General features: G+C 71.7%; 59 protein-coding genes (2 of these 59 cut by a window edge). 26 read left to right on the top strand and 33 right to left on the bottom strand.

Translation table 11 applies throughout. The features are described from left to right. Positions 1–818 carry the 5' portion of a metallopeptidase TldD-related protein gene (locus tag ACFPYL_RS12975; protein ID WP_379154581.1) on the bottom strand. Its footprint begins 577 nt before the window's first position, so only the first 818 of its 1,395 coding nucleotides appear in the window; it begins with the start codon at positions 816–818; its stop codon lies beyond the left edge, outside the window. Continuing rightward, the gene (locus ACFPYL_RS12980; protein WP_379154584.1) at positions 818–2,353 is read right to left on the bottom strand and encodes a TldD/PmbA family protein; all 1,536 of its coding nucleotides are present in this window, start codon (positions 2,351–2,353) and stop codon (positions 818–820) included. Before ACFPYL_RS12980 ends, ACFPYL_RS12975 begins: the two co-directional genes overlap by 1 nt. A gap of 34 nt (positions 2,354–2,387) precedes the next feature. Between ACFPYL_RS12980 and ACFPYL_RS12985 the strand changes: the two genes are divergently transcribed. Continuing rightward, positions 2,388–2,864 carry a pyridoxamine 5'-phosphate oxidase family protein gene (locus ACFPYL_RS12985; RefSeq protein WP_379154587.1) on the top strand — a complete coding sequence of 159 codons (477 nt, stop codon included), beginning with the start codon at positions 2,388–2,390 and terminating at the stop codon, positions 2,862–2,864. A 3-nt stretch (positions 2,865–2,867) separates the two neighbouring features. On the opposite strand, the gene ACFPYL_RS12990 is transcribed toward ACFPYL_RS12985, so the two are convergent. From ACFPYL_RS12990 to pepN, 6 genes are all read right to left on the bottom strand, one after another. Further along, on the bottom strand, positions 2,868–3,626 hold the full coding sequence (locus ACFPYL_RS12990) for a class I SAM-dependent methyltransferase (protein WP_379154589.1): 759 nt from the start codon (positions 3,624–3,626) through the stop codon (positions 2,868–2,870). A 9-nt stretch (positions 3,627–3,635) separates the two neighbouring features. Continuing rightward, positions 3,636–4,115, bottom strand: coding sequence for a GNAT family N-acetyltransferase (locus ACFPYL_RS12995; protein WP_379154592.1), 480 nt, complete (start codon positions 4,113–4,115; stop codon positions 3,636–3,638). Beyond that, complete coding sequence (locus ACFPYL_RS13000) at positions 4,112–6,757, bottom strand: AAA family ATPase (RefSeq protein WP_379154595.1); 2,646 nt, start codon at positions 6,755–6,757, stop codon at positions 4,112–4,114. Before ACFPYL_RS13000 ends, ACFPYL_RS12995 begins: the two co-directional genes overlap by 4 nt. Continuing rightward, the gene (locus ACFPYL_RS13005) at positions 6,754–7,932 is read right to left on the bottom strand and encodes an exonuclease SbcCD subunit D (protein WP_379154598.1); all 1,179 of its coding nucleotides are present in this window, start codon (positions 7,930–7,932) and stop codon (positions 6,754–6,756) included. Before ACFPYL_RS13005 ends, ACFPYL_RS13000 begins: the two co-directional genes overlap by 4 nt. A gap of 145 nt (positions 7,933–8,077) precedes the next feature. Next, positions 8,078–8,911 (bottom strand): formate dehydrogenase accessory sulfurtransferase FdhD, encoded by an 834-nt coding sequence (locus ACFPYL_RS13010; RefSeq protein ID WP_379154601.1) that lies wholly within the window; start codon positions 8,909–8,911, stop codon positions 8,078–8,080. After that, a complete protein-coding gene (gene pepN, locus ACFPYL_RS13015) occupies positions 8,908–11,352 on the bottom strand; it encodes an aminopeptidase N (RefSeq protein ID WP_379154604.1) in 2,445 nt (814 codons plus the stop codon). Before pepN ends, ACFPYL_RS13010 begins: the two co-directional genes overlap by 4 nt. Positions 11,353–11,385: 33 nt before the next feature. Between pepN and ACFPYL_RS13020 the strand changes: the two genes are divergently transcribed. Then, positions 11,386–13,107 carry an aminotransferase class V-fold PLP-dependent enzyme gene (locus ACFPYL_RS13020; protein WP_379154607.1) on the top strand — a complete coding sequence of 574 codons (1,722 nt, stop codon included), beginning with the start codon at positions 11,386–11,388 and terminating at the stop codon, positions 13,105–13,107. Between the two features lie 89 nt (positions 13,108–13,196). On the opposite strand, the gene ACFPYL_RS13025 is transcribed toward ACFPYL_RS13020, so the two are convergent. From ACFPYL_RS13025 to ACFPYL_RS13035, 3 genes are read right to left on the bottom strand one after another with little or no spacing between them, the layout of a single operon-like run. Continuing rightward, on the bottom strand, positions 13,197–13,754 hold the full coding sequence (locus ACFPYL_RS13025) for a hypothetical protein (RefSeq protein WP_379154610.1): 558 nt from the start codon (positions 13,752–13,754) through the stop codon (positions 13,197–13,199). 13 nt (positions 13,755–13,767) lie between these two features. Next, the gene (locus ACFPYL_RS13030; protein WP_379154613.1) at positions 13,768–14,097 is read right to left on the bottom strand and encodes a Dabb family protein; all 330 of its coding nucleotides are present in this window, start codon (positions 14,095–14,097) and stop codon (positions 13,768–13,770) included. After that, positions 14,097–14,840 (bottom strand): maleate cis-trans isomerase family protein, encoded by a 744-nt coding sequence (locus ACFPYL_RS13035; RefSeq protein WP_379154616.1) that lies wholly within the window; start codon positions 14,838–14,840, stop codon positions 14,097–14,099. The genes ACFPYL_RS13030 and ACFPYL_RS13035 overlap by 1 nt, the downstream gene beginning before the upstream one ends. Before the next feature lie 188 nt (positions 14,841–15,028). Between ACFPYL_RS13035 and ACFPYL_RS13040 the strand changes: the two genes are divergently transcribed. Beyond that, positions 15,029–15,502: an SRPBCC family protein gene (locus tag ACFPYL_RS13040; protein WP_379154618.1), complete on the top strand. Its 474-nt coding sequence runs from the start codon at positions 15,029–15,031 to the stop codon at positions 15,500–15,502. Positions 15,503–15,597: 95 nt separating this feature from the next. Here ACFPYL_RS13040 and ACFPYL_RS13045 read toward each other — a convergent pair whose 3' ends face one another. Both ACFPYL_RS13045 and ACFPYL_RS13050 read right to left on the bottom strand, forming a co-directional pair. Continuing rightward, positions 15,598–16,593 (bottom strand): NADP-dependent oxidoreductase, encoded by a 996-nt coding sequence (locus ACFPYL_RS13045; RefSeq protein ID WP_379154621.1) that lies wholly within the window; start codon positions 16,591–16,593, stop codon positions 15,598–15,600. Positions 16,594–16,698: 105 nt separating this feature from the next. Then, a complete protein-coding gene (locus ACFPYL_RS13050) occupies positions 16,699–16,983 on the bottom strand; it encodes a Fe-S cluster assembly protein HesB (protein WP_379154624.1) in 285 nt (94 codons plus the stop codon). A 111-nt stretch (positions 16,984–17,094) separates the two neighbouring features. Between ACFPYL_RS13050 and ACFPYL_RS13055 the strand changes: the two genes are divergently transcribed. From ACFPYL_RS13055 to ACFPYL_RS13065, 3 genes are read left to right on the top strand one after another with little or no spacing between them, the layout of a single operon-like run. Continuing rightward, on the top strand, positions 17,095–17,523 hold the full coding sequence (locus ACFPYL_RS13055) for an OsmC family protein (RefSeq protein ID WP_379154627.1): 429 nt from the start codon (positions 17,095–17,097) through the stop codon (positions 17,521–17,523). Next, entirely contained in the window at positions 17,523–18,404 is an 882-nt protein-coding gene (locus ACFPYL_RS13060; protein ID WP_379154630.1) for an oxidoreductase, read from the top strand. The genes ACFPYL_RS13055 and ACFPYL_RS13060 overlap by 1 nt, the downstream gene beginning before the upstream one ends. Beyond that, complete coding sequence (locus ACFPYL_RS13065) at positions 18,401–19,189, top strand: hypothetical protein (RefSeq protein WP_379154633.1); 789 nt, start codon at positions 18,401–18,403, stop codon at positions 19,187–19,189. Before ACFPYL_RS13060 ends, ACFPYL_RS13065 begins: the two co-directional genes overlap by 4 nt. On the opposite strand, the gene ACFPYL_RS13070 is transcribed toward ACFPYL_RS13065, so the two are convergent. The 4 genes from ACFPYL_RS13070 to ACFPYL_RS13085 are packed head-to-tail and all read right to left on the bottom strand — an operon-like array spanning position 19,176 to position 22,240. Beyond that, positions 19,176–19,877 carry a peptidylprolyl isomerase gene (locus ACFPYL_RS13070; protein WP_379154637.1) on the bottom strand — a complete coding sequence of 234 codons (702 nt, stop codon included), beginning with the start codon at positions 19,875–19,877 and terminating at the stop codon, positions 19,176–19,178. The genes ACFPYL_RS13065 and ACFPYL_RS13070 overlap by 14 nt on opposite strands. A gap of 17 nt (positions 19,878–19,894) precedes the next feature. Then, the gene (locus tag ACFPYL_RS13075; protein ID WP_379154640.1) at positions 19,895–20,965 is read right to left on the bottom strand and encodes an alanine racemase; all 1,071 of its coding nucleotides are present in this window, start codon (positions 20,963–20,965) and stop codon (positions 19,895–19,897) included. Beyond that, complete coding sequence (locus ACFPYL_RS13080; RefSeq protein ID WP_379154643.1) at positions 20,962–21,798, bottom strand: aldo/keto reductase; 837 nt, start codon at positions 21,796–21,798, stop codon at positions 20,962–20,964. Before ACFPYL_RS13080 ends, ACFPYL_RS13075 begins: the two co-directional genes overlap by 4 nt. Positions 21,799–21,814: 16 nt before the next feature. Further along, positions 21,815–22,240: a hypothetical protein gene (locus tag ACFPYL_RS13085; RefSeq protein ID WP_379154646.1), complete on the bottom strand. Its 426-nt coding sequence runs from the start codon at positions 22,238–22,240 to the stop codon at positions 21,815–21,817. 55 nt (positions 22,241–22,295) lie between these two features. Between ACFPYL_RS13085 and ACFPYL_RS13090 the strand changes: the two genes are divergently transcribed. Genes ACFPYL_RS13090 through ACFPYL_RS13100 form a run of 3 tightly spaced genes read left to right on the top strand, consistent with a single transcriptional unit; the run spans position 22,296 to position 24,577 of the window. Next, positions 22,296–23,009, top strand: coding sequence for a M50 family metallopeptidase (locus ACFPYL_RS13090; RefSeq protein WP_379154649.1), 714 nt, complete (start codon positions 22,296–22,298; stop codon positions 23,007–23,009). A 44-nt stretch (positions 23,010–23,053) separates the two neighbouring features. Then, positions 23,054–23,674 (top strand): hypothetical protein, encoded by a 621-nt coding sequence (locus ACFPYL_RS13095; RefSeq protein ID WP_379154652.1) that lies wholly within the window; start codon positions 23,054–23,056, stop codon positions 23,672–23,674. Between the two features lie 24 nt (positions 23,675–23,698). Continuing rightward, positions 23,699–24,577 (top strand): LLM class F420-dependent oxidoreductase, encoded by an 879-nt coding sequence (locus tag ACFPYL_RS13100; protein WP_379154654.1) that lies wholly within the window; start codon positions 23,699–23,701, stop codon positions 24,575–24,577. A 48-nt stretch (positions 24,578–24,625) separates the two neighbouring features. On the opposite strand, the gene ACFPYL_RS13105 is transcribed toward ACFPYL_RS13100, so the two are convergent. Continuing rightward, a complete protein-coding gene (locus tag ACFPYL_RS13105) occupies positions 24,626–25,123 on the bottom strand; it encodes a VOC family protein (protein ID WP_379154656.1) in 498 nt (165 codons plus the stop codon). A gap of 38 nt (positions 25,124–25,161) precedes the next feature. Between ACFPYL_RS13105 and ACFPYL_RS13110 the strand changes: the two genes are divergently transcribed. After that, positions 25,162–26,190 (top strand): DUF2332 domain-containing protein, encoded by a 1,029-nt coding sequence (locus ACFPYL_RS13110; protein WP_379154659.1) that lies wholly within the window; start codon positions 25,162–25,164, stop codon positions 26,188–26,190. A 12-nt stretch (positions 26,191–26,202) separates the two neighbouring features. On the opposite strand, the gene lepB is transcribed toward ACFPYL_RS13110, so the two are convergent. Then, entirely contained in the window at positions 26,203–26,946 is a 744-nt protein-coding gene (lepB, locus tag ACFPYL_RS13115) for a signal peptidase I (protein ID WP_379154662.1), read from the bottom strand. A gap of 74 nt (positions 26,947–27,020) precedes the next feature. Between lepB and ACFPYL_RS13120 the strand changes: the two genes are divergently transcribed. After that, positions 27,021–27,602, top strand: a complete 582-nt coding sequence (locus ACFPYL_RS13120; protein WP_379154665.1) for a dihydrofolate reductase family protein — start codon at positions 27,021–27,023, stop codon at positions 27,600–27,602. A gap of 27 nt (positions 27,603–27,629) precedes the next feature. Here ACFPYL_RS13120 and ACFPYL_RS13125 read toward each other — a convergent pair whose 3' ends face one another. Beyond that, a complete protein-coding gene (locus tag ACFPYL_RS13125) occupies positions 27,630–28,325 on the bottom strand; it encodes a TetR/AcrR family transcriptional regulator (protein WP_379154667.1) in 696 nt (231 codons plus the stop codon). 24 nt (positions 28,326–28,349) lie between these two features. Between ACFPYL_RS13125 and ACFPYL_RS13130 the strand changes: the two genes are divergently transcribed. Both ACFPYL_RS13130 and ACFPYL_RS13135 read left to right on the top strand, forming a co-directional pair. Then, on the top strand, positions 28,350–29,687 hold the full coding sequence (locus ACFPYL_RS13130; RefSeq protein WP_379154670.1) for a hypothetical protein: 1,338 nt from the start codon (positions 28,350–28,352) through the stop codon (positions 29,685–29,687). Between the two features lie 127 nt (positions 29,688–29,814). Then, positions 29,815–30,210, top strand: coding sequence for an MmcQ/YjbR family DNA-binding protein (locus ACFPYL_RS13135; RefSeq protein WP_379154673.1), 396 nt, complete (start codon positions 29,815–29,817; stop codon positions 30,208–30,210). A gap of 3 nt (positions 30,211–30,213) precedes the next feature. Here ACFPYL_RS13135 and ACFPYL_RS13140 read toward each other — a convergent pair whose 3' ends face one another. Genes ACFPYL_RS13140 through ACFPYL_RS13155 form a run of 4 tightly spaced genes read right to left on the bottom strand, consistent with a single transcriptional unit; the run spans position 30,214 to position 33,687 of the window. After that, positions 30,214–32,559, bottom strand: a complete 2,346-nt coding sequence (locus ACFPYL_RS13140) for an ATP-binding cassette domain-containing protein (RefSeq protein ID WP_379154675.1) — start codon at positions 32,557–32,559, stop codon at positions 30,214–30,216. 15 nt (positions 32,560–32,574) lie between these two features. Beyond that, positions 32,575–32,811 (bottom strand): hypothetical protein, encoded by a 237-nt coding sequence (locus ACFPYL_RS13145; RefSeq protein ID WP_379154678.1) that lies wholly within the window; start codon positions 32,809–32,811, stop codon positions 32,575–32,577. 1 nt (position 32,812) lies between these two features. Next, on the bottom strand, positions 32,813–33,223 hold the full coding sequence (locus ACFPYL_RS13150) for a VOC family protein (RefSeq protein WP_379154681.1): 411 nt from the start codon (positions 33,221–33,223) through the stop codon (positions 32,813–32,815). A 5-nt stretch (positions 33,224–33,228) separates the two neighbouring features. Beyond that, entirely contained in the window at positions 33,229–33,687 is a 459-nt protein-coding gene (locus ACFPYL_RS13155; protein ID WP_379154684.1) for a helix-turn-helix transcriptional regulator, read from the bottom strand. A 185-nt stretch (positions 33,688–33,872) separates the two neighbouring features. Here ACFPYL_RS13155 and ACFPYL_RS13160 point away from each other — a divergent pair, with 185 nt between their 5' ends. Continuing rightward, positions 33,873–34,019: a hypothetical protein gene (locus ACFPYL_RS13160; RefSeq protein ID WP_379154687.1), complete on the top strand. Its 147-nt coding sequence runs from the start codon at positions 33,873–33,875 to the stop codon at positions 34,017–34,019. A 1-nt stretch (position 34,020) separates the two neighbouring features. On the opposite strand, the gene ACFPYL_RS13165 is transcribed toward ACFPYL_RS13160, so the two are convergent. Continuing rightward, positions 34,021–35,706 (bottom strand): alkaline phosphatase D family protein, encoded by a 1,686-nt coding sequence (locus ACFPYL_RS13165; protein ID WP_379154690.1) that lies wholly within the window; start codon positions 35,704–35,706, stop codon positions 34,021–34,023. Positions 35,707–35,750: 44 nt separating this feature from the next. Between ACFPYL_RS13165 and ACFPYL_RS13170 the strand changes: the two genes are divergently transcribed. Beyond that, on the top strand, positions 35,751–36,161 hold the full coding sequence (locus ACFPYL_RS13170; protein ID WP_379154693.1) for a hypothetical protein: 411 nt from the start codon (positions 35,751–35,753) through the stop codon (positions 36,159–36,161). 10 nt (positions 36,162–36,171) lie between these two features. On the opposite strand, the gene ACFPYL_RS13175 is transcribed toward ACFPYL_RS13170, so the two are convergent. Continuing rightward, positions 36,172–37,188: a zinc-dependent alcohol dehydrogenase family protein gene (locus tag ACFPYL_RS13175; RefSeq protein ID WP_379154696.1), complete on the bottom strand. Its 1,017-nt coding sequence runs from the start codon at positions 37,186–37,188 to the stop codon at positions 36,172–36,174. An 85-nt stretch (positions 37,189–37,273) separates the two neighbouring features. On the opposite strand from ACFPYL_RS13175, the gene ACFPYL_RS13180 reads away from it, so the two are divergent. After that, positions 37,274–38,824, top strand: a complete 1,551-nt coding sequence (locus tag ACFPYL_RS13180) for a UDP-N-acetylglucosamine 1-carboxyvinyltransferase (protein ID WP_379154698.1) — start codon at positions 37,274–37,276, stop codon at positions 38,822–38,824. A 206-nt stretch (positions 38,825–39,030) separates the two neighbouring features. Here the strand turns inward: ACFPYL_RS13180 and ACFPYL_RS13185 are convergent, their stop codons facing one another. Further along, entirely contained in the window at positions 39,031–39,303 is a 273-nt protein-coding gene (locus tag ACFPYL_RS13185) for a zf-TFIIB domain-containing protein (protein WP_379154701.1), read from the bottom strand. Positions 39,304–39,369: 66 nt separating this feature from the next. Here ACFPYL_RS13185 and ACFPYL_RS13190 point away from each other — a divergent pair, with 66 nt between their 5' ends. The 3 genes from ACFPYL_RS13190 (at position 39,370) to ACFPYL_RS13200 (ending at position 42,094) form a co-directional block, all read left to right on the top strand. Further along, positions 39,370–40,194, top strand: a complete 825-nt coding sequence (locus ACFPYL_RS13190; protein ID WP_379154704.1) for a glycerophosphodiester phosphodiesterase — start codon at positions 39,370–39,372, stop codon at positions 40,192–40,194. Continuing rightward, complete coding sequence (locus ACFPYL_RS13195; RefSeq protein WP_379154707.1) at positions 40,191–41,555, top strand: MFS transporter; 1,365 nt, start codon at positions 40,191–40,193, stop codon at positions 41,553–41,555. Before ACFPYL_RS13190 ends, ACFPYL_RS13195 begins: the two co-directional genes overlap by 4 nt. Before the next feature lie 152 nt (positions 41,556–41,707). Further along, complete coding sequence (locus ACFPYL_RS13200) at positions 41,708–42,094, top strand: RNA polymerase-binding protein RbpA (protein WP_379154710.1); 387 nt, start codon at positions 41,708–41,710, stop codon at positions 42,092–42,094. 3 nt (positions 42,095–42,097) lie between these two features. Here the strand turns inward: ACFPYL_RS13200 and ACFPYL_RS13205 are convergent, their stop codons facing one another. The 4 genes from ACFPYL_RS13205 to ACFPYL_RS13220 form a co-directional block, all read right to left on the bottom strand. Beyond that, positions 42,098–42,565, bottom strand: coding sequence for an FxsA family protein (locus ACFPYL_RS13205; protein WP_379154712.1), 468 nt, complete (start codon positions 42,563–42,565; stop codon positions 42,098–42,100). Beyond that, positions 42,562–43,338, bottom strand: a complete 777-nt coding sequence (locus ACFPYL_RS13210) for a polyprenol monophosphomannose synthase (RefSeq protein ID WP_379154715.1) — start codon at positions 43,336–43,338, stop codon at positions 42,562–42,564. Before ACFPYL_RS13210 ends, ACFPYL_RS13205 begins: the two co-directional genes overlap by 4 nt. A 10-nt stretch (positions 43,339–43,348) precedes the next feature. Beyond that, positions 43,349–44,878 (bottom strand): apolipoprotein N-acyltransferase, encoded by a 1,530-nt coding sequence (gene lnt, locus ACFPYL_RS13215; RefSeq protein WP_379154718.1) that lies wholly within the window; start codon positions 44,876–44,878, stop codon positions 43,349–43,351. Between the two features lie 354 nt (positions 44,879–45,232). Beyond that, positions 45,233–45,835 carry a TetR/AcrR family transcriptional regulator gene (locus tag ACFPYL_RS13220; RefSeq protein ID WP_379154721.1) on the bottom strand — a complete coding sequence of 201 codons (603 nt, stop codon included), beginning with the start codon at positions 45,833–45,835 and terminating at the stop codon, positions 45,233–45,235. Positions 45,836–45,925: 90 nt separating this feature from the next. On the opposite strand from ACFPYL_RS13220, the gene ACFPYL_RS13225 reads away from it, so the two are divergent. From ACFPYL_RS13225 to ACFPYL_RS13245, 5 genes are read left to right on the top strand one after another with little or no spacing between them, the layout of a single operon-like run. Then, positions 45,926–46,672 carry an enoyl-CoA hydratase/isomerase family protein gene (locus ACFPYL_RS13225; protein WP_379154724.1) on the top strand — a complete coding sequence of 249 codons (747 nt, stop codon included), beginning with the start codon at positions 45,926–45,928 and terminating at the stop codon, positions 46,670–46,672. After that, entirely contained in the window at positions 46,665–48,089 is a 1,425-nt protein-coding gene (locus ACFPYL_RS13230; protein ID WP_379154727.1) for an AMP-binding protein, read from the top strand. The genes ACFPYL_RS13225 and ACFPYL_RS13230 overlap by 8 nt, the downstream gene beginning before the upstream one ends. Continuing rightward, positions 48,086–49,687 (top strand): amidohydrolase, encoded by a 1,602-nt coding sequence (locus ACFPYL_RS13235; RefSeq protein WP_379154730.1) that lies wholly within the window; start codon positions 48,086–48,088, stop codon positions 49,685–49,687. Before ACFPYL_RS13230 ends, ACFPYL_RS13235 begins: the two co-directional genes overlap by 4 nt. Further along, positions 49,684–50,277, top strand: coding sequence for a GNAT family N-acetyltransferase (locus ACFPYL_RS13240; RefSeq protein WP_379154732.1), 594 nt, complete (start codon positions 49,684–49,686; stop codon positions 50,275–50,277). Before ACFPYL_RS13235 ends, ACFPYL_RS13240 begins: the two co-directional genes overlap by 4 nt. 60 nt (positions 50,278–50,337) lie before the next feature. Then, positions 50,338–51,804, top strand: a complete 1,467-nt coding sequence (locus tag ACFPYL_RS13245; RefSeq protein WP_379154734.1) for a KamA family radical SAM protein — start codon at positions 50,338–50,340, stop codon at positions 51,802–51,804. Between the two features lie 96 nt (positions 51,805–51,900). On the opposite strand, the gene ACFPYL_RS13250 is transcribed toward ACFPYL_RS13245, so the two are convergent. Next, positions 51,901–52,353: an Lrp/AsnC family transcriptional regulator gene (locus tag ACFPYL_RS13250; RefSeq protein ID WP_379154737.1), complete on the bottom strand. Its 453-nt coding sequence runs from the start codon at positions 52,351–52,353 to the stop codon at positions 51,901–51,903. A gap of 67 nt (positions 52,354–52,420) precedes the next feature. Here ACFPYL_RS13250 and ACFPYL_RS13255 point away from each other — a divergent pair, with 67 nt between their 5' ends. After that, a complete protein-coding gene (locus tag ACFPYL_RS13255) occupies positions 52,421–53,329 on the top strand; it encodes a 5'-3' exonuclease (RefSeq protein ID WP_379155461.1) in 909 nt (302 codons plus the stop codon). Between the two features lie 52 nt (positions 53,330–53,381). Next, the gene (locus ACFPYL_RS13260; protein ID WP_379154741.1) at positions 53,382–54,029 is read left to right on the top strand and encodes an SDR family oxidoreductase; all 648 of its coding nucleotides are present in this window, start codon (positions 53,382–53,384) and stop codon (positions 54,027–54,029) included. On the opposite strand, the gene ACFPYL_RS13265 is transcribed toward ACFPYL_RS13260, so the two are convergent. Then, positions 54,026–54,314, bottom strand: partial view of a DEAD/DEAH box helicase gene (locus ACFPYL_RS13265; protein WP_379154744.1) — the 3' portion only. 2,513 nt of this gene lie beyond the right edge of the window; the window shows 289 of its 2,802 coding nt (coding positions 2,514–2,802); the start codon falls outside the window, past its right edge; it ends in the stop codon at positions 54,026–54,028. The two genes, ACFPYL_RS13260 and ACFPYL_RS13265, sit on opposite strands and share 4 nt — an antisense overlap.

Here is a 54,314-nt window from a genome sequence, read left to right on the forward strand (position 1 = left end):
GCGATCCGCTCGCCCACGCGGGTGCCACCGCCGCGACGGCTGTAGACCGACTGGCCCTCGTGGGCGACCCGGGCGCCGGCGTACCAGTAGGCGTCGATCATCAGGTCGGCGACCGCGCTCGGCGGCAGGATGGTGTCGTAGCGCCCGGCGGGCAGGTCGACGCGACGCTTCGCCCAGCCCAGCCGGCGCGCCAGCTCGGCGTCGAAGGCGAGCGGGTCGACGTCGGTGAAGTCGCGGGTCGCGCCGCCGACCCACGCGCTGGTCGAGAGGTCGGTCGGCTTGCCGGTGCAGCCGTAGTGGCCGGTGGGCTGCACGTGCCGCAGCCGGAGGCCGGTCGTGGAGCCGAGGTACGTCGTCGTCATCTCGTGGTTGACGAAGCCGTAGAGCACCCGGTCCTCGCCCGCCGCGCGGCCGAACGCCTCGCCCAGGGCGGGCGCCAGCGCGTCGTACACGTGGATGTCGGTCGGGACGGGCGCGTCGTCCCAGTCCGGCGACGTCGCGTCGCGGACCAGGTCGGCGGCGTCCTCGGCGGGGGAGGCGGCGCGGGCCGCGGCGTCGGCCGCCTCGACGAGGGCGGTGACCCCGGCCTGGTCGGTCGCGGTGCCGGTGACCGAGCCGGTGGCGACCCCGTCGGCGCCGCGGACGAAGGCGATCACCGTGACGTCGAGGCCGTGCATGACGCCGTTGGTCGTGAGGGTGTTGTTGGCCCAGCGGAGGTTGGCACTCGTCCGGTCGTGGACGATCACGGCGCAGTCGTCGGCGATCGAGGTCGCGAGCGCGTGCTCGACGAACGACTGGGGGGTCACCGGGGTGGTCATCAGTTGCCTCCCTCGGCGACGGTGTTGAGGATCCGGACGCCGCGGAAGAGCGACGTCGGGCAGCCGTGGCTGACTGACGCCACCTGCCCGGGTTGGGCCTTGCCGCAGTTGAAAGCGCCGCCGAGGACCCAGGTCTCCGGGCCGCCGACCGCCTCCATCGAGCCCCAGAAGTCGGTCGTGGTCGCCTGGTACGCCGCGTCCCGGACCTGCCCGGCCAGCTCGCCGTCGCGGATCGTGTAGAAGCGCTGCCCGGTGAACTGGAAGTTGAAGCGCTGCATGTCGATGCTCCACGACTTGTCGCCCACGACGTACAGCCCATGCTCGACGCGGCCGATCAGCTCCTCGGTGCTGGGCCCGTCGACGGCGGCCTGGAGCGACACGTTGGCCATCCGCTGGATGGGGATGTGGCCGGGGGAGTCGGCGTACGCGCAGCCGTTGGAGCGGCCCTCCGGAAATTCAGGGCCGGCGAGCTCGGGGTGCATCACGCCCATCGAGCGGTCCAGCTGGTAGCCGCGCAGCACGCCGTCCCTGACGATGTCCCAGCTCTGGGTCGCGACGCCCTCGTCGTCGTACCCGATCGTGGCGAGGCCGTGCTCGATGGTGCGGTCGCCGGTGACGTGCATGACCGGGGTGCCGTACTGGAGCGTGCCGAGCTTGTCGGGGGTCGCGAACGAGGTGCCGGCGTAGTTGGCCTCGTAGCCGAGCGCGCGGTCGAGCTCGGTGGCGTGCCCGATCGACTCGTGGATGGTGAGCCAGAGGTTCGAGGGGTGGATCACCAGGTCGTAGGTGCCGGCCTCGACGCTGGGGGCCTTGAGCTTCTCGGCGAGCAGCTCGGGGACCTCGTCGATCTCGGCGTCCCAGTCCCAGGCGTCGCGGCCGCCGGCGAGGTACTCCCAGCCGCGGCCCACCGGCGGGGCGATGCTCGCCATCGAGTCGAAGGTGTCGGCACCGGCGCCCATCGCCTCGAACCCCGGGGCCAGCCGGACCCGCTGCTGGGTCGTGCGGGTGCCGCTGAGGTCGGCGTAGTACTTGCACTCGTGCACCTGGAGCAGGTGGGCCGAGGCGTGGTCGACGGCGGCGCCGGTGCGCAGCCGCGTGGTCCAGTCGATGAGGACGGCGGCCTTCTCGGCCACGGAGACCTCGAACGGGTCGGTCTCGTAGGCGGAGACCCAGGTGACGTCGTCGTACGTCGGCTCGGGGGCGAGCTCGACCGGCCGGCTGGTCATCCCCGCCGACACCTGCGCGACGGCGACGGCGGTCTCGGCGACCCGGACGGCCTCCTCGACGCTCAGCAGGACCCCGGCGGCGAACCCCCAGGCGCCGCGGTGGACGACGCGGACCGCGAACCCGAGGTCCTCGGTGTCGCTGGCCCCCTGGAGGACGCTGTCGCGAACCGCGAGCTCCTGGTAGCGCACCCGCTCGAACCGGAAGTCGGCATGGGTGGCGCCGAGCTCGGCCGCCCGAGCCAGCGCCGCATCTCCGAGGCTGCGGTAGGGGAGTGAGGTGAACGTCGGATCAACCACGCGATCGCCCATGCGTCGAACCTATCGGATGGGGTACCGGCCGGACATGACCGACAACGCAGACCAGAAGAAGCTCGTCGACCTGCTGGACGACATGCCGATCGCCATGCTCACGACGTACGGCGCCGAGGGCGCGCGCAGCGTGCCGATGGCCCGCCAGGAGGTCGAGCCGTCGGCCGAGATGTGGTTCATCTCGGCCCGCGACACCCTTCACACGCGGGCGATCGAGCAGAATCCGTCGGTGTCGCTGACCTTCTCGGCGCGTGACGCGTGGGTGGCGGTGAGCGGCACGGCGGCGGTCGTGGACGACGACGCGAAGCTGAAGGAGCTGTGGAACACGTTCGCCGAGGCCTGGCTGCCCGGCGGCCCCGAGGACCCGAACGCCGTCCTGGTGCGGGTGGACATCGAGCACGGGGAGTACTGGGACACGCCGGGCGGCAAGGTGGCGTCGCTGATCAGCTTCGCGAAGACCAAGCTCACCGGCGACACGTACGACGCCGACCACGGTGAGGTCGACGTCTGAGGTTCACGCGCGAGCGCGCACGGTCCAGGCCGAGCCTCGGATCGGGAACGGTGCCGGGAGGAGCAGCTCGGCGCAGCGATCGCGCAGGGCCTGTCGCGCGGGTTCGTCGAGGCCCTTGATGTAGGCGCCGAGCGGGCCTGCGCCGTTGGTGTAGGGCTGCCACCACTCCTCGAAGTCGTCGAACACGACCTCGACGCTGAGCACCGTCGACTCGACGTCCTGGAGGCCGGCGGCGGCGCAGAGCTGCTCGAGGTGCCCCTCGCGTGCTCCGGGGAGGCCCGCCTCGTCGACCACGTCGGGAGCGATCTCGGTCGCGGCCCGCCAGCAGGTGCTGAGCGGGCTGCGGCCGCCGTCGTGGTCCCAGACGCACGCGGCGACGACGCCGCCCGGCCGGGTCACCCGGGCCATCTCACGCAGTCCGGCGACAGGGTCGGTCATGAAGTGCACGACCAGCTCCGCCAGGGTGCCGTCGAAGGTGTCGTCGGCGAAGGGCAGGTCCTCCGCGGACGCCGCACGGACGTCGACGTCGGGGAGCCGCGCGGTCAGGGCGTCGACGAACGGCGGCGACGGCTCGACTGCCGCCACCGCTCCGGCACCGAGCCGGTCCACGAGCACGGTGGTGAGGGCGCCGGGGCCACTGCCGACGTCGAGGACGGACTGACCGGCCTCGACCCCGGCGAAGTCCGCGAACGCGACGGCGAGTGGCTCGGAGAAGCGGCCCATGAAGCGGGCGTAGGCGTCGGCCGGGACGGCGAAGCTCATGCTCGCAACCTAGCCCTCGGCCGCCGGATGCTCCATCCACACCGTCTCGGGGCCGCCGTCGACCTCCGCGGCCTGTCGACGCACCTCGACGAAGCCGTGACGCGTGTAGAACGCAGCGGCGCGGTCGTTGCCGGCGACGTACTCGAGCGTCACCCGCGCACCGCCCGCGAGCGCGACGAGGGCCTGGAGCAGGGCCGACCCGGCGCCGGAGCCCTGCGCGGTGGGCACGACGTACAGCTTCCAGATCGTCGGCGGCTCACGCTCGAGGTCGAGGTTGCCGACACCGACGACTCGCCCGTCGTCGACGGCGACGAGCGTTGCGGTGGTCGTGAGGCTGCGCAGGACCGCCTCGTCGGACCACCAGGTCGCTAGCCCGTGGGCGACGAAGTCGGGGCCGGCGAAGGAGTACGTCGGCGGCCAGGTGAGCTCGCCGACGGCACGGATCGCCGCGACGTCGTCGGGGGTGGCGGCGCGGACCTCGAGGGTCATCGGCTGACCGAGACGGCCGAGCCGTGCCGGGACTTGGTGACGAGGAGCTGGGTGGGGATGCGGTCGCGCATCTCGGCGACGTGGCTGACGACGCCGACGACCCGGCCGCCGTCGCGCAGCGAGTCGAGGGTGTCCATGACGTCGTCGAGGGTGTCGGAGTCGAGCGCGCCGAAGCCCTCGTCGACGAAGAGCGTGTCGAGGTCGGCACCGCCGGCCTCCTGGGTCACGACGTCGGCGAGCCCGAGCGCGAGGGCGAGGGAGACGACGAAGGTCTCGCCTCCGGACAGGGTCGCGGGGTCCCGGGCCTCGCCGGACCAGTCGTCGCGGACCAGGAGGCTCAGGCCGCCACGGGTCTCGCCCGCGCCGCGTCGTCCGGTGTGCTCCAGGGTGTAGCGCTGGTCGCTCATCCGGTCGAGCCGCTCGTTGGCGGCGGCCACGACCTGGGCCAGTCGGTAGGCGAGGACGTAGGCCGAGAGCCGCATCTGGAGCCGGTTGTCGGCAGCCTTGCCCTCGACGAAGGAGGAGAGCCGGGTGACGGTCTCGAGGTCGTCGTGCAGGGGACGCCACGCCGCCACCGCGCGGTCGAGGCTCCGGACCAGCTCGGCCAGCCGGGTCGCGCGGGACGAGGACGCGGCCTCGTGTGCCCGCGCGTCGCCGAGCCGACGCAGGGCTTCGTCGTGGGCGGCGGCCAGGGCGGGGAGGTCGGGCAGTGGTGTCGTGGTCTCGTCGTCGGCACCCTCGTCGTCGAGGACGGCAGCAACGGCCGCCAGCCGACGCTCGTGGTCGGCGACCTGGCGGGCGAGGTCGTCGTAGGCACGTCGCTCCAGCGCTGCCCCCACGGCGTCATCGGCCCGGTCGAAGCCGGCCTCTGCCGCAGCGGTGGCGACGGCGCGCTCCGCCTCGACCAGCGCGGCGTCGGCGGCCGCCAGCCCGTCGAGCGCGGCCAGGGCCGAGCGGGCCGCCTGCTCGTGGGCGGCGTACGTGGCCGCCAACGTCTCGTCGTGACCCGCGAGGTCGGCCTCGAGTGCCTCGGCCTCGGCGGCGAGCGCGGACAGCGAGGCCGCGACGGCACCGGTCTCGGCGGCGATGTCCGGCGGGACGACGCCGACGCGCTCGGTGGCGGTGACCAGCTCGGCGGCCAGCGTGCGCTGCTCGACGTCGCGCAGGTGCTCGGTGGCCGCGGCGTCGTCGGCCCGCTTCTGAGCCGCGCGCTCGGCGGGCTCGTCGGGTGCGCCGTCGGCGGCGGCGGCCTTGTGGGGGTGCTCGCACGATCCGCAGACCGGGCACGAGCCGCCGACCACGAGGCCGCCCGCCATCTCGGCGGCCATGCCGTGCAGCCGCGCCTCGCGTACGTCGAGGGCGTGCGACCGGGCCTGGAGCGTCGCCTCCCGCGCCGTGGCGTGGGCCGCCTGGGCGACAGCGACCTGTTCGGTCAGGGTGACCACCCGCGCCCGTGCGTCGGCGAGCGCCTGCTCGGCGGCCGCGGCGAGCCGGGTCTGCCGTGCGTGCAGCGTCTGCTCCTCGGCGCGCAGGGCGGTCAGCCGGGCGACGCGGGGCTGCAGGGCGCGTGCTCGGGCGGCACCGTCCACGGCCTCCTGGAGGGCGGAGCGGAGCTCGTCGCGGTCGGTGACCTCGAGCCCTTCGACGATGGTGCGGGCAGCCGAGCGGGCGCGCTGGGCCCGGACGGCCACCTGGTGCAGCGGCACCACGGCCGCCGCCCGGCGCGCGGAGTCCAGGCGTTGCTGGGCGCCGACGTGGGCCGGGGCGAGGTCTGCCAGGCGCGCGCGTTCTGCGACGGCCGCGGCGCGCCGGGCCTGGCGCTCGTGGCGGGCCTTGGCGGCGTCGAGGTCGGCGCGCGCCGTGGTCTCGAGGTCCGCGGCCCGGGCCGCCGCGGCGGCGGTCTCGGTGCGGGTGCGCTCCTCGGTCTGTCGCAGGGCCCGGGCCCACTCCTCCGGCAGCTCCTCGGGAGCCGCGGACCCGGTCGTCTCGCTGACCCGGCTGACCAGGTCGGCGACGGTCTCCCTCGCAGCGTCCGCGCGCTTGCGCAGGTCGAGCCGGCGGTCGCGCAGCCAGCGCTCGACGTCCTCGAACCGACCGGTGCGGAACAGCTGCTGGAGCAGGCGGTGCCGCTCGTCGGAGCGCGCGCGCAGGAAGGCCTGGAACCGGCCCTGCGGGAGCATCGCGACCTGGGTGAACTGGGCGACGTTCATGCCCAGCAGCCGCGAGACCAGGTGGCCGGTCTCGTCGAGGCGCGTGGAGTGGGTGACCCAGGTGCCGTTGACGCGCTCCGCGATGGTGACCGACGCCTGCTCGGTGGTGGTGCCGTCGCCGCGCTTCTTGGCGCGCTCCCACGACGGGGACCGGGTGATCCGGAAGCGCCGGCCCGACAGCGTCGCCTCCAGCACCACCTGCGGGCGGGTGCCGGGGGCGGCGAGGTCGGAGCGCAGCCGCTTGGCGGTGTTGCGGTCGCCCGGGACGTCGCCGTACAGCGCGAAGCAGACGGCGTCGAGCACGCTGGTCTTGCCGGCGCCGGTGGGCCCGGACAGCAGGAAGAGCCCGGCCGCGGACAGGTGGTCGAAGTCGACGTCGATGGTCTCGGCGAACGGCCCGAACGCGGTGGCCTGGAGGTGGTGGAGCCTCACCAGAGGCCGTCCGCTCCGTGCGCGGAGACGAGCACGTCGACCTCGGGGTCCTCGCAGCACGCGTCGCACGCCGCCTGGAGCAGCGCCGTCTCGTCGTCGGTCGCGGGGGCGCCGCGGAGCTCGGCGACGAAGTCGAGGGCGATGTCGTGGTCGGAGCGCCCCTGCGGGCGCGCGAGAGGTACGGCGGCCGACGTACCGCCGGTGGGCTCGAACCCGATCACCAGTGTGTGTGGGAAGCGGGCGCGCAGCCGCTCCATCGCCTGGAGGGGGCGTACGTCGTCGGTGAGCGTCGCCTGGATCCAGGACTTCTGGTGCTTGCCGAAGCGGGGCTCCTGGAGGAGCTCGTCGAGGGTGCCGCGGATCCGCGCCAGATTGCGCGGGACCGGCGCGTCGACGAACTCGGCCGACGTCATGTCGGCGGCGCCGAGCTCGACCAGCCAGGAACCCTTGCGCTGGTCGGCCTCGGAGAACGAGTAGGCGAGCGGCGACCCGGAGTAGCGGACCGTGTCGGTGAGCGTGTGCCGGCCGTGGAGGTGGCCGAGCGCGGTGTAGTCGACGCCGGTGAACGTGCTGGTCGGCACCAGCGAGACGCCCCCGACGCTGATGTCGCGCTCGGACTCGCTGGGCTGGGCGCCGGCGACGAAGGCGTGGGCGAGCACGACCGACCGGGCGCCCTTGCGGTGACCGAGGTCGGCGCGGACCCGGCGCATCGCCTCGTCGAGCGCCGCCTCGTGGGAGCGGGCGGGCAGCCGCCACGGCTCGCGGAGCGTGTCGGGGTCGAGGTAGGGGATGCCGTAGACGGCCACCTCGCCGTGCTCGTCGCCGAGCAGGACCGGGGTGCCGACGCCGGCCGCGTCGGTGCGGATGAAGACCCCGGCCGCGTCGATCAGCCGCGAGCTGAACCCGAGCCGCTGCGCGGAGTCGTGGTTGCCGCTGGTGAGCACCACCCGGGCACGGCTGGCCGCCAGGCGGGCGAGCGTCTCGTCGGCCAAGCGGACCGCGTCGACCTGCGGGAGCGCGCGGTCGTAGATGTCGCCGGCGACGACCACCAGGTCGACGCGCTCGCGCTCGACGACCTCCAGCAGGTGGTCGACGTACGCCGCCTGGTGCGTGAGCATGTCCTCGCGGTGGAACGACCGGCCCAGGTGCCAGTCGGACGTGTGGAGGATGCGCATGACGCCACGCTAGGAGGCCGCACCGACAGTGCCTCGCCCCCACGCCGGGCGGCAGGGTGTGAGGCACGTCGTTTGGTCACCAACCGCAGATTTCAAGACCCGGAAGCCGCCGTTTGGTCACCAACCGCAGAACCACAGGCCGCGCTCAGACGTACCGGACACACCGATCCGGCCGGGTGAACCCGTAGAGCACCAGCCCGGACTCCTGGGCGAGCCGCACGGACAGCGACGTGGGGGCGCCGACGGCGACCAGCGACCCGACGCCGGCGGCGATCGCCTTCTGCACCAGCTCGAAGCCGGCCCGGCCGCTGACGACCAGGCACGCCTCGGCGGGCGACGACCCGGCCAGCACCCGCGCGCCGGTCACCTTGTCGACGGCGTTGTGGCGGCCGACGTCCTCGCGGATGGCCAGGAGCTCGCCGCCAGCCGTGGCCAGGGCGGCCGCGTGCACCCCGCCGGTCCGGTCGAAGACCGACTGGCGCTCGCGCACCAGGTCCGGCAGCCGGCGTACGACGTCCGTCGTCGGCAGTGCCCCGGTCCACCGCGACCCGGCCGGCGCCGCCAGCGCCTCGGTGACGCTGTCCTTGCCGCACACCCCGCACGCCGAGGACCCGGAGGACTGCCCGACATGACGGTGGCCGGGGTCGCGCAGCGGGGGAGCCGACAGCGTCACCGTGACGACGTTGAACTCCTCCTCGGGCTCCAGCGTCACGTCGGTGCAGTAGGCGACCCCGTGGATCGACGCTCCGGACGCCAGCCCCTCGTGCACCAGCCACCCGGCGGCGAGCTCGAAGTCGTGCCCGGGCGTCCGCATCGTCACCCACACCCGCCGCGCGGGCGCGCCCGGCCAGGCGAGCCGGATCTCCAGCGGCTCCTCGGTGGCGAGGCGGTCCTCCCGCGCCCGTTCGCCGGACGGCGTGACCTCGTGCACGCGTGTCCGGACGGTCGGTCCGGGGCGGCGTGCACGCTCGGTCGTCATGACGTCGGGTAGGCCTTGCGGATCGCGAGCTTGCGGGCCAGGTCGTCGGCGCAGTCGCTGAGCCGTCGGCGTACCGACAGGGCGAGCGTGTCGTCCGCCGCGAGCAGCTCCGCACGCTCCAGCGTCGACTCCGACAGCGAGGTGACCGGGAAGAAGAACTCCGTCGCGTCCGCCAGCACCCAGCCGCTGCGCACCTGCACCGTGTAGGGGAGCTCGTCGAAGTAGCGGTCGACGTACGACGCCGTCAGCTCCTCCTGCCCGTCGCGCCACATGCCCAGGCCGGCGGCCTCGAGCTCGTAGTTGGGGACGTCGAGGCGTCCGGTGAAGACGTCCCACGCCAGCGCCTTGGCCTCCGCCGTCGGCAGCGACACCGCGGCCCGCATGTGCGCGACCCGGGACTCACCGGTCGGCTCCGCGTCGAGCGCGGCCTGGAGCTCCGCGGCGTCGGTGGCGCCGAGCGCGGCGAGCCGCACCAGCACCCGCCACCGCAGGTCCAGGTCCAGGGAGATGCCGTCGGGCGTCGCCGCCAGCCAGCCCCGCAGCTCGTCCGGGTCGCTCGACGTCGAGACCGCCATCCGGAGGGCAGAGAGCTGGAACTCCGACCCCACCTCCGTCGAGCCCAGCTTGCCGAGCATGGCGGCGTGCACGCGCTCGAGAGAGCCCGCGGGCGCGAGCGGCAGCACGTCGCCGTACAGCCACGGCGCGAGCCGGCGCTTGCTGTCCTCGGTCGACTCGACCGGCGCGCTGGCGACCACGAGGTCGACGACGGCGGCGGGGGAGAGGGCGGCGTTGTGGAAGGCGCTGCGCACGTTGTTCCAGATCCCGGCCCGCAGCGCCGGGTCCTCGACCGACGGCAGCAGCTCCGCCAGCGCGTCGGCGCTCGACGTGTCGGCCTCGACGACCGCCCAGGTGTCCTCGAACGGGTCCAGCACGAGCGCCTGGCCCTTGAGGTCGTACGCCGTCTCGGGGGCCTCGAGGGTCACCGACTCGGTGCTCCACCCACCGTCGGTCGCGACGGCGACCCGGAAGGTGTGTGACCGGTCGGCCGGGTGGTCGGCCGGCGGCGTACGCCGGATGACGCCCGCCGAGCGGTCGAGCACGATCCGGTCCGGACCCGCCGTACGCAGCCAGTTGGTCGTGAACGCCGACAGGTCACCCGCCCCGGCGCGCTCCCACGACTCGAAGAGGTCGTGCATGGTCGCGTTGCCGAACCGGTGCCGCGTGAAGTGGTCGATGACGCCCGCGAAGAAGACGTCGTCGCCCATCGTCGCGTTGAGCTGCTTGAGGATGCTGGAGCCCTTGGCGTAGGAGATGCCGTCGAAGTCCTGGAGCGCGGCGCTCGCGTCCTTGGCCCCGTTGCCGGCGACCGGGTGCGTGCTCGGCCGCTGGTCGGCACTCAGCCCCCACTGGCGGCGGGCGTAGGCGTTGTCGACCCACGCGTCGGCGTACTCCGTGACGTCGGCGGTGACCCGGTTGCCCATGTACTCGGCGAACGACTCGTTGAGCCACAGGTCGTCCCACCACTGCGGCGTGACGATGTTGCCGAACCACTGGTGCGCCATCTCGTGCGCGAGCGTCGTCGCCCGCTGGATCCGCATCCCGCGGGTCACGCGGCTCGTGAAGACGAGCGGGTCGCGGAAGGTGACGCACCCGGGGTTCTCCATCGCGCCGGCGTTGAACTCCGGCACGAACGCCTGGTGGTAGTTGCCGAACGGGTAGCGGATGCCGAAGAGCCGGTGGAACTCGTCGAAGCACTGCTTGGTCATCGTGAAGAGCTCGTCGGCGTCCGCGTCCAGCGCGCTCGCCATGCTGGCGCGCACCGAGAGCCCGAGCGGGATGCCGTCGTGGTGGTCGGTGATCAGGTGGTAAGGGCCGGCGACCACGGTGACGAAGTACGTCGACAGCGGCTGGCTGCGCTCGAACTCCCACACGCCCGCCTCCGGGTTCGTGCCCGGGGCGTTGGCGACCACCGTCCAGTCGGCCGGCGCGTGCACGTGCAGCGTGTACGGCGCCTTCAGGTCGGGCTGGTCGAAGCACGCGAAGACCGAGGGCGCGGCGTCCATGAACATCATCCCGTAGACGTACGACGCGCCGTCGGCCGGATCGGTGCTCCGGTGCAGGCCCTCGCCGTCGTTGCGGAACGGCATCACGGCGTCCACGACGAGCTCGTTGTCGCCCGCGACGGTCTCGATCGGCAGCCGACCGCGCTCGAGGAGGTCGGGGTCGACGATCGCGCCGTTGAGCCGGATCTCGTTGACCCGCACCGGCTTGAGGTCGAGGAAGGTCGGCCCGCCCTGGCTGCTGAACCTGATGGTCGTGACCGACCCGAACGTCTTGTCGTCGGCGGCCAGGTCGAGCCGCAGGTCGTAGTCCTGGACGTCGAGGAGCTGGCGGCGCGCGACGGCTTCGGTGCGCTGGAGGCTCTGGTGCGGGCTGGTCACGCCGTCACCCTATGTCGGGCCTATCGTGACCCCATGAGCGAGGCATCGAGCGGGGCATCGGGCGAGCCCAAGGACGACCTCCTGGCCCTGATCCGGGACTCGGTGATCGGCGAGGACCACGTCATGGAGACGCCGTACGGCGCCCGCAGGGTCACCTACGCCGACTACACGGCCTCGGGCCGCGCGCTGGGCTTCATCGAGGACTTCATCCGCGACCAGGTGCTGCCCAGCTATGCCAACACGCACACCGAGTCGAGCGGCACCGGTCTGCAGACGACGCGGCTGCGCGAGGAGGCGCGGGAGATCGTCCGGGACGCGGTCGGCGGCGACGAGGACACGATCGTGCTGTTCGCGGGGTCGGGCTGCACCGGCGCGATCGCCAAGCTGATCGGCGTCCTCGGCCTGCGCATCCCGTCGGTGCTCGACGACGCCCACGCCCTCACCGAGCACATCCCGCCCGCACAGCGACCCGTCGTCTTCATCGGGCCCTACGAGCACCACTCCAACGAGATCCCGTGGCGCGAGTCGATCGCCGACGTCGTCACGATCCGGCAGGACGCCGACGGCGGCGTCGACCAGGACGACCTGCGCGAGCAGCTCGAGAAGTACGCCGAGCGCCCGCTCAAGATCGGCTCCTTCTCGGCCGCGTCCAACGTCACCGGCATCGTCTCGGACACGGCCGCCATCGCATCACTGCTCCACGAGCACGGCGCGCTGAGCTTCTGGGACTTCGCCGCGGCCGCGCCGTACGTCTCCATCGAGATGCACGCCGCCCCCGACCGGCCGCTCTCCTACAAGGACGCGGTCTTCCTCTCGACGCACAAGTTCATCGGCGGCCCGTCCACGCCCGGTGTGCTCGCCGCCCGGCGCGAGCTCTTCGCCAACCGCGTGCCCGACGTGCCCGGCGGCGGCACGGTCGCCTACGTCAACGACGACGACCACCGCTACCTCGACGACGTCACCCACCGTGAGGAGGGCGGGACGCCGGCGATCATCGAGTCGATCCGCGCCGGGCTGGTCTTCCAGCTCAAGGAGGCGGTCGGGGTCGACACGATCCGCGAGCAGGAGGAGCGACACCTGCGACGAGCCGTGTCCGCCTGGCGCGACGAGCCCGGCATCGAGCTGCTCGGCAACCTCGACGCCGACCGGCTCTCGATCGTGTCGTTCATCCTGCGCTCACCGTCGGGGCGCTACCTGCACCACAACTACGTGGTCGCGCTGCTCAACGACCTCTTCGGCATCCAGTCGCGCGGCGGCTGCTCGTGCGCCGGACCGTACGGCCACCGCCTGCTCGGCATCGACATCGAGCGCTCGCACGAGTTCGAGCGCGAGATCACCGGTGGCTGCGAGGGCATCAAGCCCGGCTGGGTGCGCATCAACTTCAACTACTTCGTCTCCGACGCCGTCGTCGACTACCTGATCGAGGCGGTCCGGGTGACCGCGCGCGACGGGTGGAAGCTGCTCGGCGACTACCGCTTCGACCCGATGTCCGGGCTCTGGCGGCACCGCGACGGCGTCGTCACCCCGCCGCTGTCGCTGCGCGACGTGTCGTACGCCGGTGGCCGGGTCTCGATGCCCAGCAACCGGGCGACCGGGGGAGAGGACCTGCTCGCCGAGCACCTCCGCGACGGCATCGCCCTGCTCGAGGCCACCACGGGTCCCGACATGTCGGGCCACCCCGGCAACGTCAGTGCCGACTTCGAGCACCTGCGGTGGTTTGACCTCCCGTCCTCGAGCTTGCTCGAGGACGAGTAGGAGGGCAGGTCGAGTGCCCGCGCGAGCGACGAAGGAGCTCGCGACCGGGCGTACCGAGACCGAACGCCCGACGCAGAAGACCGACCGCGTCAGCCCCGCGCCACCCAGTCGGAGACGCTGACCTGCCCGTGCTTGTCGACGGGCGCCACGTCGCGCTCGTGCGCGAGCGACGAGATCGCGGCGAACCGCAGCGCGCCGTAGTTGCCGCCCGCGAGGCAGCGGCTGGGGAAGCGGAGCTTGATGACCGGGTGCCCGGCCTCGCTCCAGCCGTGGCCGAGCCGGACCCGGCACCGGATCTTCTGCTTGCTGCTGCCCTGGTCGGTGAACGCCTTGCGGAGCAGGTAGTTCTTCGTGCCGCCGGTCGCGCGGAACTTGCTGATCACGCGGACGCCGGTGCCGCCGCGCGGGTCGATGCTCACGGTGAGGTTGCCGTCGCGGGTCGCGTCCTCGACCTCGATCTCCGCGACCACCTGCCGGTCGAGGCTCTGGACGGTGACGCTCAGGATGTCGAGCGTCCTGGTGCCGACGTCGCCCTGCGCGTCGGTGACGGTGAGCTCCTGGGCCGAGGCCGGCCCGGCGCTGAGGAGGACGACGCCCAGCGGGGCGACCAGGGCGGTGGTGAGCGCGGCCGCGAGAGAACGCTTCATGCCCCGGAGCGTGTCACTCCGGCGTCGTCGCGAAACCTCGTCGTACGGCGGCGTCGTCGTACTGCACGAACGCCTTCGACCCGAGCACCGGGACGATGTGCTCCGACACGACGGCGACGTGGGCGGGGTTCTTGCCGTACGCGCGCCACGCGTCCTCGGACTCGAAGCGCATGTGGAAGCGCAGGGTGGCGTTGCCGCCGGTGAGGCCGGCGTCGCGCACGACCTCGGCCTCGACGAGCCCGTCGATCCGACCGGGCAGCCCGAGCAGGCCGCTGAGGATCGCCTCGACCTGATCGTCGGTGGTGCCGGGGGAGAGGGTCAGGTGGCCGACGTGGTTGAACATCAGTGCAGCTCCAGGAGGGATCCGTGGCCCGCGATCCGGTCGTCGATGCCGTTCGTCCGGAAGGCGTGCCACATGGTGGCGAGGTTGATGGCGATGACGGGCTTGCCGAGCTCCTTCTCGAGCTCGGCGGCGACGGCGATGCACTCCAGGTTGGTGCCGCACTGGATCAGCGCATCCACGTCCGGGCCGTCGACGGAAAGGAAGGCGTTGCGCAGCGTCTCGGGCGTCTCGTCCGCGATCGAGGTGGCCGACGCCGAGCAGAGCCCGGTGATCGCCGCGACGTCGTACCCGAGCTCGGTGAAGTAGGCGACGACCTGCTCGTCGCCGACGGGCTGGTAGGGCGTGACGATGCCGATCCGCTTCGCCCCGAAGGCCCTGAGCGCCTCGCCGGCGGCGGTCGCGCCGGTGGTCACCTCCAGCCCGGTCAGCTCGCGCACGCCCTGCTCGAACGCCGCGTTGCCCGGCACGCCACCCCAGAACGTCTCGGCCGACATGCCCATGACGATGTAGTCCGGCTCGCAGGTCATCACGGTCTCGAGCGCGCTCGGCAGCGCCTCGTTGAGGCACTCGCGGAACGCCTGGAACGCGTTCGCCGAGTGCAGCGCCGGCGCCTTGATCATGATCCGGCCGGTGTGCCAGGAGCAGTCCTGGGGACGGAGGTGGTGGAACTCGCGCTCCACCGACGTGTTGGTCGAGGGGAGGACCAGGGCGAACTTGCGGCCCTTGGTGGTCACGCTGGTCATGGACCAAAGATAGACGATATACGATCCTTCGCGAGGCAGGATGGCGACCATGGACGCGAGTGACGACCGGACCGGCCCGTTCTTCCACGTCCCGACCCAGCGGTGACCTGGCAACCGTTTGCGGCCGAGGAGGGATGGCATTCGGTTGCTGGCTCACCGCTGCCTGGATCAGTGGCATGCTGCGACGCATGCCCCAGGTCACCGCAGAGGCGTGGGTCCCGGTGTCGCCCGAGGTGGCCTTCGCCGTCTCGCAGACGACAGGCGAGGTCCGGCTGAGCTGGGACCCGTTCATCCGGCACCAGCACCTGATCGACGCCGACCGGCCGGGCAAGGACGTCCGCACCCTGACCAAGGCGCGCGTGGGACCGACGATGATCAGCCGCTACGTCTCCTACCGACCGCCGACCTCCGTCGGCATGACGATGGAGAAGGGTCCGTGGTTCTTCGCGACCTTCGGTGGCGGTTGGCGCTTCACCCCCGAGGACCGCGCCGGGGTGTCGGGCACCCGAGCCGTCTGGAAGTACACCTGGTCCGGCCGCCCCGGCTGGCTCGGCCCGCTCGCGGACCCGATCGGTCGCTGGCTGCTCGGCCGCGAGATCCGCGCCCGGATCGCCGCCTTCGCCCGCGCCTGCGAGAACCCCGACGTGCTTCGTGTCCTGTAGAGCGCGGGCTCGCGCCACCTGGCTCGGACGTCATACGAACCGGTCGCCCGGGCAGCCAGCTCGGATGACGTCCCAGGCAGACGGCCGCACGCCGGTCAGAGCTGGACGAGCATCTTCCCGGTGTTGTCGCCGCGGTGGAGGCCCAGGAACGCGTCGACCGCGTTGTCGATGCCGTCGACGAGGGTCTCGCGCCAGGTGAGGGAGCCGTCGGCGACCCAGGCGCCGGCGCGGCGGTAGAACTCCGAGGTGGCGTCGCCGTGGTCGGTGACGATGAAGCCGCGCATGGTGAGGCGCTTGCTGATCATCATCATCATGTTGCGCGGGCCGGCGGGTGGGTTGTCGGCGTTGTAGTCGGCGATCATCCCGCACTCGGCGATCCGGCCGTGGTCGGCCATCGCGAAGATGGCCGCCTCGAGGTGCTCGCCGCCGACGTTGTCGAAGTAGACGTTCACCGCGCCGTGCTCGCGCAGCTCGCGGCCGATGGGGGCGTCCTTGTAGTTGAGGGCGACGTCGAAGCCGAGCTCGGTCAGCCACGCGCACTTCTCGGCCGAGCCAGCGGAGCCGATGACCTTCGCGGCGCCGAGCTGCTTGGCGATCTGGCCGGCGGCGGAACCGACCGCGCCGGCGGCGCCGGAGATGAAGACGGTGTCACCCTCCTCGACGGGGGCGATCCGGGTGAGCCCGACGTACGCCGTCATGCCGGGCATGCCGAGGGTGCCCAGGTACGCCGAGGCGGGGACGTGCGAGACGTCGACCTTGCGGACGGCCTTGGCCGAGAGCAGTGCGTGGGTGCGCCAGCCGGCCTGGTGGAGCACGGTGTCGCCGACGGCGATCCCGTCCGCGCCCGAGGCGATGACCTCGCCGACCGCGCCGCCGTCCATGACGGCGTCGAGGGCGAACGGCGGGACGTAGGACTTCACGTCGTTCATCCGACCGCGCATGTAGGGGTCGACCGACATGAACGTGTTGCGGACCAGCACCTCGCCGGGACCGGGGTCGGGCAGGTCGACGTCGACGGTGCGGAAGTCGTCGGCCGTGGGCCAGCCCTGCGGTCGGGCGGCCAGGTGGATCTCGCGAGCGGTGGTGGTCATGCCTCGATCCTCCCAGGGTGCGGACGTGGCGACGGGCCCCGGTCCGTGTTCCGGGGCCCGTCGGTTGGGGGGTGTGCCGTGTGGACTCAGTGAGCCGCGGTGGGCTCAGCCCTGGATGGCCAGGGCGAACTCGACCTTGCCGGCGGTGTCGACCGCGGCGTCGAGGATCTTGTCGTCGAGCAGCAGTGCGGCGGACTCGTCCAGGTAGACGGTCGCTCCGCCCTGCTCGACGACCTGGTCGCCCGGTTCACCCTGGGCGGCCGCGGTGACCTCGAAGGACGGCTCGGGGGTCGGTGCGGACGTGATCCGCAGGCCGGCCTCCTCGCTGAGTCCCGGCTGGGTGGTGATCTCGTTGACGATCGCAGTGGCGTTTTCGGTGAGGGTGAGCATGCTCGCCTTTCCGATGGCGGTTGCTGGTCCAGACCACCGTCCCGGATTCCCGGGCGCGAGACAAGTCCCCAGGTCAGCACCGGCGTGTCGGCGTTCTGGCACGCTGGCCCCATGAGCACGCCCGAGGGAGCAGAGCGCCGTGTCGACCTGACCAAGATGGGGGAGGGCCGCTACAAGGCGACCAACGCCCGTGGGGGAGTGCTGCCGGTCGGCTCGGGGGACGACCCCGACTTCACGCCGGTCGAGCTGCTGCTCGCCGCGCTGGCCGGCTGCGGCGCCATCGACATCGACCTGATCACCGGCAAGCGCGCCGAGGCCACGTCGTTCGACGTCGTCGCCGAAGGCACCAAGATCCGCGACGACCAGGGCAACCGTCTGGTCGACCTGCGGGTGACGTTCGACGTCCGGTTCCCCGAGGGGGAGGCCGGCGACCGCGCCCGCGAGGTGATGCCCAGCGCGATCGAGAAGACCCGCGACCGCCTCTGCACGGTCGGCCGCACCGTCAAGGTCGGCACCGACATCACGTACGGCGAGGCCTGATGGGCGGCTCGGACAAGCGCTGGGTCGCGGACCGGCGCCAGGACGGGCGCCGCTTCGTCGTCACCGGCGGCAGCGGTGGGCTCGGGCTCGAGACCGCCCGCGTCCTGGCCGCCAACGGGGCCGACGTGGTGCTCGCCGTGCGCAACGTCGCCAAGGGCGAGGCGGCCGCGGCCACGCTGACCGGCACGGTCGAGGTACGCCGGCTCGACGTCGCCGACCTGGCCTCGGTGCGCGAGTTCGCCGCCGAGATCGGCCCGGTCGACGTGCTGATCAACAACGCGGGCGTGCTCGCGGTGCCGTACGCACTGACCGTCGACGGCTTCGAGACGCAGCTGGCGACCAACCACCTCGGCCACTTCGCCCTGGCCAACCTGATGCTGCCGCAGCTCAGCGACCGCGTCGTCGCGATCTCCTCCGACAGCCACCGGCTGGCGAAGCTCGACCTCACCGACCTGAACTGGGAGCGACGCCCCTACAAGGGGTTCACGGCGTACACGACCTCGAAGCTCGCGAACCTGCTCTTCACCGCGGAGCTGCAGCGTCGGCTCACCGCCGCCGGCTCGACGCTGCGCTCCGTGGCCGCCCACCCCGGCTCGACGGCGACCTCGATCACCGGCAGCACCGGGAACGCGTTCAAGACCTGGGTCGGCTCGTGGGGGCACAAGATCGCGGGCATGTCGGTCGAGAAGGGCGCACTGAGCTCGCTCTACGCCGCGACCATGGACGTCCCGGGCAACAGCTTCATCGGGCCCGACGGCTTCAAGGAGATGAGCGGCTGGCCGACCGGTGTCGCCCGGAGCCGAGCCGCCGTCGACCCGGACCTGGCGCGGGGACTGTGGGAGCGGTCGGAGGAGATGACCGGAGTGCGCTTCCCGTGGTGAGGACCTCGGCGCTGGTGGCCGCGGGTGCGCTGGCCGTGTCCCTTCTCGTGCCGGTGTCGCCAGCCTCGGCGGAGTCCGCGTCGACACGGTGGTGCACCGGCAACCACTGGGGCCCCGGGCGCGCCATCGCCGACCGCGAGCGGCAGCAGCGCGTCGTGCGCCGGGCGTTGGCCACCCACGACCGCGAGTACCAGGTGAAGCGGGCGACGGTCAGCCACTTCGGGGTCGTGGCGCTCGTGGACGGCGACCTCCGCAAGGCGCGGCGCGAGCTGCGCGGCGTACGTCGCGTCGTGTCGTGGACCGGGCACGGGCTCAGCTACTCCGCCCCGCAGGAGCGGATGAGCGTGGTCATCATGGGCCTGCTCGACGGGGCGCTGCGCGACGTGCAGCGTCGGTTGCGCGAGCTGAAGGACCTGCCCGGCCGGGGGCTGCAGGCGGTCTGGCTGCACTCGGGGACGGTCGTGGTCGCGTGGAAGGCCCCGGTCCCGCGGCAGGTCAGCGCGCTCGCCGGCATCCGGCCGGACGGCGCGGAGGTCCGTGTCGTGGCCAGGCCCTACTCGTGGCGAGACCTGGAGACGGCCAGCAACCGGCTGGAGAGGTTCCTCGACGAGCGCGACGTCAGCTGGAGCGGGCTCGGCGCCTGCGCGAGCGACGCCGGCCTGGAGCTGGGTGTGCCGTCGAGCATCGAGGAGCTGTCCGTGAGCCAGGCCGAGCTCGACGAGGCCGCCGGCATGCGGGTGCTCGTCGTGCCCGGATCGCCGCTCCTCCCTGCTACCCGACGGTGACCTTGGTGATGTCGACGGGCGTCGTCGGGTGCCCGTCGCCGGGGCCGTTGGCGTCGTCGGTGCCCGCGTCGGCGACCTTCTGGACGAGGGCGACGCCGGCGTCGTCGACCTGCCCGAAGATCGTGTACGCCGGGGGCAGCCTGGTGTCGCCGTACACGATGAAGAACTGCGAGCCGTTGGTGCTCGGACCGGCGTTCGCCATCGCGAGCGTGCCTGCCGGGTAGGCGATGGTGCCGTCGGCGTCCGCCTTGGGCATCGCGTCGAGCTCGTCGTCGAACGTGTACCCCGGGCCGCCGCTGCCAGTGCCGGTCGGGTCGCCGCACTGCAGCACCAGGATGCCGGCGGTGGTGAGGCGGTGGCAGCTGGTCGCGTCGAAGTAGCCCTGCTTCGCGAGCGAGACGAAGGAGTGGACGGTGCACGGCGCCGCGTCGGCGTCCAGCTCGGCCTTGATGTCGCCCGCGCTGGTCGCGATCGTGGCGGCGACCTGGCCCGACTCGCTGGCCTGCGCCGACGGCGGGTCGACCTCCTTGGCGGCGCTGCCGCCCTCGGCGTACGTGCAGGAGGTGGTCCCGGTCGTGGGGGCGGTGTCGGAGGCCGTGTCGCCGTCCGAGTCGCTGCCGCAGCCGGCGAGTGTGAGGGCGGCGACGATCGCGAGGCCGGCGACGCCGGCGAGGTGGCGGGAGCGCATGGCCAGATCGTAGGGCGTCAGCTGTTCCGGCCCCTCGCGGCCACCGGCCAGCGGACGAGCGACGACCCGTCGTCGGCCCAGAGGTCGTCCGCGAGGTTGACCGCCGCGCACACGTGGTTGGGCACCACGCCGACCTGCGACCCGAGGGCAGGGAGCGCCGCGCCCGCGAGGTCGACGACGGCGTGGTGCTCCGAGAGCTGGACCACGCGCGCGTCGGGGTGGTCGGGCAGACGGCCCCAGCCGGTCGCGTACGGCGCGCGGTCGGCGCCGAGCGCCTTGCTCCCGCTGTCGAGGACGAGGTGCCCGCCGGCGTGGCTGACGACCGTGGCCCGGCAGGTGAGCGCGATCGTCTCAGGGCCCATCACACCGAGCTCCCACTGCTGGGCGTCGCCGAAGAGGTAGACCCCCGGTCGCACCTCGGTGAGCTCGTCGGTGTGGGTGTGCGCGAGGGTCGGGGTCGAGCCGCCGCTCACGACGTCGGGCTCGAGACCCGCGTCGCGGAAGGCGGCCACGGCGGCGGTCAGTGCAGTCGCCTCGTCGGCGGCAGCGGACGCCTTGGCGTCAGGCGAGTAGCCGTGACCGGGGAACGTGAAGACACCGCGCACCGTCAGGCCGGCCTCGGCGGCCGCGGCGGCGACCCGGCCAGCGTCGGCGGGCGCGGCGCCGGTCCGGTGCTGGCCGGAGTCCACCTCGACCAGCACGGCGACGCCGGTGCCGGCGAGCAGCCGCCCGGCCCGCTGCGCCGAGTCGGCGGAGTCGACCCCGATGGTCAGGTCTGCCCGCTCGGCCAGGTCGCGGAGACGGCGTACCGCCTGCTCCGAGAGCCACAGCGGGTAGGCGACGAAGACGTCCTCGACACCGTGCTCCACGAAGACCTCGGCCTCGCCGATGGTGGCCACGGTGAGCCCGACGGCGCCGGCCTCGAGCTGGAGCCGGGCGACGTCGGGACTCTTGTGGGTCTTGGCGTGCGGCCGCAGGGCGACACCGGCGGCCGCAGCGCGCTCGGCGGTCGTGGTGATGTTCTGTCTCAGCCGCCCGACGTCGACACGGAGGTACGGCGTCGCCGGCTCCGCACCGGGCCTGCTCACATCTCCTCGTGCGTGTCCGGGTCGCCGCCGAAGAGGCGGCCGTCGGGGCGGCCGAGGGCAGTGATCGCGGCCATCTCGGCGTCGGAGAGCTCGAAGCCGAAGACGTCGAGGTTGGCGCGCTGCCGCTCGGGGGTCGCCGACTTCGGGATCGGCACCGAGCCGAGCTGCACCTGCCAGCGCAGGATGACCTGACCGGGCGTCACGTCGTGCGCGGCGGCAGCGTCGGCGACCGCGGGCTCGGCGAACGGCGCCTGCCGCTTGCCCAGCGGGCTCCACGACTCCGTGCGGATCCCGCGGCTCTCGTTGACCTCGCGCATCTCCACCTGCGGGAAGTAGGGGTGTAGCTCGATCTGGTTGACCGTCGGAGTCACTCCCGTCTCGTCGATGATCCGGTCCAGGTGCGCGGCGGTGAAGTTGGAGACGCCGATGCTGCGGACCAGGCCCTGCTCGCGCAGGTCGACCAGGGCGCGCCAGGCCTCGACGTACTTGTCCACGCTGGGGTTCGGCCAGTGGATGAGGTGCAGGTCGAGGTACTCGAGGCCGAGTCGCTCCAGCGACCCGTGCACGCTCGCGACGGCGTCGTCGTACCCGTGGTCGCGACCGGGGATCTTGCTGGCGACGTACAGCTCCTCGCGGGGCAGGCCGCTGGCGCGGACCCCCTCGCCGACCTCGTGCTCGTTGCCGTAGTTGACCGCGGTGTCGAGGAGCCGGTAGCCCGCCTCGATCGCCGAGACGATCGTCCCGACCGCCTCGTCGTCCTTGAGCGGGTAGGTGCCGAAGCCGATCGCCGGGAGGGCGCTGCCGTCGTTGAGCGTGTACGTCGGGATGGACATGTCCTCAACGTACCGATCAGGGTGTCGCCTCATGCCCGGGGAGCCCGTCGGTGCGCCGGTCCTCCTTCATCTCGGCCTCGTAGAGATGCCGGCGGCCGGCGACCAGCTCGTCGCGGGCAGCCTGCTCGAGGTCGCGGAAGGGCGTGTAGTAGCCCGCGTCGTACTCCTCGACCACCTGGAAGCTCCACCGGCCCTCGATGATGTTGCGGCCGACGAGCTCGCGCTCGATGCGGTCGGCGAGGTCGGTGTGGCCGGCCTTGCGCAGCTGGTCGACGGCGTCGCCGAGGGTGAGGTCGGCCGTGCCGCACCGCCGGTGGAACGCGTACAGCAGGCCGCGTGCCTCCTCGACGACCTCGAGCGCCTCGGAGAGCCGGCCGAGTGCCTCGACCGTGGCGTCGTCGACGCCGTCGGGTCGCTGGTGGTCCTGGTCGGGTCCGCTCATGTGGTTCGCGTACCCGCGCCGACCCCGGATCACGCCCGTCCGGCAGGCTGGTGACGTGAGCGCCGCCGACGTCCTGTCCTCCATCTGGGACGACGTCACCGGGACGCAGCCACCGCTGAGCGACGGCGGCGTGCTGGCCACCGCGGCGTTCTCGGCGCTGCTGGTGATCACGCCGTGGGCGTGGCCGGTCTGCCGGCACGTGGTGACGATCGCCCACGAGGGTGCGCACGGGCTGGTCGCGCTGCTGACCGGCCGCTCGCTGCACGGCATCCGCCTACACTCCGACACCTCCGGCCTGACCGTCTCGCGCGGCAAGCCGCGTGGCCCGGGGATGGTCGCGACGGCGTTCGCGGGGTACGCCGGGCCGGCACTGCTCGGCCTCGGCGCGGCGTACCTGCTCGGGCGCCAGCATGCCCTCGCCGTGCTGTGGCTGGCGGTGCTGCTGCTGGCCCTGCTGCTGCTCCAGATCCGCAACTTCTTCGGCCTGTACGTCGTGGCGCTCGCGGGCGCGGCCGTCGTCGCGGTGAGCTGGTGGGGGAGCGGGGAGGTGCAGTCGGCGGCGGCGTACGTCGGGACGTGGTTCCTGCTCTTCGCGGCGCCCCGACCGGTCGTCGAGGTGCAGCTGCTCCGCCGTCGCGGTCAGGCGCGGACGTCCGACCCCGACATGCTCGCGCGGCTCACCGGGGTGCCGGGCGTGCTCTGGGTCGTCGTGCTGCTCGCGCTCACCGTCGGGTGCCTGGTGATCGGCGGCCGGTGGCTCGTCGGCTGACGCCACCGGTTTCGCCCGCACACCCGGCGGGCACAAGCCAGCGCGTGACCCCCTCTGTCTCGATCCGTGCCGTCCTGGTTGCAGTCGTCGCCGTCGTCGCGTCCACGGCACTCGTCGCCTCGACGTTCGGCCCGGCCTCCGCAACGCCACGGACCTCCCGGTTCTACGTCGACCCGTCCCACGACGCCACGCACTCGGACGCGTGGGCCGATGCGCCGGCCAAGTACCGCGACCTCGGTGACGTCAACACCATCCGCCTGTACAAGCAGGGCCGGCGGTTGGTCCTGCGCGTCGGGTTCAGCAGGGTGATCAGGTCCGACAACCACTACTGGCAGAACCTGAGGGCGAACTTCCACATCGAGAAGCGCGCCTTCAGCGCAGAGTTCGGCACCCGTCAGGCCCCCTGGGTGCGCCCGTACAAGGATCCGGCCGGCGACGGCCCGGCGATCTGCCTCGGTCACACCCGCCAGGCGCTGAACACCACCGAGGACACCTTCACCCTCAGCATCGACATCGGCTGCCTGCCGCGAGGGAAGAAGGTCGAGCTGTACGGACTCTTCACCGACGTCCGGGCAAGCCGCACGGCCTCGTCGGACAAGACCGAGCTGCCGGCGATCACCAGTGACGACAACACCCGCCTCGGCGGTTACATCCGGATCCGCTGACCGGCCCCGACCTAGGCTCTGACCGTGCGCATCGGCATCCACTACGCCAACTTCACCCACCCCGACTGGAACTCGCGCCTGGCCTCGCGGCTGACGGAGACCGCCCGGGTCGCCGACCAGGGCGGCGCCGCGATGTTCACGGTGATGGACCACTACTTCCAGATGGAGCCGCTCGGCGGCCCGCCGGAGCCGATGCTCGAGGGCTACACCACCCTCGGCTACCTCGCCGGGGTGACGTCCGACGTCAGGCTCAGCCTGCTCGTCACCGGCACGACGTACCGCCACCCGGGTTTGCTCGCCAAGATCGTCACCACCCTCGACGTGCTGTCGGGCGGTCGCGCGATGCTCGGCATCGGGGCCGCCTGGTACGACCGCGAGCACCTCGGCCTCGGGGTGCCCTTCCCGTCGACCAGCGAGCGGTTCGAGCGCCTGGAGGAGACGCTGCAGATCGTGAAGCAGATGTGGAGCGACGACAACGGCGCCTACGACGGCGAGCACTACCAGCTCGCCGAGACCTTCTGCGTGCCGCCGCCGGTCCAGCAGCCGCACCCGCCGATCCTGATCGGTGGTGGGGGAGAGCGGAAGACGCTGCGCCTGGTCGCGCAGTACGCCGACCTCTGCAACATCTTCCGCGAGGGCACCGAGGAGACCGGGCGCAAGCTCGACGTCCTGCGTCGTCACTGCGACGACGTCGGCCGCGACTACGACGAGATCCAGAAGACGATGGTCAACGGCATCGGCGGCGCCGACCCGGTCGCCGACCCCGATGCGTTCGTCGCCGAGATGGCCGGCTACGCCGCGCTGGGCATCGAGTTGGTCACCCTGATGCCGCCCACCGACGACCCCGTCGGCTGGACGACCGCCGTCTGCGAGGGTGTGCTCCCGCGGCTCGCCGAGCTCTGATCGGGCACCGCTCGGCCGCTCCGCGTCACGGCCGGGGCCCGGGAGCCGTCAGAGGACGACGGTGCCGTACATCTCGCCGAGCGGGTCCGAGATGAGTTCCAGACGAGTGCCGTCCGGATCGCGGAAGTAGATCGAGCTGCCCGACTCGGCGACGTACTCGACACCGGCGTCGTCGAGCTTCGCCTTGAGCTGCTCCCACCGTGACGGCTCGACGGAGATGCAGACGTGGTGCAGGCCGCCGAGCACCTCGGCGTACGGTCCGACGTCCAGGCCGGGGAAGTCGAAGAACGCGAGCAGGTTGCCGTGGCCGATGTCGAAGAAGAAGTGGTTCGAGCCGGGGTAGTCGCGGTTCTCGAAGATCTCGGTCAGCGGGAACCCCAGCAGACCCTGGTAGAAGCGCACCGTCCGCTCGACGTCCGCGCAGACGATCGCGAAGTGGTGCAGCCCGCGCGCCGAGGACGCCGGGCGGCTGGCCTCGGGGGAGAGGTACGTCGTGCGGATCCGCTCCCGCTCCGCGGCGATGTGATCGAGATCAAGGTCGCTCATGCCGAGGACGCTACTGCTTCTCGCCGTACGTTGACGGGATGACAGCAGCGCAGCTCGCGGACCAGTTCCGCGACCACTTCGGCCATCGTCAGCACCTGTACGGCGTCCTGCTGGCGGAGCTCGCCGACGACCTCGACGCCGGGGGAGCGACGGCGACGATCTGCGCGGACCACCTCGACGCGCCGCGCGGTGACGCGATCCAGCTTCGGCTGCTCGCTGGCATCTTCCGGATCGTGCTGCGCGGGGAGGCGCCGCAGCTGGAGCCGTTCTACCCGTCGCTCGGCGGCCGCGACGACCCCGAGCAGGCCTGGCCGCACGTCCGACCGGTGCTCGAGCAGCACGTCGACGAGCTGCGCACGGCGCTCGACCTGGCGCCGCAGACCAACGAGGTCGGGCGCTCGGCCTGCCTGGCCGTCGGCCTCTTCGAGGCGGTACGCCGGACCGGGCTGAGCCGGGTGCGCCTGCTCGAGCCGGGGGCGTCGGCGGGCCTCAACCTGCTGGTCGACCGCTACCGGATGGTCGGGCCCAACTGGGCCGCGGGGCCGGCCGACAGCGCGCTGGTGCTCGACACCCAGGCGCCGGGGGTGCGCCCCGAGGAGCTCACGATCGTCGAGCGCCGCGGCTGCGACCTCTCGCCGGTCGACGCGAGCACGCCCGAGGGGGCGACGTACCTGACCTCGTTCGTCTGGCCCTTCGACCTGGCCCGGCACGCGAGGCTGGCGGCCGCGCTCGACGTCGCACGTCGGCACCCGGTCACCGTGGACCGCGCCCCGGCCGCGGCCTGGCTGGCCGAGCAGCTCGCGCAGCCCGTGGCCGACGGCGTGCTGACCGTGGTGTGGCAGTCGATCACCGAGCAGTACTGGCCGGCGTCGGAGCAGCAGGCAGCCGCCGCGGCGATCGAGGAGGGAAGGGCTCGGACGCCGTTGGTGCACGTCGCGATGGAGGGCGTGCCTCCCCAGCAGATGGCGGGCTCCTACGACATCGCCGAGCACGGACCGAGCACCACGGTCGACGGCGACCTGGTGGCGCGGTCACACCACCACGGACCGCCCGTCCTCCTGCGATGACCGAGCGCTGAGCTACGGCGCGTCGGGCACGTCGGCGAACGTGTCGGGCCGGTGCAACCAGGTGGCGTGGTCGCGGGGGAGCATCACGGCGAAGACCTTCCCGACCACCAGGTCCTGCGAGAAGAACTCCTGGCCCGGCACGCACGCCGTGTCGTCGGGCGAGCACATGTGCGCGCTCGAGTCGTCGGAGTCGTAGCGGTTGTCGCCCATCACGAAGAGATCGCCGTCCGGCACCGGACCGGCGGTCCAGCTGCAGTCACCGCCGGGGCCTCGCGGCCCACGACACGGCGAGGTCTCCGGCTCGTTGACGTAGTCGTCCTCGTCGAGCGGCTGCCCGTTGACGGAGATCCGGCCTTGGTCGTCGCAGCAGACGATCGTGTCGCCCCCGACCCCGATCACCCGCTTCACCAGGTGGCCGCCGGTGGGGTAGAGGCCGATCTTGGACAGCAGCGTCGCCACCGGGCCCACCGGTCCGGAGTCCTCGTCCGGGAGCCAGTGCCCGGGGTCCTCGAACACGACGACGTCACCGCGCTGCGGCTCGCCGGCCCAGTACGACGGCTTCTCGACCAGGATCCGGTCGTCCTTCACCAGGCCCGGCACCATCGACGGCGACGGGATGTAGAACGCCTGCACGAAGAACGTCTTCAGCACGACCGCCACCACGAGCGCGATGACGACCAGCAGGAGCGTCTCGATCAGGATGGAGCGGTGCTTGCGCTGGGGACGTGGCGTGGCTGCTTCCCCCGAGTTCGTCACACGCGCACCCTAGGGGTCAGCGCCCTCGCAGGCGCGGAACTACACGGCTGTCGGGCCAGAAATGAGGCGACTCGATGCGGCACCTGTCCTACGCCATGAACGTGAGCCTGGACGGCTACGTCGCCGCACCCGACGACGACCTCGGCTGGGGCGTGCAGAGCGATGAGCTGTTCCAGTGGTGGAGCGACCGCATGGAGACCGCCGACCTGGCGCTCTACGGTCGCCGGCTCTGGGAAGGGATGAGCTCCCACTGGCCGGCCGCCGACCAACAGCCGGACGTCTCACCGCAGCACGCCGAGTTCGCCCGTCGGTGGCGCGCCCTGTCGAAGGTGGTGTTCTCCTCGACCATCAGCGCGGTCGACTGGAACGCGCGTCTGGTCAGCAGCGACGCAGTCGCCGAGATCATCCGACTGAAGGCCGAGGACGGCGGCCGCATGGACATCGGCGGCGCGACGCTCGCCGCGGCCGCGATGCGGGCCGGGTTGGTCGACGAGTACGCCGTCGTCACCCACCCGGTGATCGTCGGCGCTGGGTCGCCGTTCTTCACGGGCCTGGAGAGCTGGGTGCCGCTGCAGCTGGTGGAGACCCGGAGGTTCCCCGGAGGAGTGGTCCTGACCCGGTACGGGAGCGGCTCCAACGTCGAGATGTTGACATAATGTCAGTTATCGGCGACTAATTCACGCTCACGAATGGGGTCGGAGTGCCACTCCCAGCGATCTGAGGCAGACCGCGCTCAGCGAGCTCACGACGACGTCGTACGGCTGCTCACCGGGCGTCCACCACCGCGTGTAGCCCTCCATCATCGAGACCAGCGCGTCGGCGGTGACCGACGCCGGCAGGTCCGCCGGCACCTGGTCGGCGCGTTGCCAGTCCAGGATCGCCGCGGTGAGCACCTGGATGTGGAGGTCGCGCGCGTGCCGCCGGGCTGCGCGGACCGTGTCGTCCGTCGTGGCGACCTGGTCGATGATCTCCATGACGCGGGCGTTCTCGCGACAGGTGTCGAGCACGCGTTCGACGTACGCCGGCACGGCGACCTCGGGCGGGTAGCTGCCGATGGCGGTGTGGTCGACGTCGGCGACCTGGGAGAAGGACTCGTTGATCTCCCCCGCGATCACCATCAGCACGTCGATCTTGGTGGAGAAGTACGTGTAGAAGGTCCCGCGCGCGACGCCCGCCGTCGCCACGACGTCCTCGATCCGGGCGTCGAAGAAGCCGTCCCGCTCGAACACCGTTCGGGCCGCCTCGACGATCTTGCGCCGCGAGGCCCGGCCACGCTCGGTGCCGTTGGACTCGTGCGCGGTACGCCGCGACGCCGCCGTACCGACCGGCGTCCAACCGCCGGGAGTACGGCGTACGGGGGCAGCTCCTTGACTCGACATTGGTGTCGACTTTAGTGTCCGAGCGTGCCGTCCGCCACCCCGACACCCTCCCTCGCCGAGCTCCGTGACCAGGTGCTCAGCCAGCGCACCGCACTGCCGCAGATGTACGGCGGCATCGACTTCGACGCCCGTCCGGAGCGGTTCACCGTCGACCCCGAGGTCGAGTCCCAGCTCGGCACCGCGCTCGAGCCGCAGCGGCAGCGGCTGCTCGAGAACACGGATCAGGTCGCCGTCATCGAGGCGTTCACGATGCTGGGCGACGCCGTGGCGGACGCGTACGCCGCGCTGCTGCCCGAGATCGGGTTCCAGCGGCTCGTGGAGATGCTGGACGAGGCCTGCGACCACGGGGTCGAGGCCGTCGCGGACGCCCCGCCCGAGCTGCGCGCGCTGATCGCCGACATGGAGCGCCGCCCGGAGTGGCTCGACATGGAGCTCGTCGAGCTCGGTGCGCGCCTGGACCGCAACCTGAGCGCGCACGTGAGCCCGTACGCCATCCGTGGCGCGTTCGTCGCGACGTTCATGAATGCCTACGCGGCGCTCCCGATGGCGATGACCGGCGCGCTCGGTGAGGACATGGCCGCGAACCGGATCAAGGAGACCGCCACCTTCTTCACCTGCACCGTGCTGCCGGGCGCGCTGGAGCGGCACGGGCCGGGCTTCAGGGCGGCGGCCAAGGTGCGGTTGATGCACTCGATGGTCCGCTTCAACGTGCTGCGCCGGGGCAAGTGGGACTCGAGCGTGTACGGCGTACCGATCCCCCAGGTCGACCAGATGCCCGCCGGCCTGCTCACGATCTTCGTGCTCGCGCTGAACGTCGTCCGCTCGGGTCGCACCGAGTTCACCCGCGAGGAGCAGGCCCGGGTCGAGCTCTCGCGCTACCGGTGCTTCCTGCTCGGGCTGCCGGAGGAGCTGCTGCCCGGCACGCCGCGCGGCATCATCGACGCGCTCGGGACCCGCCAGGCGACGCTGCGCAAGGCGTACGACGACGACACCTGCGGCGCGCTGTTGCGCGCGACCATGAAGGCCTACCTGGAGCCGGACCACGGTCTCCGTAGCCGGGTGCACGACCGTTTCGAGCGCAGCTTCTCGAAGGCGTTCTTCGTCAAGCGTTTCCTCGAGGGCGACGACGCCCGGGCCGCGGAGATGGGCGTCGCGCTGAGCCGCGCCGACCGGGTCCAGGCCGTCGGGGTGGCCGTCCTGGTCGGCGGCCAGGTACTCGCCTACCGGCTTGCTCAGCGCGCGCCCGGGCTCGGCGACCGCGTCGACCGTCGGCTCGTGCACAAGCTGGACGTCATCCTGGCCCGCCTGGGTCACGCCGACTTCGCCTCCGACGGTGCCTCCTACCGCCCGGTCGGGTCCTGACGAACGGCCCCCTGCCGCCGGCCCCGGTTCTGCGGTTGGTGACCAAACGTGTGGTGGGAGCGCTCCAGATCTGCGGTTGGTGACCAAACGTGGGGTCCGACGGCCCCGCCGGACTAGCGTGGCGGCCGTGGCCCACCCGCGGATGTTCGACGACGACGACCCGGTGCTCGGGCGCCTCCGCGAGATCACGCTGACGTTCCCGGACGCGGCCGAGAAGGTCTCCTTCGGCATCCCGGCGTTCTACACGACCAAGGTCTTCGCCTACTACGGCGGCAGCGAGAAGCTGGACGACGGGTACGTCCGGCACGGCTCGTCGGTGCTCGTGCTCGCCGACCCGGTCGAGCTGCCGGCGCTCCTGGCGGAGGCGCGCTGCTACCTCCCGATGTACCTCGGTGTCGCCGGTTGGGTCGGGCTCCACCTCACCGACCACACCGACTGGGACGAGGTTCGCGAGCTCGTCGACACGTCCTACCGCCTCACCGCCGGCATACGACGGGTGAAGCGGCTCGACGACGGTCGGTGAGACTCAGGCCCCGACGTACTCCGCCAGGTGCTGGCCGGTGAGCGTCGAGCCGTCGGCGACCAGGTCGGCGGGCGTGCCCTCGAAGACGACCCGGCCGCCGTCGTTGCCGGCGCCCGGCCCGAGGTCGATGATCCAGTCGGCGTGCGCCATCACGGCCTGGTGGTGCTCGATGACGATCACGGACTTGCCGCCGTCGACGAGTCGGTCCAGCAGGCCGAGCAGGTTCTCGACGTCGGCGAGGTGCAGGCCGGTCGTCGGTTCGTCGAGGACGTAGACCCCACCCTTCTCCCCCATGCTCATCGCGAGCTTGAGCCGCTGGCGCTCACCGCCGGAGAGGGCGGTCAGGGGCTGGCCGAGCCGGAGGTAGCCGAGCCCCACGTCCTCGAGCCGCGCCAGGATCGCTGCGGCGGCAGGGGTCTTCGCCTCCCCCTCGGCGAAGAACGCGTGCGCCTCCGCGACCGGCAGGTCGAGCACCTCGGCGATGTTCAGGCCGCCGAAGCGCAGCTCGAGCACCGCCGCCTGGAACCGCTTGCCCCCGCAGTCCTCGCACGGCGTCGCAACGGTCTCCATGAAGCTGAGCTCGGTGTAGATCATCCCGTTGCCCTTGCAGGTCGGGCACGCGCCCTCGGAGTTGGCCGAGAACAGCGCCGGCTTCACGCCGTTGGCCTTCGCGAAGGCCTTGCGGATCGGCTCGAGCAGTCCCGTGTACGTCGCCGGGTTGGAGCGTCGCGACCCGCGGATCGCACCCTGGTCGACGTACACCACGTCGTCCTCGGCCGGGATCGACCCGTGGATCAGCGACGACTTGCCCGAGCCGGCGACCCCGGTGACGACGCAGAGGACGCCCAGCGGCAGGTCGACGTCCACGTCGCGCAGGTTGTGCTCGGTGGCGCCCCGGATCTCGAGCTTCCCCGACGGGGTGCGTACGTCGTCCTTGAGCCGTACCCGGTGGTGGAGGTGGCGACCGGTCAGGGTGTCGGAGGCCGTCAGCTCCTCGACGGTGCCCTCGAAGCAGATGGTCCCGCCGCCGGTGCCGGCTCCGGGTCCGAGGTCGACGACGTGGTCGGCGATCGCGATCGTCTCGGGCTTGTGCTCGACGACCAGGACCGTGTTGCCCTTGTCGCGCAGCTCCAGCAGCAGGTTGTTCATCCGGGCGATGTCGTGGGGGTGCAGCCCCACGGTCGGCTCGTCGAAGACGTAGGTGACGTCGGTGAGCGACGAGCCGAGGGCCCGCACCATCTTGGTCCGCTGGGCCTCTCCCCCGGACAGCGTCCCCGACGGTCGGTCGAGGGACAGGTAGCCCAGGCCGATCTCGACGAACGAGTCGAAGAGGTGCAGCAGGCCCTCGACGAGAGGCGCCACGCCACCGTCGTCGATCGTGCGCGCCCACGCGGCGGCGTCGACGACCTGCATGGCGCAGACGTCCGCGATGCTGACGCCGCCGATCTTCGACGACCGCGCCGACTCGTTGAGGCGGGTGCCGTCGCAGACCGGGCAGGTCTTGAAGACGGCAGCCTTCTCGACGAACGCCCGGATGTGGGGCTGCAGCGAGTCGACGTCCTTGCTGAACATCGACTTGCGGATCTTCGGGATCAGCCCGTCGTAGCTGACGTTGATCCCCTTGGCCTTGATCTTCGTCGTCTGCTTGTAGAGGAGGTCGTTGCGCTCCTTCTCCGTGTAGTCCTTGATCGGCTTGTCCGGGTCCACGAACCCGGACTCGATGTAGGTGGCGACCATCCACCCGTCGGCGGTGTAGGCCGGCACCAGGATCGCGCCGTCGACCAGCGACTTCGACTCGTCGATGATCACCGAGAGGTCGAGGTCGGAGATCGTCCCGCGTCCCTCGCACTCGGCGCACATGCCGCCGAGGTAGACCGCGTCCTTGACGATCTTCTTCTCGCCCTTGGGCCCGGTCATGACGCCGCTGGCCCTGGTGGTCGGGATGTTGAAGGAGAACGCCGTCGGGCCGCCGATGTACGGCGTACCGAGCCTGCTGAAGAGCGAGCGCAGCATGGCGTTCGCGTCGGTCACCGTGCCGAGGGTGGAGCGCGGGTTGGCGCCCAGGCGCTCCTGGTCGACCAGGATGGCGGTGGTCAGCCCCTCGAGCGCGTCGACGTCGGGACGCGGCAGGCTGGGCATGAAGCCCTGCACGAACGTCGAGTAGGTCTCGTCGATCAGCCGACGCGACTCGGCGGCGATGGTCCCGAAGACCAAGGAGCTCTTTCCGGAGCCCGAGACCCCGGTGAACGCCGTGAGCCGGCGCTTCGGGATCTCGACGCTGACGTCCTTGAGGTTGTTGACCCTCGCGCCCGTCACCCGGATCAGGTCGTGGCTGTCGGCTCCGTGCATGCGGGCGGTGACTCCTCAGTCTTCCGGCAGGGCGGCGAACGCCTTCTTGGTGTCCTTGTACCAGCCCATGCCCTTGATCGGGTGCTTCCAGCGGCCACGCATGTCGTTGTTGGCCGGCACGTGGGCCTCGTCGCCGGCCGCGACCATGTCCTTGAGGTGCTGGTCCTGCTGGTTGATGACGTCGTCGGCCTTCTCGCCCTGGAACGCCTGGTCGCAGGGACCACCCATCTGCTGGCAGGTCATCGTCCTCATCTCAGGCCACCTCTCGGATGCGGACCAGGTTGCCCGCGGGGTCGCGGAAGGCGCAGTCGCGCAGTCCGTAGGGCTGGTCGATCGGCTCCTGCACCACCTCGGCACCGCTGGCCTGCACCGAGTCGAACGTCGCATCGAGCTCGGTGGTTCCCAGCAGGATCCAGCCGTAGGTGCCCTTCGCCATCATGTCGGCGATCATCTGGCGCTCGGCATCGGTGATGCCGGGGTCGACGGCCGGCGGCCCGAGCAGGATCGAGGTGCCCGGCTGGCCCACGGGGCCGACGGTGATCCAGCGCATCGTGCCGGAGCCGACGTCCGTGCGGACCTCGAAGCCGAGGACGTCGCGGTAGAACGCCACGGAGGCGTCGGGGTCCTCGTGCGGGAGGACGGTGGTGTGGATGGTGAGGTTCATGCGGATCACGCTAGGTGCGGGTCGACCGCCGGCGCTTCTCCATTCCTGATCGATCGCGCCCGGATCGGTCGCGCGACCTGCTTGACCACGCACGGGGGCACGCCGTTCATCTCGTGCGCCGCGTCGCGGTAGGCGCTCGGTGACATCCCCACCAGCTCCTTGAACCGCGTGCTGAACGTGCCGAGTGACTGGCACCCGACCTCGAAGCAGACCTCGGTGACGCTCAGGTCACCGCGCTGCAGCAGCGCCATCGCGCGCTCGATGCGCCGCGTCATCAGGTAGGAGTACGGCGACTCGCCGTACGCGCGCTTGAACTCGCGACTCAGGTGCCCCGCCGACACGTTGACGCCGCGGGCCAGCGCCTCGACGTCGAGCGGCTGCGCGTACTCCCGGTCCATCCGGTCCCGGACCCGGCGCAGCAGCACCAGGTCGCGACGGCGCTGCTCGTCGGTGGGGGTGCTCACCCGCACGATTTTGCCATGCGCGCCTGGCCCGGACGGGCTACGCGAGCCTGCTCAGGACGGGGCATTCGACCTCGAACCGCCGTACGACGGGCTGCGGATGCCTAACGTCGAGAGTGTCGGGGCCGATGTGAACGGCCAGACCTGCTGGGGGGCAGGACCCGAGAAGCACGGGAGGAGGTAGCGCCATGTGGGACACCGTCCAGACGAACGCCGTGCACCTCTCGCACGACATGCCGTGCACGCACTGCGGCCACGCTCCTCACACCTACCTCGCGTGTGGGGACAGCTGCGACTGCGTGCCGGCCGGCGTGCCGAGCCGCGCCGTCGCCTGACTCAGCCGATCGCGTCCACGGTCGCGACCCGGGTCAGCACCGGCCGCTCCGGGTTGTCGACGACCTCGCCCGCGTTCCACCACAGCCGCAGGCCCGCGGGCGCCAGCTCGAGGACCGCGAGGTTGTTGTCGTACCAGGGTCCCTCGGTGACCGACCAGCGGATCGGCTCGCGCGGCACCCGACCGGAGAGCGAGAGCAGCCGGCCGACCTTGCCGGTCGCGCGCTTCGCCGCGAGCGCCGTGAACCCGCGCATCCCCCGCGGCAGCGGGTTGCGGATCGGCGAGCAGACCGCCTGCAGGATCCGGCTCGCCACGACCCCGTCGCGGGGCCACGCCTCCGCGACGTAGCTGTGGTGCACGTCGCCGGACAGGAACGTGATGGTGCGTGGCGCCCGGCCGCGCCGGCCCGCCGCGACCTCGAGGACCAGCCCGGCGACGTCGCGGAAGCCCCGTTCGAACGCGCCCCAGTGCTCCAGGTCCGCGCGCTTGCGCGCCCACTCCCCGAGCCGGCGGCCCGGGCCGCCCCAGGCGCCCTCGGCGATCGACTCGCCGAACGACTCGATGTGGTGCAGCCCCGGCGCGAGCAGGTAGGGCAGCGACGTGCCGATCAGCAGGTGGTCGAGATCGCCCTGCAGCTGGGCGTCCAGCCACATCATCTCGCCGTCGTCGAGCATCGAGCGTCGCTCGGGCTCGAGCACCCGGGCGGCGCGTGAGTCGATGACGACCAGCCGGGCCTGCGTGTCGAAGTCGCGGGAGTAGCTCCACCGGTAGGTCTCGGGGTGCTGGTCCGCACGGTCGGCGAGCGCGTCGACGGCATCGCTGACGTCCAGCTCCTCTGGCCCGTCGTACGCCGTGATCCGCTTCCAGAGCTCGTCGACCGCCCGCTCCTCGGGGCCGAGGTTGCCGAGGTGCTGGTGCACCCAGTACGACGCGAGGCCGCCGACGATCCGGTCGTGCCACCACGAGGTCGACTCCATGTCCTGGCGCCAGGTCCAGCTCGTGTTCCAGTCGTCGCGGATGTCGTGGTCGTCGAAGATCATCGCCGTGGGCAGGGTCGACAGGAGCCAGCGGTTGGCCGGGTCGGACCACGCGAGCCGGTAGAGGTGCGCGTACTCCTCGTAGTCCTTGAGCTCGAACCACGGAGCCTGCTCCGGGTCGCGGCGCTGCTCGATGAAGGCGCGCATCTCGTCGCTGGTCTCGTCGGCGTACACCTGGTCACCGAGGAAGACCGCGAGGTCGGGCCACCGCTCCCCCGGGTCCTCGGAGCCGCTCTCGGTGATGCCCGCCATGAAGAGCGCGTAGGCGCGCATCGCGTCGACGCCGAACTGCTCGGTGCCCGCCGCGTCGTGGTCGACGCTGACGCGGCAGGAGCCGAAGGCCATCCGCAGGGGCTTGCCCGGCTGGAGGGTGCTGATCACGGACGGCGGGAACTCCGCGAAGGCCGGGTCCGTCGATGGCCAGACCTGCGCGTCGTCGACGTCCACGACGTACGGCGTGCGGCTGCCGGGCGTGAGCCCGGCGAGCTCGACGAGCGCGTAGTGGTGGCCGTGCACGGCGAAGGTGCGCGCGCTCGCGCGCTGGCCGCCGGCGACGACGATCACCTCAGCGGCGTCCCGGGTCTCGACCCAGACGGTGGCCGTCGTGTCGTCGACGTAGCGCAGCAACGGGCCGAGTACCAGCGAGGTCATGTCCCGGGCTCTACCCACCGAGGCAGTGCTCTAGGCTTTGCGCCATGGCGACACCCGAGCGACGTACCGCCCCCGGCACCCCCGTTGTCCACACCGGCGCGCCGGTCGCGTCCGGCCCGGTGCCGGTGATGGCGCCCCTCGGCTGGCTGCTGATCCTGGTCTCCGGCATCGGCCTGATCCTGGCCAGCTGGCTGCTCTACGGCACCACGGCCGACGGCATGTGGGCCGGCTACCGCGACGGCGTCATCGGTACGACGGTCGTGCTGTGCGCGATGGCCCTCAACACGAGCCTGCCGCCGAAGCCGTTCCTCGGCATCTGCGGCCTGGCCGGCATCCTGCTGATCCTCTTCGCCGTCTTCCTCGACGACGACACGGCCGTGTTCGTCAGCGAGCTGGCGGCCGGCATCGGCCTCCTGGTCGGCGTCGGTCTCTACACCTCCGGTCGCCGCGACTGACCTTCGTCCGTCAGGGCTGCACCAGCACCTTGGTCGCGCGCCGCTCGTCCATCGCGCGGTAGCCCTCGGCCACGTCGTCGAGCGGCACCGTCAGGTCGAACACGAGGCCGGGATCGATCCCTCCGGCCAGCACCTTCTCGAGCAGCTCGGGGATGTACTTGCGCGTCGGGGCCATGCCGCCGGCGAGACCGATGTTGCCGCGGAACATCCGCCGCAGCGGGAGCTCGACGCCGTGCGGCACGCCGACGAAGCCGACGGTCGAGCCGGGCCGGGCGATCTTGAACGCGGTCTGCATCGACTGGTCGGTCCCGACGCACTCGAGGACGGAGTCGGCGCCGACCCCGCCTGTCAGCTCGAGCACCGCGTCCACGCCGGCCTGGTCGCGCTCGGCGACGACGTCGGTCGCGCCGAACGCGCGGGCGATCGCCTGCCGCGGCTCGTGGCGCGACATGGCGACGACGCGCTCGGCGCCGAGCAGCGACGCGGCCAGCACGCCGAACAGCCCGACGGCACCGTCGCCGACCACCACCGCCGTACCTCCGGGGCGCACACCTGCGGAGACCGCGGCGTGCCAGCCCGTCGGGAAGACGTCCGCCAGCGTCAGCAGCGACGGGACCATCGCGGCGTCGGGCATGCCGTCGGTCTTCACGAGGCTGCCCTCGGCCTGCGTGACCAGGGTGTACTCCGCCTGCCCGCTCTCGGTGAAGCCGAGGTTCACGCAGCCGGACTGGGCGCCGGCCCGGCAGTGCGCACAGGTGTTGTCGCAGTGGTCGAACGGCACGATCACGAAGTCCCCCGGCCGGAACGACGTGACGTCGGCGCCGACCTCCTCGACCACGCCCACGCACTCGTGGCCGATCGTGTCGCCGGGCGTGATGTCGTTCTCGCCGCGGTAGGGCCACAGGTCCGAGCCGCAGATGCACCCCGCCACGATCTTCACGATCGCATCGGTCGGTGCGGTGATCGTCGGGTCGGGAACGTCGGAGACGCGGATGTCTCGGGTACCGTGGATCGTCGTCGCGCGCATGCGGCCCATCCTGTCAGGAAGCGGCCCGCTCCCCCGACACCCCCGGGTCCCGGACTTTCTTGCGTTATCTCATATGTGAGTTACCGTGGACGGCATGACTGAGGCCACCACGACCGAGGGCTACAAGAACCGCATCGGCAACTTGATCCGGGACGCGCGCAAGCACCGCGGGCTCACCCAGCACCAGCTGGCCGACCTGCTCAACACCAGCCAGAGCGCGGTCAACCGGATCGAGAAGGGTCACCAGAACCTCTCCCTCGAGATGCTCGCCCGCATCGGCGCGGCACTCGACTCCGAGATCGTCGCCGTCGGCGCCGGGCCGACCCACCTGCGGGTGACCGGGCCGACGACGCTGTCGGGCGAGATCGACGTCAAGACGTCCAAGAACGCCGGCGTCGCGCTGCTGTGCGCGTCGCTGCTCAACCGGGGCCGCACCACGCTCCGCAAGGTCGCGCGCATCGAGGAGGTCAACCGCCTGCTCGAGGTGCTGACCAGCATGGGCGTCCAGGCCCGCTGGCTCAACGACGACAACGACCTCGAGATCGTGCCGCCGCGCGACCTCGACCTCGGCAACATCGACGAGACCGCGGCGCGCCGTACGCGCTCGATCATCATGTTCCTCGGCCCGCTGCTGCACCGGGTCGACACGTTCGAGCTGCCGTACGCCGGCGGCTGCGACCTCGGCACCCGCACGGTCGAGCCGCACATGGCGGCGCTGCGGCCGTTCGGCCTCGAGGTGAAGGCCACCGACGGCAGCTACCACGCCCAGGTCAACCAGGCGATCGAGCCCGAGCGGCCGATCGTGCTCACCGAGCGCGGCGACACCGTCACCGAGAACGCCCTGATGGCCGCCGCGCTGCACCCCGGCGTGACCGTGATCCGCAACGCGTCGTCCAACTACATGGTCCAGGACCTCTGCTTCTACCTGCAGCGCCTGGGTGTCACGGTCGAGGGCATCGGCACCACGACCCTGCGCGTCACCGGCCTCGCGGAGATCGACGTCGACGTCGACTATGCGCCCAGCGAGGACCCGATCGAGGCGATGTCGCTGGTCGCCGCCGCGATCGTGACCAAGTCGCAGATCACCATCCGCCGGGTGCCGATCGAGTTCATGGAGATCGAGCTCGCGCTGCTCGAGGAGATGGGCCTGCAGTACGACCGCTCCGAGGAGTACGTCGCCCTCAACGGCCACACCCGCCTGGTCGACATCACCACGAAGCCGTCCGAGCTGCACGCGCCGCTCGACAAGATCCACCCGATGCCGTTCCCCGGCCTCAACATCGACAACCTGCCGTTCTTCGCGGTCATCGCCGCGGTCGCCGACGGCCAGACCCTCCTGCACGACTGGGTCTACGAGAACCGCGCGATCTACCTGACCGACCTCAACAAGCTCGGTGCGCGGGTCAAGCTGCTCGACCCGCACCGGGTGATGATCGAGGGCCCGACCAGCTTCAGCGGCACCGAGCTGGTCTGCCCGCCGGCGCTGCGCCCGGCCGTGGTGATCCTGCTGGCCATGCTGGCCTCGAAGGGCACGTCCGTGCTGCGCTCGACGTACGTCATCCACCGTGGCTACGAGGACCTCGCCGAGCGGCTCAACCAGCTCGGCGCCAACATCGAGACGTTCCGGGACATCTGAGCTGCCGTGGGGTCGCGAGCGAAGCTCGCGACCCCATGATCCAGCAGCCAGATCGAGTAGCCCCGCGACTGAGGGACGAAGCCGCGACGGGCGTATCGAGATCTCACCCAACAGGGTCTCGATACGCCGGTGGCGTCCTCCTTCGTCGGTCGCGCGGCTACGCGACCTGGTGACGTCGTCCGAGCCTTCGCAAGCTCAGGCTCGGGTCACTCGAACAGCGTCTCGACCCAGGCCCGGGCCGGCGGCTTGGTGGCCGGCGGGGCGGTCATGTCGGGGGTGATCCTCGGCATCGGCGCGGTGTGCTGACCGACGTGCCGGTGCCAGTCGCTCTCGGCCTCGATCAGGGCGCCGAGGTCGGGGCGGGCGAGGAAGACCCCGTGGCCGTCGGGACAGGCGCTGACCGCGCCCTCGCCGAGGGACGAGCTGATGGCGCGTGTCTCCATCTCCGCGCCGCACCGTGGGCAGGTCAAGGTCTCCATGGGGCGACGCTACCGCTCCGGTGGTGAGTGCGCGCGGACGCTCGCCGGTCGGCGATACTGCTCGTCGTGACCTCGCCGGTGAACACCCCTCGGACCGGTTTCGCCTACCTGGACCGGGTGCTCGAGGACCCGGGCTCGGTGCTCGCCTTCGCGCACCGCGGCGGCGCCTACCACCCGGAGATCGAGGGCCTGGAGAACACCCTCGCGGCGTTCCGGCACGCGGTCGGGCTGGGCTACTCCTACCTCGAGACCGACGTGCACGTCACCCGCGACGGCGTCCTGCTCGCCTTCCACGACTCGGTGCTCGACCGGGTCACCGACCGCCGCGGCGAGATCGCCGCCCTCAGCCTGAGCGAGGTGCGGGAGGCCCGGGTCGGCGGCCGCGAGTCCGTGCCGACCCTCGCCGAGCTGTTCGACGCGTTCCCCGACGCCCGCTTCAACATCGACCTCAAGTCCGACGGCGCCGTGCCCGCCCTGGCCGACTTCATCGCCGCCCGCGACGCGTGGGACCGGGTCCTGGTCGGCTCGTTCTCGCGACGTCGTACGGCGCAGTTCCGGCAGCTCACCGGCGGCCGGGTGCCGACCAGCGCGACGCTCGGACAGATCGCGGCCTTCCGGCTGGTCCCGTCCGCCTGGCTGGCGTCCCGTCTGGCTGGCGACGGTGCGGCAGCACTCCAGATCCCGCACCGTCGCAAGCGGGTCCTGGTGGTCACGCCCGGGCTGGTCCGGCGCGCGCACGCCGCCGGGCGCCAGGTGCATGTCTGGACCATCGACGACGCGGACGAGATGCGCGCCCTGCTGGACCGGGGCGTCGACGGCCTCTTCACCGATCGGACCGACATACTCAAGGCGGTCCTCGTCCAGCGTGGCCAGTGGAGGGAGTCGTCATGACCGCAACGGACATCGACGTGCAGGAGCGGTTGCGCGAGCAGAACGCGTGGAACTGGTACGACTGGGCCAACAGCGCCTTCTACACGACGGTCCTCACGGTCCTCTTCGCGCCGTACATGATCAGCGTCGCCGGCAAGGCGGCCGGGTGCGTGGACGCCGACGACACCTGCGACAAGACCGTCAACGTGCTCGGCCTGCACCTGGCGGCCGGGTCGTTGCCGTTCTACCTGACCAGCTTCGCGACGATCGCGAGCGCGTTCCTGCTCCCCGTCGTCGGCGCCTTCGTGGATCGCTCGAGCCACAAGAAGTGGCACATGGCCGGCTTCGCCTGGGCGGGTTCGTTCTTCGCGGGACTGCTGTTCCTGATGAAGGACGATCAGTGGCAGCTCGGTGCGGTGGTCATCGTCATCAGCAGCATCCTCGGCGGCTGCTCGCTGGTCAGCTACTACGCGATCCTGGTCGACATCTCGACCGAGGACGAACGTGACCGGGCGTCGTCCCGCGGCTGGGCGTTCGGGTACCTCGGCGGCGGGCTGCTGCTCCTGCTCAACCTGGTGATGGTCCTGGGGCACGACGCGTTCGGGCTCTCGAAGGGCATGTCGGTCCGACTCTCGCTGCTCAGCGCGGCGGTGTGGTGGGCGGGCTTCACGATCATCCCGGTCGTGCGCCTGCGCAACCGCGCGCCGGAGGGGGTCGTCCGTGAGGACGGCGGCCTGCTCGCCCGCAGCTTCGGCCAGCTCTTCGTCACCCTCAAGGAGATGCGTCAGTTCCCGATGACGCTCACCTTCCTGATCGCCTACCTCTTCTACAACGACGGCATCCAGACGGTGATCTACGCCTCGTCGACCTACGGGTCCAAGCAGCTGAAGTTCGGTGACTCGGTCCTGATCGCGACGATCCTGCTCATCCAGTTCGTGGCGTTCGGCGGTGCGCTCTTCTTCGGGCGGCTCGCCGCGCGCTACGGCTCCTACCGCTCGATCCTCTGGGGCACCTTCGCGTGGATGGGGATCGTCGTCGCGGCGATGTTCCTGCCGGAGAAGAACATCGCGCTCTTCCTGATCATCGGCGTCGCCATCGGCATCGTCCTCGGTGGCACCCAGGCGCTGTCTCGTTCGTTCTTCAGCCTGCTCATCCCGCGCGGTCGTGAAGGCGAGTACTTCGGGCTCTACAACGCCTGCGAGCGCGGCACGTCGTGGTTCGGCACGCTCCTGTTCGGCGTCGTCTTCCAGCTCACGGGCTCGTACCGACCCGCCATCTTCGCTCTCATCGTGTTCTTCGTCCTCGGCGCGTTCTTCTTGCTCCGGCTCGATCCGCGACGCGGCATCGCGGAGGCCGGCAACCCGGTGCCCACCGTCGTCTGAGAAGTTCCTGTGAGTGGGGTCACCACGCCCGATTCCCGGAATCTTGTCCGGACCCCTACCGTTGAACAGATTGAGACCGATACGAGCGGGGTACATGCCCCTCGTTGGTCTCGGACAGGCACATTCGGGGGACAAGATTCGGGAGGTGGCTCATGGCAGAGCGCACACTGCGTGGAGCGCGGCTCGGGGGCCAAAGCTTTGAGGACGAGCGCGGCATCGAGTTCGCGGCGCGTCAGCAGGTCGGTTTCCGCTGCGCACAGGGGCACGAGTTCGAGGTCACGATGTCGGTCGAGGCCGACGTCCCGGCCGTCTGGGAGTGCCCGCGCTGCGGCGCCGAGGCGATGAACGTGTCCGGCATCCTGCCCGAGGTGAAGGCGGAGAAGCCGGCCCGCACCCACTGGGACATGCTGCTGGAGCGTCGCTCCGAGAAGGAGCTCGAGGACATCCTCAAGGAGCGTCTCGAGCTGCTCCGCGGCGGCGAGATCGGCCCCGCGCACCTGCACCGCGCCAACCAGAAGAAGCGCAAGGCCTCGGCCTGACGCTCAGTCGTCGTCGACGACCTCGCCCCGGACGACGGGCCCCTCAGCGGGTCCGGGTCCGGGGCGTCGTACGGCCACGGCACCCACGACCAGGTGCCGCGCGACCAGCGCCGCGAGCAGCCGCCGGAAGAGCGGCCGGGTCAGGGGCAGGACCAGCAGGATGCCGAGCGCGTCGGTGATGAACCCCGGCGCCACCATCAACGTCCCGCCCACCAGGATCAGCGCACCGTCCGCGATCTCGGTCGCCGGCATCCGGCCCTCGGCGATGGCCTCGCGCATCGCCCGCCAGGCGCGGGCGCCCTCGTGACGGATCAGCCAGGCGCCGACGAAGCCGCTGAGGAAGAGCAGGGCGATCGTCCAGCCGGCGCCGATCGCCTGACCGACCTGCACGATGACGTAGATCTCGGCCAGCGGCACCAGGACGAAGACGACGAAGAGCACGCCCTGGACCAGCCGTCGCTGTCGGGTCATCGCTGTCGCCTCAGCGCGGTCCGCACCCGCTGGGTGCGCTCGCGCACGCCCCAGGCCGTGATGCGGCGCAGCGACTCGGTGGCCACGGAGCCGCTCATCTTCGAGTCGCCGCGGACCCGCTCGACGAACTCGATCGGCACCTCGCGCACTGCGAGCCCTGCGGCGAGCGTGCGGGCGACCATGTCGGTCTGGAACACGTACCCGGTCGACTGCACGGTCTCCAGGTCGATCTTCTCCAGCGTCGTACGCCGGAAGAGCCGGTAGCCCGCCGTCGCGTCGCGCACCCGCACACCGAGCAGCAGGCGCACGTAGAGGTTGCCGCCGCGCGACAGCAGCTCGCGGCGCAGCGGCCAATTCACCACCGCTCCCCCGGGCACCCAGCGCGAGCCGATCACCAGGTCGGCGCCGTCGCGCAGCGCCGCGAGCAGGCGGTCCAGCTGCTCGGGCTGGTGCGACCCGTCGGCGTCCATCTCACCGATCACGTCGTAGCCGGCGTCCAGGGCGACCCGGAAGCCGTGCAGGTACGCCGCGCCCAGGCCGTCCTTGCTGGTGCGGTGCACCACCTGCACGGCGGGGTCGGCGGCCGCCAGCTCGTCGGCGATGTCGCCGGTGCCGTCGGGCGACCCGTCGTCGACCACGAGGACGTCGATCGAGGGCTGCGCGGCTCGCAGCCGGCCCACGATCCAGGCGAGGTTCTCGGCCTCGTTGTACGTCGGGATGACGACGACGACGCGGCCCAGACCGTCGACGGGGGTGGGATCTGCTGCGCTCATCGGTTCCTGCTCAGTGGGTCGGGCTCAGGGTCGCTTCGTCGACCTGCCGCCGCGCGAGGTTCCGACGATACGGGACCACCGCGAGGACCAGGCCGAGACCCGCCAGCAGCACGCACAACCGGCCCGACCAGGGCCCGATCCGCACGGCCGGGGTGATCGCGGTGTCCAGCCCGACGGTCTCGACGAGCGTGGCCTGGGTACGAGGCTCGGCCTGCGCGACGACGTGCCCGTCGGGCGCGATCACCCCCGAGACGCCGTTGGTGGACGACACGGTCAGCCAGCGTCCGGTCTCGATCGCCCGCAGCCGGGTGATCGCGAACTGCTGGTCGATCTGGTCGGTGTGGATGAAGGTCGCGTTGCTGGTCTGCACGGTCAGCAGGTCGGCGCCGCGGTCGACCTGGCCGTAGATGGCATCGTCGTAGGCGACGTCGAAGCAGATGGAGTCGGCGATCTCGATGCCGGCGATCCGGAGGGGCTCCAGCCGGGTGCCGGAGAGCATGTCACGGCCCACCATCGTCAGGCGGCCGATCTGGAGGTTGTCGAGGTAGGAGCGGAACGGGATGTACTCGCCGAAGACCACCGGGTGGTGCTTGGTGTAACGGTCCCCCGCGCCGGTCACCGGGTCCCAGACGATGCCTTGGTTGAGCACGTGCTGGGGCCCGGCGTCGACGATCGCGCCGACCAGGATCGGGACGCCGATGGCCTCGCTGGCCGCCAGGATGCCGGCGTTCGTCTGCTGGTCGCGGAACGGGTCGACCGCGGTGGAGTTCTCCGGCCACAGCACGAAGTCCGGCTTCGGCTCGCGCCCGGCGGCGACGTCGGCGGCGAGCCGGGTGGTCAGGTCGACCTGGTTCTGCGTGACCTGGCGGAAGTCGTAGAGGATGTTGTCGCCGTTGCCCGGCACGTCGCCCTGGATCACCGCGACGGTCGCCTGACCGTCCGGGTGCGGCGTCCGCGGGACGACGGCCGGCACCCCGAGCGCGATGGCGGCGAGGGCCGCGAGGCAGCCCCATGCCACGAGCTTCTCGCGACGCCGGGCGGCGACGACCGTCCACGCGAGCAGCGCACCGCTGAGCGCCAGCACGAAGCTCGCGCCGACGGTGCCGACCCACGGCAGCGCGTCGGCGAGCGGGGTGTCGACGACGGCGAACGCCAGTCGACCCCAGGGCATCCCGCTGAACGGCCAGGCGCTGTACCAGAGCTCGGTGGTCACCCACAGCGCCGCGACCCACATCGGCCACAGCCGGTGCCGCTGGACCGCGCAGCTGGCGGCGCCCAGGACGGCGTAGAAGAGCGACTGCCACAAGGAGAGGCCGAGCCAGCCGTCGTACCCGACCGAACGCATCCAGTAGAGCAGGACGAACTGGAAGCCGATGCCGAACGCCCAGCCGACGAGGAGGGCAGCGCGCAGCCGGAGGCCGCGGGTCGCGATGACGAAGCCGGCGACCGCGAACGGGATGACGAAGGGAACGGCGACCGGCTCGAACGCGAGGGAGAGCCCGACGCCGCACGCGACGGCCATCAGGATCCGGAGCAGCACACTCCGACGATACCGAGCCAGGGGGAGGCGCCCCCGGAAGGATCCCGCGCCCTTCGGACCAGTCCGACCCTGACCGGCTGCCCGGGCCGCGGCTGTTGTCTAGGGGACACGGGTCCCTTCCGCGTCCGCTCTCATGGGAGCGGACCGACCTCCGCGAACAAGGACCGAGGCGTGGTTGGCACCCCACCCTCGGACCCGGCCACTCGGACGGCGGTCCGCTGTCCACGATCTGCATGAACGGACGGCACACCTTGGCCGTGGAACTCGCCCGCTGTCAACCGCCCGATGACCTGCACAGACGCGCGAACACGCAGGTCAGACGGGGAGTCTCCGTCCCGAGATCGATCCGAAATTTCACTGAGCTGCGGCGTGTCGCGCCGACACGCCGACCAGGCGGAGCGCTAGCGCGGCGTACTCCTCCGCGAGGGCGTCGAGGTCGAGGTCACCGTCGGGTGTCCACCAGCGCGCGACGCCGCTGCACATCTCCAGCAGCGCACGTCGTACGACGGAGGCCGAGCGGACCTGGAAACCGCCGCGAGCCACGCCGTCGTCGAGGGCGGCCTGCCACAGCGCCTCGTAACGGTCGCGGAGCGTGACCACCTCGGCGCGGGCCGGCGCGGAGAGTGCGTTCACCTCGTCGTCGACGACCCGGGTGCGCTCCGGTGCGCTCGCGTGGGTGCGTACGTGCAGGTCCACGAGCGCGACCAGCCGGTCCTGCGGGTCGTCCAGGTCCGCGGTCGCCTCCGCGGCATCGAGCAGCTCGGTGAGGCTGGCACGCATGATCGCGACCAGCAGCTCCTCCTTGGTGCCCATGTAGTGGTAGAGCGAGGCCGAGGACAGCCCCGCGGCCTCGGCGAGCTGCCGGATGCCGGTGCCGTGGTAACCACGCTCGGCGAAGAGCGCGAGAGCCGCGGCCTGGACCCGCTCCCCCGTCGTCTCGCCCGTCGTCTGGCTCACCGCTTGACCCCTCTCGCCGCCACGATCTACCGTCGCCCATGATGCCCGATCGATCGATCGATCGGTAGAGCGACTGATGAAGGAGTCCCCGTGGAGGTCGAGTACGACCGGTCCGGCGAGATCGCGTTCATCCACCTCAACCGGCCGGAGCGGCTCAACGCCGTCACCGCCGCGCTCACCGACCAGCTCGGTGGCGCGCTCGCCCGCGCGGCCGAGGAGGACGCCCGGGTCGTGGTGCTGGCCGGTCGGGGCCGGGCGTTCTGCGCGGGTCACGACCTCAAGGAGCCGGAGCCGGTCGAGACGCCGGTGCAGACCCGACGGCGTCTGGAGGCGATCCAGGAGGTCACCCGCCTGACGCGTCGCTTCCCGGGGCCGGTGGTCGCGGCGGTGCACGGCTACGCCCTCGGCGCGGGCTGCGAGTTCGCGCTCGCGTGCGACGTGGTGGTCGCGACCGAGGACGCGCAGTTCGGCTTCCCCGAGGTGGGCGTGGGCCTGAGCGTGACCGGCGGGATCTCCCGGCTGCTGCCGATGCTGGTCGGCTGGGCGAAGGCCAAGGAGCTGCTCCTGCTCGGCGACCGCGTCACCGGCGCCGAGGCGGCCCAGCTCGGGATGGTGGCCCGCGCCGTACCCCCGGGCGAGCACGAGGCCGTGGCCCTGGAGCTGGCCCAGCGGTTCGTCGAACGCCCGCCGCTCGCGCTGAGCCTGGCCAAGCAGGTGCTCGACCACGGGTTGGATGCGACGCTGGAGGAGGCGATGGTCCGCGAGGTCGACCACGCCGTCCTGACCTCCCTGTCCGGGGAGGGTGTGGCACCCAAGGAGGCCTTCACCCGTGGCTGAGCAGTCGCTCGTCGACCACCTGGTCGCGGCGGTGGAGCACTGGCCCGGCCGGCCCGCGTGGACCTTCGTCGGCGCCGACGGGACCGAGCGGACGCTCACCTTTTCTGCGGTTGGTGACCAAACGTCGTCCCTGGCCCAGGCCCTGCGCGAGCGCGGGGTGGGGGCGGGCGACCGCGTCGCGGTGATGCTCGACAACCAGCCGGAGTTCCCGCTCGTCTGGCTCGCCCTGATGCGGCTGGGCGCGGCGATGGTCCCGCTCAACGTGCGCTACCGCTCGGCGGACGCCGGTCACGTCGTCGCCGACGCGGGCGCCCGCCTGGCCGTCACCTCTCCGTCGTACGCCGGGCTGCTCGAGCCGCTCCTGGAGGTCGTGGACGTCGCGGACCTGGTGCCGACCGGGACCTGGGAGCAGGGGGCGGTCGACCCCGGGGCGCCGGTCAACGTGCAGTACACCTCCGGCACGACCGGGCACCCGAAGGGCTGCGTCCTCACCCACCGGTACTGGACGACGCTGGGCACCTCGATGGTCGAGGAGTTCCCCCACCTGGTCGCCGACGACGTGATGCTGACCGCGCAGCCGTTCTTCTACCTCGACCCGCAGTGGAACGTCGTCTCGGCCCTGCTGTCCGGCGCCCACCTGGTCGCGCTCGACGGGTTCCACCCGTCGACGTTCTGGTCCCAGGTGCGTGCCCACGACGTCACCTACTTCTACTGCCTGGCGGCGATGCCGACGCTGCTGCTCAAGATGCCGGCCGACGACCTGGACCGCGCCCACCGTGTCCGCGCCGTGCAGTGCTCGGCGATCCCGCCCGCCCTGCACGCGGACCTCGAGGCGCGGTGGGGCGTGCCGTGGTTCGAGGCGTTCGGCATGACCGAGACCGGCGCCGACATCCGGGTCTCCCCCGACGACCACGACGAGCTGGTCGGCTCGGGCTGCCTGGGTCGCCCGGCGGCGCATCGCGAGGTGCGTATCGACGACGACGGCCAGATGTGGCTGCGCGGGCCCGGGATGATGACCGGCTACCTCGGGCAGCCGGACCCCTTCGTCGACGGCTGGTTCCCCACCGGCGACCTGGCCCGGCTCGACGACCAGGGCCGCGTCTACCTCGCCGGCCGGCTCAAGGACATGATCCGCCGCAGCGGCGAGAACATCGCGGCGCGCGAGGTCGAGGACGTGCTGCTCACCCATCCCGCGGTCCGGCTCGCGGCGGTCGTCGGCGTTCCCGACGAGATCCGGGGCGAGGAGGTCAAGGCGTACGTCGTCGCGCCCGGGACGACGTCCGACGACCTCACCGCCTGGGCCGCGGCCCGGCTGGCGTCCTTCAAGGTGCCGAGCGTCTGGGAGTTCCGCGACGACCTGCCGCTCACGGCGTCGCACCGGGTCGAGAAGGCCGCCCTGAGAGAAGGTAGAGCGTGAAGGCTGACCTGCTGCTGACCAACGCCCGGGTGCGCACCGTCGTCGGCGACCGGGTCGCGCCCGCCGTGGCGATCTGGCGCGACCGCGTCGTCGCCCTGGAGGACGTGCCGGCCGAGCGCACGATCGACCTCGGCGGCGCCGTCGTGACCCCTGGCTTCCACGACGCCCACAACCACATGGCGTGGTACGGCCTCTCACTCGCCGAGGTGGACCTCCGGGTCGCCTCGCTCGACGCGTTGTACGACGCGGTCGCGGCTCGTGCCGCCGAGCTGCCGCCCGGCGAGTGGGTCGTCGGCGCCGGCTACGACGAGAACAAGATCGGCGGCCACCCGACCCGCGACGCCCTCGACCGGGCCGCTCCCGGTCGCAACGTCTGGCTGCGGCACACGTCGGGCCACATGTGCGTGGTCAACGGGCCGCTGCTCGCCGAGCTCGGCATCGCCGACTCACCCGTCGACGTCCCCGGTGGCCTGGTCGTCACCGACGACGCCGGACGTCCCACCGGCCTGCTCCAGGAGCAGGCGCAGCAGCTGCTGAACCGGCTGGTCCTCCCCTACCCCGTCGGGACGCTGGTCGACGCGATCGAGCGCGCCGGCCGCGTCTACCTGAGCCAGGGCATCACCAGCGTCGTCGAGGCCGGCGTGGGCGGCGGCTGGATCGGCAAGAGCCCGGTCGAGGTCGCGGCCTACCAGCAGGCGCGCGACACCGGCCGGCTGCCGGTCCGGGTCGAGCTGATGGTCGCCGCCGACGCGCTGCACGAGCTCTCGGCGCACGAGACCGACGGCCTGGTCCTGGGCCTGGACCTCGGCATCCGGACCGGGCTGGGCGACGACCGGCTCCGGATCGGTCCCACCAAGATCTTCAGCGATGGCTCCCTGATCGGGCACACCTGTGCGATGACCGACGACTTCGCCGACACCCCCGGTGAGCGCGGCTTCCTCCAGGACTCGGCCGACGCACTGCGCACGAGGATCCTCGAGGCGCACCGCTCCGGCTGGCGGGTCGCCGCCCACGCGATCGGCGACGCCGCGATCGACCTCGTGCTCGACGCCGTCGAGGAGGCACAGCGACGGTGGCCGCGTCCCGACGTACGCCACCGGATCGAGCACTTCGGCGTCTCTCGGCCCGACCAGGTCGCCAAGGCGGCCGAGCTCGGCGTCGTACCGGTCCCGCAGGGCCGTTTCGTCGGCGAGATCGGCGACGGGATGCTGCGCGCCCTCGGACCGGACCGGGCCGGCTGGGCCTACCGCTACCGGTCCCTGCTCGACGCCGGCATCACACCGCCGGGGAGCTCGGACCGCCCGGTCGTCGACGGCGCCCCGCTGCGCGGCATGCACGACATGGTCAACCGGCTCACCGACGGCGGGCAGCCGTGCGGGCCGGAGGAGGCGATCACCGGGCTCGAGGCCCTCACGGCGTACACCCTCGGTTCGGCGTACGCCTCCCACGCGGAGCGCGACCGCGGCACGATCGCGGTCGGGAAGTACGCCGACCTCGCCGTCCTGTCCGACGACCCGGCGACCGTGGAGCCCGGGGCGATCCGCGACATCGAGGTGCTGTCGACCGTGCTGGCCGGAGAGGTGGTGTGGGAGCGATGAGCCTGGTCGACGCCGCGTCGCTGAGCGCCGAGCAGCGCGGCACGGTGCGGGCGATCTACGAGGACGCCTTCCCCGACGAGCTGCAGGTGCCCTTCGACGACCTCTTCGTCGACCGGATGCTCGTGCTGCTGGACGAGGACGGCCCGGCCGGCTTCGCGCTGGTGCGCGACCTGGACGAGACGCCGTGGACCTTCCTGCGCTACTACGCCGTCGGACGCCGCGGCCGCGGCACCGGCTCGGCGATGTGGCGCCTGCTGACCGACCGCCTCGCCGCCGAGGGGCGCACCCGACTGGTCTGGGACGTCGAGGACCCCGACGAGGCCGGCCTCTCCTCCGAGCTCGTCGACGAGCACCGGCGGCGCATCGTCTTCTACGAGCGGCTCGGCGGACGGCTGCGGCCGGTGCGCGACTACCTGCCGCCGCACGACGACGGCCACGCGCCGCAGCTGCTGCTGATGGACACCCCGCTGGCCGACGAGCCGGAGCCTGCGCTGCGCGACCTGGTGGAGACCGTCTACCTGCGCAGGTACGGCGTACCTGCGGACGATGCCACGGTGCGCCGGACGTTACTTGCCAGTCATCTGATCTGACAGGAAAACGTACGGCGTGTGGTTTGCCGCGCCGCAATATCTCCGTCTACCCTCACATGCATGAGCATCGAGACGTCGATCGCGTCCCTCGTCGAGGACCAGACCGGTCAGCCCTACCCCTACCGGCAGGTCGAGCTCGTCGAGCCCGACTGGACCCGCTTCCCGGGCTGGCGCGACGTGACCCCCGAGGAGTGGGCGTCGGTGCAGTGGCAGCGCTCGCACTGCGTCAAGAACGTGAAGCAGCTGCGCGAGCTGCTGGGCGACCTCGTCGACGAGCGCTTCTACGCCGACCTCGAGCGCGACCAGGCCGAGCGGGCCACGATGTCGATGCTCGTGCCGCCGCAGATGATGAACACGATGGTGCCGCACGAGACGGGGACCGGCCCGGGCTCCCTGACGGAGGCGTTCTACGCGGACCCGGTCCGGCACTACATGATCCCGGTCTTCTCCGACCGGCGCACCGACTGGCCGTCCCACCCGCACGCGACCCGCGACTCGCTGCACGAGCACGACATGTGGGTCGCTGAGGGCCTCACCCACCGCTACCCGACCAAGGTGCTCGCCGAGCTGCTCCCGACCTGCCCGCAGTACTGCGGCCACTGCACCCGGATGGACCTGGTCGGCAACTCGACGGCCACCGTCGACAAGCTGAAGTTCGTGGGCAAGCCCGTCGACCGGCTGGGCTCGATGCTCGACTACCTGCGCCGTACGCCGCAGGTCCGCGACGTCGTCGTTTCAGGGGGCGACGTGGCGAACATGCCGTGGCCGCGCCTCGAGGACTTCCTCACCCAGCTGCTCGAGATCGAGAACATCCGCGACATCCGCCTCGCCACCAAGGCCCTGGTCGGTCTCCCCCAGCACTGGCTCCAGGACGACGTCCGGGCCGGCGTCGAGCGGGTCGCGACCGTCGCCCGCTCACGCGGCGTGTCCCTGGCGATCCACACGCACGCCAACCACGCCAACTCGATCACGCCGATGGTCGCCGCAGCGTCGAAGGCGATGCTCGAGGCCGGCGTGCGCGACGTGCGCAACCAGGGCGTGCTGCTCAACGGCGTCAACGCCGACCCGCACGCGCTGCTCGACCTGTGCTTCCGCCTGCTCGATGGCGCGCAGATCATGCCGTACTACTTCTACATGTGCGACCTGATCCCCTACTCCGAGCACTGGCGGGTCTCGGTCGCCGACGCGCAGCGGCTGCAGCACCACATCATGGGCTACCTGCCGGGCTTCGCGACGCCGCGGATCGTCTGTGACGTGCCGTTCGTCGGCAAGCGGTGGGTCCACCAGCTGGCCGACTACGACACCGAGCGCGGCGTCTCGTACTGGACGAAGAACTACCGCACCTCCATCGAGGCCACGTCCACGGACGCCCTCACCAAGACCTACGAGTACTACGACCCGATCCACACCCTGCCGGAGGCCGGCCAGGCGTGGTGGGCCGAGCACGGCGACCTGGACGCCTCCGCGCTCCGCGCCGCCGAGGTGGCCGAGGCCTCACGTCGTACGGCGGCGCTGCAGGCCTGGTGAGCCGGGCTGATGCCCTGCCGTTTGGTCACCAGCCGCAGATTTCGGCCGCCGACTCTGCGGTTGGTGACCAAACGGTGCGACCCGACCCGCACCGGATCAGGTGACGGAGCGGTTCTCGTACGGCGTGGACAGCACGATCGTGGTACGCGTCGAGACGTTGGCCGCGGCCCGGATCCGGGCCAGCAGGTCCTCGAGCGCGGTGGGCGTGGCGACGCGGACCTTGAGGATGTAGGACTCGTCGCCGGCGACCGACCAGCAGGACTCGATCTCGGGGATCCCGCGCACCCGCTCCGGGGAGTCGTCGGGCTGCGAGGGGTCGATCGGGCGGATCGAGATGAAGGCGGTCAACGGGAGCCCGAGCTGCTCGTGGTCGATGCTGGCGCCGTACCCGCGGATCAGCCCGCGGGACTCGAGCCGCTTGACGCGCTGATGGACCGCAGACGTCGAAAGTCCGGTGGCCTTCCCCAGGTCGGTGAAGGACATCCTTCCGTCGTTGGCGAGGAGCTCGAGGATCTTGCGGTCAGTTGCTTCGAGTTCCGGCTGGCTCACGGCGCACAGACTAGCGGCGATCCCGTGATTGGATGCGTTCGTGACCGACTCGCAACCCGGCCGACTCATGCTGCTCGACAGCGCCTCGATGTACTTCCGGGCGTTCTTCGGAGTTCCGGAGATCAAGGCGCCGGATGGTACGCCGGTCAACGCGGTGCGCGGGTTCCTCGACTTCATCTCCCGGCTGGTCGGCGACTACGGCCCCACCGACCTGGTCTGCTGCTGGGACAACGACTGGCGCCCGCAGTGGCGGGTCGACCTGCTGCCGTCGTACAAGGCGCACCGGGTGGTGGCCGAGAAGCAGGGCGCCCCCGACGTCGAGGAGGTGCCCGACCCCCTCCAGGTCCAAGTGCCGATCATCCTCGAGGTGCTGGAGGCCTTCGGGCTGTGCGTCGTGGGCGCTGACGGCTACGAGGCGGACGACGTGATCGGCTCCTTCGCCAGCCAGGCGAACCAACCGGTCGACATCGTCACCGGTGATCGCGACCTCTTCCAGCTCGTCGACGACGACGCCGACGTCCGGGTCCTCTACATCGCGCGCGGCGTCGGCAACCACGAGCGCGTCACCAACGACTGGGTGCGCAACAAGTACGCGATCGACGCGCACCAGTACGCCGACTTCGCCACCCTGCGCGGCGACGCCTCCGACGGCCTGCCCGGCGTGGCCGGCGTCGGCGAGAAGACCGCCGCGACGCTGCTGCAGCGCTTCGGCGACATCGACGGCATCGTCGCCGCGGCCAACGACCCGGACGGCGACATGGGCCCCGGGCCGCGCGGCAAGATCAAGGCCGCCGCCGACTACCTCGCCGTCGCACCTCAGGTGGTGGCCGTGGCCCGCGACATCGACCTCGGCTCCCCCGCCACCCGGCTCCCGGCCGAGCCGGTCGACCTCCAGCGGGTCGCCGAGCTCGGCACCACGTGGGGCCTCGAGAGCCCGGTGCAGCGATTGACCGAGGTGCTGCTCGCGAGCTCGTGACGTCGTTTGGTCACAAACGACGTGGCTTTCCGGCGCCCGTACGGTGGAGGGCATGACCCGCATAGCGATCGTCGGGGGCCACGGACAGGTGGCCCAGCACCTCATCCACGACCTGCGTCGTTCGGACCACGACGCGGTGGCGCTCGTGCGCACCGAGGCCTACCGGGACGAGCTGGAGGCCAAGGGCGCCGAGGTCAGGCTGCTCGACATCGAGCAGCAGGAGGCGGCTGCCTTCGCCACGGCGTTCGCGGGCTGCGACGCCGTGGTGTTCGCCGCCGGCGGCGGGCCGGACGGCAACATCGAGCGCAAGCGCACCGTCGACCTCGAGGGCTCGCTGAAGTCGATCGAGGGCGCCCGGCAGGCAGGCATCCGCCGGTTCGTCCAGATCTCCGCGATCGGCGTGGACGACCCGCTGCCTGCCGACACCGGCGACGTCTGGCGGGCGTACGTCGAGGCGAAGCGCGACGCGGACGCAGCCCTGCGGGCCAGCGACCTGGACTGGACGATCCTGCGACCCGGCCGGCTCACCGACGACCCCGCGACCGGTCTGGTCAGCCTGGGACCCGACGTCCAGCGCGGTGACGTCACCCGGGCCGACGTCGCGGCCGTGGTCGCCGCGGCGCTCGACACCGACAGCACCATCGGGCAGCAGTGGGCGCTGACGAACGGCGCCACCCCGATCGCCGACGCGCTCTCCTAGGACTCGTCCTCGGCGAGCGAGTCGTAGGCCACGACACCGCGCCGCAGCGCGGCGATGGTCTTGCGGGCCGTGTCCCGCAGGGGGCTGTCGCCGGCGGCACCGGCCACCTGGCCCGCCAGGTCGATGAGCTGCTTCATCCAGCGCACGAAGTCGCCGGCGGCGAGGTCGCTCGCGACCAGGACGTCGTCGAGGTCGTCACCCTCGGCCCACCGGTAGGAGACCCACGCGAAGCCGAGGTCGGGCGAGCGCAGGAAGTCCAGCTTGTGGTCGCGCTCGAGGGCGTCG

Source organism: Nocardioides hankookensis (assembly GCF_042658885.1).
GTDB classification, from domain to species: Bacteria; Actinomycetota; Actinomycetes; order Propionibacteriales; family Nocardioidaceae; genus Nocardioides; species Nocardioides hankookensis.

Bases quoted from the DNA above. Each gene is read 5' to 3' on its own strand.
- ACFPYL_RS12980 (WP_379154584.1), bottom strand. From the start codon at position 2,353: ATGGGCGATCGCGTGGTTGATCCGACGTTCACCTCACTCCCCTACCGC.
- ACFPYL_RS12985 (WP_379154587.1), top strand. From the start codon at position 2,388: ATGACCGACAACGCAGACCAGAAGAAGCTCGTCGACCTGCTGGACGAC.
- ACFPYL_RS12990 (WP_379154589.1), bottom strand. From the start codon at position 3,626: ATGAGCTTCGCCGTCCCGGCCGACGCCTACGCCCGCTTCATGGGCCGC.
- ACFPYL_RS12995 (WP_379154592.1), bottom strand. From the start codon at position 4,115: ATGACCCTCGAGGTCCGCGCCGCCACCCCCGACGACGTCGCGGCGATC.
- ACFPYL_RS13005 (WP_379154598.1), bottom strand. From the start codon at position 7,932: ATGCGCATCCTCCACACGTCCGACTGGCACCTGGGCCGGTCGTTCCAC.
- ACFPYL_RS13010 (WP_379154601.1), bottom strand. From the start codon at position 8,911: ATGACGACCGAGCGTGCACGCCGCCCCGGACCGACCGTCCGGACACGC.
- ACFPYL_RS13020 (WP_379154607.1), top strand. From the start codon at position 11,386: ATGAGCGAGGCATCGAGCGGGGCATCGGGCGAGCCCAAGGACGACCTC.
- ACFPYL_RS13025 (WP_379154610.1), bottom strand. From the start codon at position 13,754: ATGAAGCGTTCTCTCGCGGCCGCGCTCACCACCGCCCTGGTCGCCCCG.
- ACFPYL_RS13030 (WP_379154613.1), bottom strand. From the start codon at position 14,097: ATGTTCAACCACGTCGGCCACCTGACCCTCTCCCCCGGCACCACCGAC.
- ACFPYL_RS13035 (WP_379154616.1), bottom strand. From the start codon at position 14,840: ATGACCAGCGTGACCACCAAGGGCCGCAAGTTCGCCCTGGTCCTCCCC.
- ACFPYL_RS13040 (WP_379154618.1), top strand. From the start codon at position 15,029: ATGCCCCAGGTCACCGCAGAGGCGTGGGTCCCGGTGTCGCCCGAGGTG.
- ACFPYL_RS13045 (WP_379154621.1), bottom strand. From the start codon at position 16,593: ATGACCACCACCGCTCGCGAGATCCACCTGGCCGCCCGACCGCAGGGC.
- ACFPYL_RS13050 (WP_379154624.1), bottom strand. From the start codon at position 16,983: ATGCTCACCCTCACCGAAAACGCCACTGCGATCGTCAACGAGATCACC.
- ACFPYL_RS13055 (WP_379154627.1), top strand. From the start codon at position 17,095: ATGAGCACGCCCGAGGGAGCAGAGCGCCGTGTCGACCTGACCAAGATG.
- ACFPYL_RS13060 (WP_379154630.1), top strand. From the start codon at position 17,523: ATGGGCGGCTCGGACAAGCGCTGGGTCGCGGACCGGCGCCAGGACGGG.
- ACFPYL_RS13070 (WP_379154637.1), bottom strand. From the start codon at position 19,877: ATGCGCTCCCGCCACCTCGCCGGCGTCGCCGGCCTCGCGATCGTCGCC.
- ACFPYL_RS13080 (WP_379154643.1), bottom strand. From the start codon at position 21,798: ATGTCCATCCCGACGTACACGCTCAACGACGGCAGCGCCCTCCCGGCG.
- ACFPYL_RS13085 (WP_379154646.1), bottom strand. From the start codon at position 22,240: ATGAGCGGACCCGACCAGGACCACCAGCGACCCGACGGCGTCGACGAC.
- ACFPYL_RS13105 (WP_379154656.1), bottom strand. From the start codon at position 25,123: ATGAGCGACCTTGATCTCGATCACATCGCCGCGGAGCGGGAGCGGATC.
- ACFPYL_RS13110 (WP_379154659.1), top strand. From the start codon at position 25,162: ATGACAGCAGCGCAGCTCGCGGACCAGTTCCGCGACCACTTCGGCCAT.
- ACFPYL_RS13120 (WP_379154665.1), top strand. From the start codon at position 27,021: ATGCGGCACCTGTCCTACGCCATGAACGTGAGCCTGGACGGCTACGTC.
- ACFPYL_RS13125 (WP_379154667.1), bottom strand. From the start codon at position 28,325: ATGTCGAGTCAAGGAGCTGCCCCCGTACGCCGTACTCCCGGCGGTTGG.
- ACFPYL_RS13140 (WP_379154675.1), bottom strand. From the start codon at position 32,559: ATGCACGGAGCCGACAGCCACGACCTGATCCGGGTGACGGGCGCGAGG.
- ACFPYL_RS13145 (WP_379154678.1), bottom strand. From the start codon at position 32,811: ATGAGGACGATGACCTGCCAGCAGATGGGTGGTCCCTGCGACCAGGCG.
- ACFPYL_RS13150 (WP_379154681.1), bottom strand. From the start codon at position 33,223: ATGAACCTCACCATCCACACCACCGTCCTCCCGCACGAGGACCCCGAC.
- ACFPYL_RS13160 (WP_379154687.1), top strand. From the start codon at position 33,873: ATGTGGGACACCGTCCAGACGAACGCCGTGCACCTCTCGCACGACATG.
- ACFPYL_RS13165 (WP_379154690.1), bottom strand. From the start codon at position 35,706: ATGACCTCGCTGGTACTCGGCCCGTTGCTGCGCTACGTCGACGACACG.
- ACFPYL_RS13170 (WP_379154693.1), top strand. From the start codon at position 35,751: ATGGCGACACCCGAGCGACGTACCGCCCCCGGCACCCCCGTTGTCCAC.
- ACFPYL_RS13175 (WP_379154696.1), bottom strand. From the start codon at position 37,188: ATGCGCGCGACGACGATCCACGGTACCCGAGACATCCGCGTCTCCGAC.
- ACFPYL_RS13185 (WP_379154701.1), bottom strand. From the start codon at position 39,303: ATGGAGACCTTGACCTGCCCACGGTGCGGCGCGGAGATGGAGACACGC.
- ACFPYL_RS13195 (WP_379154707.1), top strand. From the start codon at position 40,191: ATGACCGCAACGGACATCGACGTGCAGGAGCGGTTGCGCGAGCAGAAC.
- ACFPYL_RS13200 (WP_379154710.1), top strand. From the start codon at position 41,708: ATGGCAGAGCGCACACTGCGTGGAGCGCGGCTCGGGGGCCAAAGCTTT.
- ACFPYL_RS13205 (WP_379154712.1), bottom strand. From the start codon at position 42,565: ATGACCCGACAGCGACGGCTGGTCCAGGGCGTGCTCTTCGTCGTCTTC.
- ACFPYL_RS13210 (WP_379154715.1), bottom strand. From the start codon at position 43,338: ATGAGCGCAGCAGATCCCACCCCCGTCGACGGTCTGGGCCGCGTCGTC.
- ACFPYL_RS13240 (WP_379154732.1), top strand. From the start codon at position 49,684: ATGAGCCTGGTCGACGCCGCGTCGCTGAGCGCCGAGCAGCGCGGCACG.
- ACFPYL_RS13245 (WP_379154734.1), top strand. From the start codon at position 50,338: ATGAGCATCGAGACGTCGATCGCGTCCCTCGTCGAGGACCAGACCGGT.
- ACFPYL_RS13255 (WP_379155461.1), top strand. From the start codon at position 52,421: ATGCTGCTCGACAGCGCCTCGATGTACTTCCGGGCGTTCTTCGGAGTT.
- ACFPYL_RS13260 (WP_379154741.1), top strand. From the start codon at position 53,382: ATGACCCGCATAGCGATCGTCGGGGGCCACGGACAGGTGGCCCAGCAC.